The sequence below is a fragment of the Finegoldia dalianensis genome, from assembly GCF_046255015.1.
In the GTDB taxonomy this organism is placed as follows: domain Bacteria; phylum Bacillota; class Clostridia; order Tissierellales; family Peptoniphilaceae; genus Finegoldia; species Finegoldia magna.
Window position 1 is genome coordinate 115,343 of record NZ_JBDLBQ010000002.1, and the last position, 57,236, is coordinate 172,578.

At 33.6% G+C, this 57,236-nt stretch carries 63 protein-coding genes and 1 pseudogene (2 of these 64 running past the window's edge); 15 read left to right on the top strand and 49 right to left on the bottom strand.

Translation table 11 applies throughout. The features are described from left to right. Positions 1-622: the 3' portion of a sugar ABC transporter permease gene (locus ABDJ34_RS03015; RefSeq protein ID WP_412701319.1), read on the top strand. It extends 23 nt beyond the left edge of the window; 622 of the gene's 645 nt are visible here — the last part of the coding sequence; the start codon falls outside the window, past its left edge; its stop codon occupies positions 620-622. A gap of 20 nt (positions 623-642) precedes the next feature. Here the strand turns inward: ABDJ34_RS03015 and ABDJ34_RS03020 are convergent, their stop codons facing one another. Beyond that, positions 643-774: a hypothetical protein gene (locus tag ABDJ34_RS03020; protein WP_306479457.1), complete on the bottom strand. Its 132-nt coding sequence runs from the start codon at positions 772-774 to the stop codon at positions 643-645. Between the two features lie 16 nt (positions 775-790). On the opposite strand from ABDJ34_RS03020, the gene ABDJ34_RS03025 reads away from it, so the two are divergent. Together ABDJ34_RS03025 and ABDJ34_RS03030 are read left to right on the top strand one after the other, a co-directional pair. Next, positions 791-1,141, top strand: a complete 351-nt coding sequence (locus tag ABDJ34_RS03025; protein ID WP_412701320.1) for a hypothetical protein — start codon at positions 791-793, stop codon at positions 1,139-1,141. An 89-nt stretch (positions 1,142-1,230) separates the two neighbouring features. Next, positions 1,231-1,758 carry a hypothetical protein gene (locus ABDJ34_RS03030; RefSeq protein ID WP_412701321.1) on the top strand — a complete coding sequence of 176 codons (528 nt, stop codon included), beginning with the start codon at positions 1,231-1,233 and terminating at the stop codon, positions 1,756-1,758. A 42-nt stretch (positions 1,759-1,800) separates the two neighbouring features. Here ABDJ34_RS03030 and ABDJ34_RS03035 read toward each other — a convergent pair whose 3' ends face one another. From ABDJ34_RS03035 to ABDJ34_RS03050, 4 genes are read right to left on the bottom strand one after another with little or no spacing between them, the layout of a single operon-like run. Next, entirely contained in the window at positions 1,801-2,982 is a 1,182-nt protein-coding gene (locus ABDJ34_RS03035) for a M20 metallopeptidase family protein (RefSeq protein WP_412701322.1), read from the bottom strand. Between the two features lies 1 nt (position 2,983). Beyond that, positions 2,984-4,105 carry a M20/M25/M40 family metallo-hydrolase gene (locus ABDJ34_RS03040; protein WP_306479454.1) on the bottom strand — a complete coding sequence of 374 codons (1,122 nt, stop codon included), beginning with the start codon at positions 4,103-4,105 and terminating at the stop codon, positions 2,984-2,986. 9 nt (positions 4,106-4,114) lie between these two features. Then, complete coding sequence (locus ABDJ34_RS03045) at positions 4,115-4,786, bottom strand: hypothetical protein (protein WP_094206424.1); 672 nt, start codon at positions 4,784-4,786, stop codon at positions 4,115-4,117. A gap of 10 nt (positions 4,787-4,796) precedes the next feature. Then, on the bottom strand, positions 4,797-5,498 hold the full coding sequence (locus ABDJ34_RS03050; RefSeq protein WP_094206425.1) for a DUF5058 family protein: 702 nt from the start codon (positions 5,496-5,498) through the stop codon (positions 4,797-4,799). Between the two features lie 168 nt (positions 5,499-5,666). Between ABDJ34_RS03050 and ABDJ34_RS03055 the strand changes: the two genes are divergently transcribed. Then, positions 5,667-6,908 carry a hypothetical protein gene (locus ABDJ34_RS03055; protein WP_412701323.1) on the top strand — a complete coding sequence of 414 codons (1,242 nt, stop codon included), beginning with the start codon at positions 5,667-5,669 and terminating at the stop codon, positions 6,906-6,908. A gap of 82 nt (positions 6,909-6,990) precedes the next feature. Here the strand turns inward: ABDJ34_RS03055 and ABDJ34_RS03060 are convergent, their stop codons facing one another. Together ABDJ34_RS03060 and ABDJ34_RS03065 are read right to left on the bottom strand one after the other, a co-directional pair. Further along, a complete protein-coding gene (locus ABDJ34_RS03060; protein ID WP_412701426.1) occupies positions 6,991-9,678 on the bottom strand; it encodes a calcium-translocating P-type ATPase, SERCA-type in 2,688 nt (895 codons plus the stop codon). A 169-nt stretch (positions 9,679-9,847) separates the two neighbouring features. Then, complete coding sequence (locus ABDJ34_RS03065; RefSeq protein WP_412701324.1) at positions 9,848-10,606, bottom strand: MBL fold metallo-hydrolase; 759 nt, start codon at positions 10,604-10,606, stop codon at positions 9,848-9,850. Positions 10,607-10,731: 125 nt separating this feature from the next. Between ABDJ34_RS03065 and ybaK the strand changes: the two genes are divergently transcribed. From ybaK to ABDJ34_RS03080, 3 genes are read left to right on the top strand one after another with little or no spacing between them, the layout of a single operon-like run. Further along, the gene (gene ybaK, locus ABDJ34_RS03070) at positions 10,732-11,202 is read left to right on the top strand and encodes a Cys-tRNA(Pro) deacylase (RefSeq protein ID WP_412701325.1); all 471 of its coding nucleotides are present in this window, start codon (positions 10,732-10,734) and stop codon (positions 11,200-11,202) included. 2 nt (positions 11,203-11,204) lie between these two features. Next, a complete protein-coding gene (locus ABDJ34_RS03075) occupies positions 11,205-12,509 on the top strand; it encodes a glutamate--cysteine ligase (RefSeq protein WP_412701326.1) in 1,305 nt (434 codons plus the stop codon). Then, complete coding sequence (locus ABDJ34_RS03080) at positions 12,502-13,812, top strand: glutathionylspermidine synthase (protein ID WP_412701327.1); 1,311 nt, start codon at positions 12,502-12,504, stop codon at positions 13,810-13,812. Before ABDJ34_RS03075 ends, ABDJ34_RS03080 begins: the two co-directional genes overlap by 8 nt. Positions 13,813-13,923: 111 nt before the next feature. Here the strand turns inward: ABDJ34_RS03080 and ABDJ34_RS03085 are convergent, their stop codons facing one another. The 3 genes from ABDJ34_RS03085 to ABDJ34_RS03095 all read right to left on the bottom strand — a co-directional run bounded on the left by ABDJ34_RS03085 (position 13,924) and on the right by ABDJ34_RS03095 (position 14,772). Beyond that, positions 13,924-14,184 (bottom strand): type II toxin-antitoxin system RelE family toxin, encoded by a 261-nt coding sequence (locus ABDJ34_RS03085; RefSeq protein WP_002838725.1) that lies wholly within the window; start codon positions 14,182-14,184, stop codon positions 13,924-13,926. Beyond that, positions 14,181-14,399 carry a type II toxin-antitoxin system RelB family antitoxin gene (relB, locus tag ABDJ34_RS03090; RefSeq protein ID WP_002838701.1) on the bottom strand — a complete coding sequence of 73 codons (219 nt, stop codon included), beginning with the start codon at positions 14,397-14,399 and terminating at the stop codon, positions 14,181-14,183. Before relB ends, ABDJ34_RS03085 begins: the two co-directional genes overlap by 4 nt. Positions 14,400-14,514: 115 nt before the next feature. Next, on the bottom strand, positions 14,515-14,772 hold the full coding sequence (locus tag ABDJ34_RS03095) for a type II toxin-antitoxin system Phd/YefM family antitoxin (protein WP_412701328.1): 258 nt from the start codon (positions 14,770-14,772) through the stop codon (positions 14,515-14,517). A gap of 103 nt (positions 14,773-14,875) precedes the next feature. On the opposite strand from ABDJ34_RS03095, the gene ABDJ34_RS03100 reads away from it, so the two are divergent. Further along, positions 14,876-15,253, top strand: a complete 378-nt coding sequence (locus ABDJ34_RS03100; protein WP_412701329.1) for a type II toxin-antitoxin system HicB family antitoxin — start codon at positions 14,876-14,878, stop codon at positions 15,251-15,253. 44 nt (positions 15,254-15,297) lie between these two features. On the opposite strand, the gene ABDJ34_RS03105 is transcribed toward ABDJ34_RS03100, so the two are convergent. Next, on the bottom strand, positions 15,298-16,869 hold the full coding sequence (locus tag ABDJ34_RS03105; protein ID WP_412701330.1) for an ABC transporter transmembrane domain-containing protein: 1,572 nt from the start codon (positions 16,867-16,869) through the stop codon (positions 15,298-15,300). 208 nt (positions 16,870-17,077) lie between these two features. Between ABDJ34_RS03105 and ABDJ34_RS03110 the strand changes: the two genes are divergently transcribed. Together ABDJ34_RS03110 and ABDJ34_RS03115 are read left to right on the top strand one after the other, a co-directional pair. After that, entirely contained in the window at positions 17,078-17,497 is a 420-nt protein-coding gene (locus ABDJ34_RS03110; RefSeq protein WP_094206434.1) for a deoxycytidylate deaminase, read from the top strand. An 11-nt stretch (positions 17,498-17,508) separates the two neighbouring features. Beyond that, positions 17,509-20,928, top strand: coding sequence for a pyruvate carboxylase (locus ABDJ34_RS03115; RefSeq protein WP_412701331.1), 3,420 nt, complete (start codon positions 17,509-17,511; stop codon positions 20,926-20,928). A 35-nt stretch (positions 20,929-20,963) separates the two neighbouring features. On the opposite strand, the gene ABDJ34_RS03120 is transcribed toward ABDJ34_RS03115, so the two are convergent. Continuing rightward, positions 20,964-21,368: a DUF3139 domain-containing protein gene (locus ABDJ34_RS03120; RefSeq protein WP_412701332.1), complete on the bottom strand. Its 405-nt coding sequence runs from the start codon at positions 21,366-21,368 to the stop codon at positions 20,964-20,966. A 130-nt stretch (positions 21,369-21,498) separates the two neighbouring features. Between ABDJ34_RS03120 and ABDJ34_RS03125 the strand changes: the two genes are divergently transcribed. Continuing rightward, a complete protein-coding gene (locus ABDJ34_RS03125) occupies positions 21,499-21,741 on the top strand; it encodes an AbrB/MazE/SpoVT family DNA-binding domain-containing protein (protein WP_412701333.1) in 243 nt (80 codons plus the stop codon). Between the two features lie 102 nt (positions 21,742-21,843). Next, positions 21,844-22,251, top strand: a complete 408-nt coding sequence (locus ABDJ34_RS03130) for a DUF3139 domain-containing protein (protein WP_412701334.1) — start codon at positions 21,844-21,846, stop codon at positions 22,249-22,251. A 15-nt stretch (positions 22,252-22,266) separates the two neighbouring features. On the opposite strand, the gene ABDJ34_RS03135 is transcribed toward ABDJ34_RS03130, so the two are convergent. From ABDJ34_RS03135 to ABDJ34_RS03160, 6 genes are all read right to left on the bottom strand, one after another. Beyond that, positions 22,267-22,773: a thioredoxin domain-containing protein gene (locus ABDJ34_RS03135; protein WP_412701335.1), complete on the bottom strand. Its 507-nt coding sequence runs from the start codon at positions 22,771-22,773 to the stop codon at positions 22,267-22,269. 104 nt (positions 22,774-22,877) lie between these two features. Further along, positions 22,878-23,222 carry a hypothetical protein gene (locus ABDJ34_RS03140; protein ID WP_094225224.1) on the bottom strand — a complete coding sequence of 115 codons (345 nt, stop codon included), beginning with the start codon at positions 23,220-23,222 and terminating at the stop codon, positions 22,878-22,880. A 64-nt stretch (positions 23,223-23,286) separates the two neighbouring features. Further along, positions 23,287-23,976, bottom strand: a complete 690-nt coding sequence (locus tag ABDJ34_RS03145) for a hypothetical protein (protein ID WP_412701336.1) — start codon at positions 23,974-23,976, stop codon at positions 23,287-23,289. Next, positions 23,973-28,241: an FMN-binding protein gene (locus ABDJ34_RS03150; RefSeq protein ID WP_412701337.1), complete on the bottom strand. Its 4,269-nt coding sequence runs from the start codon at positions 28,239-28,241 to the stop codon at positions 23,973-23,975. Before ABDJ34_RS03150 ends, ABDJ34_RS03145 begins: the two co-directional genes overlap by 4 nt. 244 nt (positions 28,242-28,485) lie before the next feature. Beyond that, on the bottom strand, positions 28,486-29,439 hold the full coding sequence (locus ABDJ34_RS03155) for a ketopantoate reductase family protein (RefSeq protein ID WP_353316678.1): 954 nt from the start codon (positions 29,437-29,439) through the stop codon (positions 28,486-28,488). A 19-nt stretch (positions 29,440-29,458) separates the two neighbouring features. Then, positions 29,459-31,108 carry a putative manganese-dependent inorganic diphosphatase gene (locus tag ABDJ34_RS03160; RefSeq protein ID WP_412701338.1) on the bottom strand — a complete coding sequence of 550 codons (1,650 nt, stop codon included), beginning with the start codon at positions 31,106-31,108 and terminating at the stop codon, positions 29,459-29,461. 164 nt (positions 31,109-31,272) lie between these two features. On the opposite strand from ABDJ34_RS03160, the gene ABDJ34_RS03165 reads away from it, so the two are divergent. After that, positions 31,273-31,794, top strand: coding sequence for a cysteine hydrolase family protein (locus ABDJ34_RS03165; protein ID WP_412701339.1), 522 nt, complete (start codon positions 31,273-31,275; stop codon positions 31,792-31,794). 36 nt (positions 31,795-31,830) lie between these two features. Here the strand turns inward: ABDJ34_RS03165 and ABDJ34_RS03170 are convergent, their stop codons facing one another. The 10 genes from ABDJ34_RS03170 to ABDJ34_RS03215 form a co-directional block, all read right to left on the bottom strand. Next, a complete protein-coding gene (locus tag ABDJ34_RS03170) occupies positions 31,831-32,283 on the bottom strand; it encodes an alpha-tubulin N-acetyltransferase (RefSeq protein ID WP_412701340.1) in 453 nt (150 codons plus the stop codon). A gap of 35 nt (positions 32,284-32,318) precedes the next feature. Continuing rightward, positions 32,319-32,675, bottom strand: a complete 357-nt coding sequence (locus tag ABDJ34_RS03175; RefSeq protein WP_316094548.1) for a hypothetical protein — start codon at positions 32,673-32,675, stop codon at positions 32,319-32,321. A 170-nt stretch (positions 32,676-32,845) separates the two neighbouring features. After that, a complete protein-coding gene (locus ABDJ34_RS03180) occupies positions 32,846-33,268 on the bottom strand; it encodes a hypothetical protein (RefSeq protein WP_102164440.1) in 423 nt (140 codons plus the stop codon). Positions 33,269-33,349: 81 nt separating this feature from the next. Further along, positions 33,350-33,610, bottom strand: a complete 261-nt coding sequence (locus tag ABDJ34_RS03185) for a type II toxin-antitoxin system RelB/DinJ family antitoxin (protein WP_412701341.1) — start codon at positions 33,608-33,610, stop codon at positions 33,350-33,352. A gap of 110 nt (positions 33,611-33,720) precedes the next feature. Next, entirely contained in the window at positions 33,721-34,821 is a 1,101-nt protein-coding gene (mnmA, locus tag ABDJ34_RS03190; RefSeq protein ID WP_154272737.1) for a tRNA 2-thiouridine(34) synthase MnmA, read from the bottom strand. Next, complete coding sequence (locus ABDJ34_RS03195) at positions 34,814-35,902, bottom strand: cysteine desulfurase family protein (RefSeq protein ID WP_412701342.1); 1,089 nt, start codon at positions 35,900-35,902, stop codon at positions 34,814-34,816. The genes mnmA and ABDJ34_RS03195 overlap by 8 nt, the downstream gene beginning before the upstream one ends. A 123-nt stretch (positions 35,903-36,025) precedes the next feature. Next, complete coding sequence (locus ABDJ34_RS03200) at positions 36,026-36,904, bottom strand: CPBP family intramembrane glutamic endopeptidase (protein WP_412701343.1); 879 nt, start codon at positions 36,902-36,904, stop codon at positions 36,026-36,028. Between the two features lie 73 nt (positions 36,905-36,977). Then, on the bottom strand, positions 36,978-37,664 hold the full coding sequence (locus ABDJ34_RS03205) for an ABC transporter ATP-binding protein (protein WP_412701344.1): 687 nt from the start codon (positions 37,662-37,664) through the stop codon (positions 36,978-36,980). Positions 37,665-37,666: 2 nt separating this feature from the next. After that, positions 37,667-38,713, bottom strand: a complete 1,047-nt coding sequence (locus ABDJ34_RS03210) for a hypothetical protein (protein ID WP_412701345.1) — start codon at positions 38,711-38,713, stop codon at positions 37,667-37,669. Beyond that, complete coding sequence (locus ABDJ34_RS03215; RefSeq protein WP_412701346.1) at positions 38,700-39,728, bottom strand: FtsX-like permease family protein; 1,029 nt, start codon at positions 39,726-39,728, stop codon at positions 38,700-38,702. Before ABDJ34_RS03215 ends, ABDJ34_RS03210 begins: the two co-directional genes overlap by 14 nt. Before the next feature lie 139 nt (positions 39,729-39,867). On the opposite strand from ABDJ34_RS03215, the gene ABDJ34_RS03220 reads away from it, so the two are divergent. Beyond that, a complete protein-coding gene (locus tag ABDJ34_RS03220; protein ID WP_412701347.1) occupies positions 39,868-40,059 on the top strand; it encodes a DUF4177 domain-containing protein in 192 nt (63 codons plus the stop codon). A gap of 26 nt (positions 40,060-40,085) precedes the next feature. Here the strand turns inward: ABDJ34_RS03220 and ABDJ34_RS03225 are convergent, their stop codons facing one another. The 3 genes from ABDJ34_RS03225 to ABDJ34_RS03235 all read right to left on the bottom strand — a co-directional run bounded on the left by ABDJ34_RS03225 (position 40,086) and on the right by ABDJ34_RS03235 (position 42,126). Next, a complete protein-coding gene (locus tag ABDJ34_RS03225) occupies positions 40,086-40,739 on the bottom strand; it encodes a YitT family protein (RefSeq protein ID WP_412701348.1) in 654 nt (217 codons plus the stop codon). Between the two features lie 459 nt (positions 40,740-41,198). Beyond that, on the bottom strand, positions 41,199-41,783 hold the full coding sequence (rbr, locus tag ABDJ34_RS03230) for a rubrerythrin (RefSeq protein WP_353316691.1): 585 nt from the start codon (positions 41,781-41,783) through the stop codon (positions 41,199-41,201). An 82-nt stretch (positions 41,784-41,865) separates the two neighbouring features. Then, complete coding sequence (locus ABDJ34_RS03235) at positions 41,866-42,126, bottom strand: G5 domain-containing protein (protein ID WP_412701349.1); 261 nt, start codon at positions 42,124-42,126, stop codon at positions 41,866-41,868. A 176-nt stretch (positions 42,127-42,302) separates the two neighbouring features. Between ABDJ34_RS03235 and ABDJ34_RS03240 the strand changes: the two genes are divergently transcribed. After that, on the top strand, positions 42,303-43,031 hold the full coding sequence (locus ABDJ34_RS03240) for a YdjY domain-containing protein (RefSeq protein WP_227930598.1): 729 nt from the start codon (positions 42,303-42,305) through the stop codon (positions 43,029-43,031). A 108-nt stretch (positions 43,032-43,139) separates the two neighbouring features. On the opposite strand, the gene ABDJ34_RS03245 is transcribed toward ABDJ34_RS03240, so the two are convergent. The 18 genes and pseudogenes from ABDJ34_RS03245 to ABDJ34_RS03330 all read right to left on the bottom strand — a co-directional run. Beyond that, the gene (locus ABDJ34_RS03245) at positions 43,140-43,757 is read right to left on the bottom strand and encodes a hypothetical protein (protein WP_412701350.1); all 618 of its coding nucleotides are present in this window, start codon (positions 43,755-43,757) and stop codon (positions 43,140-43,142) included. 77 nt (positions 43,758-43,834) lie between these two features. After that, a complete protein-coding gene (locus ABDJ34_RS03250; protein WP_412701351.1) occupies positions 43,835-44,815 on the bottom strand; it encodes a hypothetical protein in 981 nt (326 codons plus the stop codon). Next, the gene (locus tag ABDJ34_RS03255; protein ID WP_412701428.1) at positions 44,812-45,207 is read right to left on the bottom strand and encodes a prepilin-type cleavage/methylation domain-containing protein; all 396 of its coding nucleotides are present in this window, start codon (positions 45,205-45,207) and stop codon (positions 44,812-44,814) included. Before ABDJ34_RS03255 ends, ABDJ34_RS03250 begins: the two co-directional genes overlap by 4 nt. Positions 45,208-45,243: 36 nt before the next feature. Continuing rightward, positions 45,244-45,345: pseudogene (locus ABDJ34_RS03260) on the bottom strand (PulJ/GspJ family protein); the annotation flags it as partial. Beyond that, the gene (locus ABDJ34_RS03265) at positions 45,302-45,625 is read right to left on the bottom strand and encodes a prepilin-type N-terminal cleavage/methylation domain-containing protein (protein WP_412701352.1); all 324 of its coding nucleotides are present in this window, start codon (positions 45,623-45,625) and stop codon (positions 45,302-45,304) included. The gene ABDJ34_RS03265 and the pseudogene ABDJ34_RS03260, both read right to left, overlap by 44 nt. Then, the gene (locus ABDJ34_RS03270; RefSeq protein WP_412701353.1) at positions 45,609-46,085 is read right to left on the bottom strand and encodes a Tfp pilus assembly protein FimT/FimU; all 477 of its coding nucleotides are present in this window, start codon (positions 46,083-46,085) and stop codon (positions 45,609-45,611) included. Before ABDJ34_RS03270 ends, ABDJ34_RS03265 begins: the two co-directional genes overlap by 17 nt. Beyond that, positions 46,075-46,626 carry a hypothetical protein gene (locus ABDJ34_RS03275; protein ID WP_412701354.1) on the bottom strand — a complete coding sequence of 184 codons (552 nt, stop codon included), beginning with the start codon at positions 46,624-46,626 and terminating at the stop codon, positions 46,075-46,077. Before ABDJ34_RS03275 ends, ABDJ34_RS03270 begins: the two co-directional genes overlap by 11 nt. An 85-nt stretch (positions 46,627-46,711) precedes the next feature. Then, positions 46,712-47,362, bottom strand: a complete 651-nt coding sequence (locus tag ABDJ34_RS03280) for a Crp/Fnr family transcriptional regulator (protein WP_412701355.1) — start codon at positions 47,360-47,362, stop codon at positions 46,712-46,714. A 143-nt stretch (positions 47,363-47,505) separates the two neighbouring features. Continuing rightward, entirely contained in the window at positions 47,506-48,849 is a 1,344-nt protein-coding gene (locus ABDJ34_RS03285) for a sodium-dependent transporter (RefSeq protein WP_154271733.1), read from the bottom strand. 13 nt (positions 48,850-48,862) lie between these two features. Further along, complete coding sequence (locus ABDJ34_RS03290) at positions 48,863-50,152, bottom strand: glycine/betaine/sarcosine/D-proline family reductase selenoprotein B (RefSeq protein ID WP_412701356.1); 1,290 nt, start codon at positions 50,150-50,152, stop codon at positions 48,863-48,865. Positions 50,153-50,161: 9 nt separating this feature from the next. Next, on the bottom strand, positions 50,162-51,448 hold the full coding sequence (locus tag ABDJ34_RS03295) for a glycine/sarcosine/betaine reductase component B subunit (RefSeq protein WP_094206557.1): 1,287 nt from the start codon (positions 51,446-51,448) through the stop codon (positions 50,162-50,164). Positions 51,449-51,464: 16 nt separating this feature from the next. After that, the gene (locus ABDJ34_RS03300) at positions 51,465-51,815 is read right to left on the bottom strand and encodes a GrdX family protein (RefSeq protein WP_094206558.1); all 351 of its coding nucleotides are present in this window, start codon (positions 51,813-51,815) and stop codon (positions 51,465-51,467) included. A 194-nt stretch (positions 51,816-52,009) separates the two neighbouring features. Further along, positions 52,010-52,768, bottom strand: coding sequence for an N-acetyltransferase (locus ABDJ34_RS03305; RefSeq protein ID WP_412701357.1), 759 nt, complete (start codon positions 52,766-52,768; stop codon positions 52,010-52,012). Positions 52,769-52,866: 98 nt separating this feature from the next. Next, the gene (locus tag ABDJ34_RS03310; RefSeq protein WP_412701358.1) at positions 52,867-53,670 is read right to left on the bottom strand and encodes an amidohydrolase family protein; all 804 of its coding nucleotides are present in this window, start codon (positions 53,668-53,670) and stop codon (positions 52,867-52,869) included. A gap of 13 nt (positions 53,671-53,683) precedes the next feature. Further along, positions 53,684-54,946: an MFS transporter gene (locus tag ABDJ34_RS03315; RefSeq protein WP_412701359.1), complete on the bottom strand. Its 1,263-nt coding sequence runs from the start codon at positions 54,944-54,946 to the stop codon at positions 53,684-53,686. 18 nt (positions 54,947-54,964) lie between these two features. Continuing rightward, positions 54,965-55,756: an SDR family oxidoreductase gene (locus ABDJ34_RS03320; RefSeq protein WP_278731564.1), complete on the bottom strand. Its 792-nt coding sequence runs from the start codon at positions 55,754-55,756 to the stop codon at positions 54,965-54,967. Positions 55,757-55,784: 28 nt separating this feature from the next. After that, positions 55,785-56,954, bottom strand: coding sequence for a UxaA family hydrolase (locus tag ABDJ34_RS03325; RefSeq protein ID WP_412701360.1), 1,170 nt, complete (start codon positions 56,952-56,954; stop codon positions 55,785-55,787). A 3-nt stretch (positions 56,955-56,957) separates the two neighbouring features. Then, positions 56,958-57,236: the 3' portion of a UxaA family hydrolase gene (locus tag ABDJ34_RS03330; RefSeq protein ID WP_094207851.1), read on the bottom strand. The gene runs 18 nt beyond the window's last position; 279 of the gene's 297 nt are visible here — the last part of the coding sequence; the start codon falls outside the window, past its right edge; the stop codon is at positions 56,958-56,960.

Below are 57,236 nucleotides of genomic sequence, written 5' to 3' on the forward strand. Positions count from 1 at the left end.
TATGAAACTACGTTTTAAGGAAATAAAAATCGACAGATTATCCGGTGCAATCCAATTCGTTTTGATAGTCTCAGCGATTTTTTTATTTTTAAAATATTTAAGTTCTTTAACATCAAATTCTTATGCAATAAAAGAATTATGCGCTTTATTCTTAGCTTTTATGGGGTTTTTCAAGATAAGAACTGATAGTATAACTCAAAGAGAAATGGATTTTATGACCTTTTTCCCAAAATTCAACAAAGTCCAAGTCAGAAAATACTTCATGTATAAGAAGGCTACGATAACATATATCTTCATAATTTATATGTTATTTCCAACTTCTGTAGATATACTGGAAATCAAATCTTTCTTTATGTTTGGCGTACTTATTTATTTGTACATGTTTTTGGATACGTTGTTTTTTTATGTGACAGAAAGCACAAAGAAATCAAATATACTGTACACAGCTCTTAGAATTTCATATTATATTATATTTGCTTCATATTTATATATACCTAATGTAGGTATAAATTTGGAAAAAATACTGCCTGAATTAAAACTACGGTACATGATACCTTTATTTACAATCCTTTTTTGTGTTAATCCACTTCTGTTGAAATCACCAAATCAGAAAGGGCAATAAATGACAAGACTAATATTCCGCTATATTTTAAGAGATAAAATTAAATACGAACTAATTGTAATACTTTTCATAAGTGTATTTTCTTCTATAAATTCACCACAGAATTTATATGGATTGAATTTCTCCACTACTTTATTAAGTATACTTTTCATTTTGTATTTTAGTGTTATGAATGCACACAAATCAAAGTTCTTGCTCTTATATCAGCCAAAAAATGTTAAACATCTTAGAAAAGATACCATAAAATCAATGTGCTACTTGTCTAGTATTTTCTTGGTTTTGGCTGTTATATTGGATATTCTTGTATTGAAATCACTCTATCTAACAGAATATTATCTTGTAAGCATGATAATATTTTATATTTCTACGAGAATTGTCAAAGTAAACATAGAAAAAAATACTAGAATTGATGAACCTATAATTAAATTAAAAGAATGCGTATTCGTTTTATGTTCAGCAATTATATTAGTAGCTGCAATTTTAATTACAAAATTTTTAATTTTCAGTAATCTGTTGTAATTTGTTTGACACATCGTTGACATTTTGTAAACATTTTCCACGTTACAAATCAATAAAAGGGGTATAATAGATTTAAGGAGGATAATATCATGAAGAGGAAATTATTAGTAGTTTTAATGGCATGCGCTATGCTAAGTTCTTGTGGAGTGAAAAATGTTGGAAATACCGGCGTGAAAACTTCTGGAGAAGACGGCATACATATCAAAAATGGTGACTCAGAAGTAAGTATCGGAAAAGATGGAATCATCGCAAAAAACGGCGACTCAGAAGCAAATATAGGAAAAGATGGAATAGTCGCAAAAAACGGAGGCTCCGAAGCCAATATCAGCAAAGATGGAGTAAAAGTACAAAACGCACTTGACCTTGAAGGAGAAGATGCAGCAACAAAAGAAAAAAGAAAGAATAATGTGTTCTTAGATGAAGACAAAATAATGGAAATGGAATTAAAAGAAAATTCCCTTGAAAAAGATGACATCAAAGATTGGGAAATCAAACTGGATAAACAATCTCAAACATACACAATAAAATACAACGCACTACATCATAGACACGAAAATGAAAGAGACGCCGTCACAGGCCAGTTGTTAAAAGGAATGACATCAGCTGTTTCAAGATAGTGCGTAAAATAGTAAAACAGGAATCAACTGATTCCTGTTTTTTTAATTTAGATAATCAAGTGCAAATTGCACACAAATTGCAACAGTTTTGTACAATTCACCTTCATCAATATCAAATTTTGGGTGATGATTTGGGTAAGTTTTTCCGTTTTTATCCATTTTTAAGTTACTTAACATAAAGTATGATCCTGGAACTTTTTCAAGATAATATGCCATATCATCTCCAGCCATAGTTTCAGATTCAATATCATGTATTATATCTTCCGAAAATATCTTTCTGGTTGATTTTTTTAATAATTCAATAATATTATCATTGTTAGCTAGATGCGGATACTTCCATGCATAATCATAACTTACACTACATCTATTACCTTGTGAATAATATTCAGAAATTTCCCCTATCCTCTTTCTTATATATTTTCTAACATCATCATTAAATGTTCTTACTGTTCCTTCAATTTCAGCTTCTGAAGGTATAATATTTTGATTAATTCCAGAATTTACTTTACATACAGAAATTACACATTTTTCAGAAGAACTAATTTCTCTTGATTTAATTCTGTTTATAGCCTGAACAATATCTACTAAACATACAATAGGGTCAACTGTATCTTCTGGCATAGATCCGTGTCCACCGCTTCCTTCAATTCGTATTACAAATTTATCCATAGAAGCCATAAGATTACCACTTTTAAAACCAATGCTTCCATGAGGTACACTCGCAAACAGTCCTCCAACATGATGACCTATTATGCAGTCTACTTTAGGATTATCTAATGCACCTTCTTTTATCATCAACTCAGCTCCACCCGGATACTCTTCTCCAGGTTGAAAAATAAATTTCACAACTCCTGAAAATTCTTGTTTAATAGAATTCAAAACTAATAATGTAGTAAGAACGTCTGCCATGTGACAATCATGACCACATGCATGCATAAATCCATTGAGTGATTTGAAATCCAAATCCGTTTCTTCTTTTATTTCAAGTGCATCCATATCTGCTCTTATAGCTAGGCATTTCCCAGGCTTACCTGAATCAACCAACGCTATAATTCCTCTTGATCCAAGAACTTTTCTGTAGGGTATTTTGTGATCAATTAATACTTTCTCCAGTTCTTCACAAGTTTGATAAGTATCTAATCCTATTTCTGGTATCTGATGAAGAATTCTTCTTTCTTTAATCAGAAAACTTTCATACTCTTTAACTTTTTCGATAATATTCATACTAATCTCTCATAAGGTATTCCAACAATACCTCAGCTGCTATTTTCATTTCATCAACCTCAAGATACTCATCAGTAGTATGAACTTTTTGCATTCCTACACCGATAATTATTGCATTGAAGCCTTGTTCAGCATAAAAATTCGCATCAGATCCTCCACCAATTACTTGTAACTCACTATCTACTCCTATTTTCTTGTAACAGTCTTGGAATAACTTTGCAAATTGTAAATCATCTGTTGATCTCAATAGTGGATAAGCTTGAATGTAGTCAAAGTCATAAGATGCGTCAAATTTTTCACACACCTCTTTGCAGATACTTTCGTATGAATTCAAAACGCTTTGTATTTTTTCATATGAGTGAGATCTTAGTTCACCTTTACAAATTGTTTTATCTGGAACGACGTTAGTTGGAAAATCTGAGTTAATGTAAGAAATATTTGCTGTAGTAAGCTCATCTATTCTCAAAATATCCATTTTGGAGATAATTTCAGAAATTACCTGTATAGAGCTTATTCCCTTTTCAGGCTCTATTCCTGCATGTGCTTTCTTGCCATGAACTGTTATTTCAAAGTTATTGCACGCTGGCGCTTGATAGGCAATATATTTGGATTTTCCTGCGTTATCTAGCACAATTGTATTCTTTGCAGGATTAATATGCTTATAAACTTCTTCCCAATCAATATTTCTCGCTCCTAACATTCCAGCTTCTTCTCCTGGAGTTATCATACAATAAATATCTTCATGCTCTATTTTATTTTTTACTAGATATTCTAATGCATAAAGTATGACAGCGACTCCCGCCTTGTCATCTCCACCTAATGTTGTGCTACCATCTGTTTTTATAATATTTCCCTCTTCTATTATCTTCACACTTTTGTTAGGTTCTACTACGTCAATATGAGCAGAAAGTGTCACAGCACCATTTTTGTTCCCTCTTAGTACAGAAAATATCGTAGGACAATTACCACCATACTTATGTTGTGATTCGTCAAGATAAATCTCACAACCTAAATTTTTTAAGTAATTTACAACATAATCGCATGCTTCCTTTTCATTTTTTGATGGAGAATATATGTTAACTAACTCCTTGAATATATTCTTTAGTTTTTCTAAATCTACCATAAATCACTCCTAACTGTTCTTCTTTATAGTTTCAAGTTGAGTTTTGGCGAATGCAATTGATGAAAATACTGTTGTCAACGTGATTACGAATGATAAGTTTTTCAAGTTTAAAAATGCCATTAAATTTGTCATAATAAATGAAACAACTAGAGCAAATATTCCTGTTTTATAGGATTTTACCGAAAATTGAGCAAATATTCCACCATATAAGGCAGGAATTATTAACGTCAAAACATTTTTAATTGAGTCTGGAATATTTGATATAACTCCTTGACCTAACGCTGTTGCTAATATAACGAAGAATACTGCTACATAAACTGAAACCGCTACTCCCATAGTTCCCATTAATTGACCTTCTTCTGTACCCGCTTTATATCCTGATGCTTCAATTGATGTTGCTGCAGCTGGAATTTTCATATTAACGCTGTTTCCAGACAATGTTGAAACGTATAAACCTGTAGAGCCAAGGATTGGATAATAGCTTATAGGCTCACTAATATAAAATGCCCCTGAAACCGAAATTTGACTTATTGTTCCAGCAATAATAGCCGTTGCAGGTGGCAAAATTTTAAAGTAAAAAGCCATAAACAAAGCTGGTAATAAAACCGCTATCATTCCTAGAATCATAGTCATTCTTCCAAACTTTTGTACATCTTTTGTGTATTTTTCATAAGTATTCATAATTTACCTCCTACATAAAAAAGCTTGCAACAATTGCACCACCAAACATAGCAAATGTTAGTGACCATTGTTTAACCCAGTTCGCTTTTTTGCCAATCAATTGACAAATCACCATAATTATAAACCCTGTTATTGTAGATATTGCTAGTTGAGGTTTAACTGAAATTTTCATTAGATTATCAACATTAAAATATGCAAATGCTCCTAGCATTGCCCCAACGCTTACTGCTGGTAGAAGAGCTTCTCTTCCTCCTGTAAGTAAATTATTTATTTTATCCATTCTGTGACCAAAAAAGAACATAATAATCAACCAACCCATTACGCCTAGAGCTGGAACCCATAAAGCGTTCGCAAAAACAACCGGATCCATTTTTGTAGATAGTTCTGAACCTAAGGCCTTTGCTCCAAAGTTAGCTGCCATAGTTTCGTAATTCGTTCCCCCAATTACACTCATTCTAAGAGCAGTCACTGGAGCACCCAAAGAAACAATTAAAGCTAAGATGCTTCCTACGATTCCCAATGCAGGACCTATACTAGATATTGCACTAGTTGTAATCCCCTTTCTTACTTTTTTACTGTCCATTCCTTTTTCCTTAGCACATTTTATAGTTTTTCTCAAAACTACTGTTGCTTGAAATAATACCAACAATATTCCCACTGAACATGCTATGTACATTAGTGGGTGATTCGCATAAAAAAATTGATTTTCCATAAAATACTTCCTTTCCTTAAATTATTTTTTGATCCTATGTCTTTTTTATGTCTTTAATTATATTATTATGTCTTTTTGTGTTTTTGTCAAGTGTTTTTTTCAATTTATTTTAATTTTTTTTCATTTTGATATAATATACATAAGATGAATTTCATTGAGGAGAAGGAAATGGTAAATTTAGCAATAATTGGCACACAAGACAGCGTTAATTTAATAAATGGAATTATTGATAAGAACTTTGATGATATTACGTATTACAATTTAGTTTTGGACAAAGTAAAAAACATAAAAGACATAGTTGATAATATTACAGAAGATATAGACGGAATTTTTGTTACAGGAATGGGAGTATACTTCGAACTATTAAAATACGATCTTAACGTTCCTATTTCATTTGCTAAACATGATTCAATATCTTTAATCAAATGCTTGGAAAAGATGAAGTCAGATAATTGTCTTCATTCAAATGCAAGAATATCTTTTGATATTATTTCTGATACAACAATTGAAGATATTATCACTGATTTTAATTATTCAATTAGTAAATTCTATATAGAAGAATCTAAGCCCGAAAACAATGAAGATTACTATATAACAAAACATTTGAAACTTTTTTATGACAACAAAATAGATTACGTAGTTACATCTTTCGGATATATTTATTCTCTTTTTAAGAGCTTAGATCTTCCAGTCTATAGAATGTTTCCTTCAATAATAGATTTAAAAAACAGTATTGAAGACTTATTGCTTGAGATAAAAATATCTAAATTAGATAAATCAAAAATAATGGTTTATAGATTTCAGCCAGTCAATCAGATTAACGTTTTAGATTATAAAAAGCCTTTTATAAAATTCTCTAAATCAATAGATGCTTTTGTAGATTTTAACGAAGATAATAGTATTACTATAATCTCAACGAAAAACTATTACAATAATAGGTTTAATATGGCGCTAGTTTCGAATTTTTTAAAAGAATATGAATTAAATAATTTTATAGCTGGCATTGGGTCCGATATTTCAGTAAAAAAAGCTTTGAGAAATTCTCAGAAAGCATTAGATGACGAATCCAACAATATAACTTACTTTGACGGAATAGCATTCCATTATTATAACCAAAATGAAAAGTTGCATCCGATTAACTTAATCACGGATGATGAAATATTGGAAATATCAGAAGATACCGGAGTTATTCCCAAGAGAATTCATCAGTTATATGATGCTATGATAAGACTAAATAAGTATGAATTTTCTAGCTACGAAATTTCAGAAATACTTGAACTTAGTGTTAGGAGTGCAAACAGAATAATTAATAGTTTGGTAGAAAATGGTTATGGAGAATTTATTGATAAAAATACACAAAATAATATTGGAAGGCCAAAAAGATTTGTAAAAATTAATTTCTTTAATTAGCTTATTAATTTCATATTGTCACCTTCTATCTCCCAACCCACTAAAAAAGACGTATCCCACGATACGCCTTTATTGTTGTCTATTATTTTTTGCTTTTTATTGCTTTTAATATTTCTCCTGCTGCGAATGGCAATAATGCGCATGGCAAGATTACTTTGTAGTGTTCAAGGTGAAGTGGTATTGTTTCGAATACATCATTTACTCCAGGAATGTAGATTACCGCAATCATCAATAATAACGAAAGTGATGTTCCCATTACTAATGCTTTGTTTGAGAAAAATCCTATTTGGAATACTGATTTGTGTTCACTTCTTACTGAATAACTTCTTAGTACTTCTGATATTATCAATGTTGCAAACGCAACTGTTCTTGCAGATTCAATATGACCATCGAAGTGGTTCAATCCATAGTTATAAGCAAACAATGTTGCAACTGTGATTGCCAATGATTGAACGATGATGCTTAGTCTCATGTTCTTGTCGATGATTGGTTCTTTTGGTGAACGAGGAGCTCTGTTCATGATGTCAGCTTCTCCTTTTTCAACTCCAAGCGCCATTGCTGGGAATGAGTCTGTCACTAAGTTTAACCATAATAATTGAATTGGGATAAATGGTGTGTCCCATTTGAACATTATCGCCAAGAATACGATAAGAATTTCTGCGATGTTACAGCTTAGTAGGAATGATACGAATTTTTTGATGTTGGAGTAAATTATTCTTCCTTCTTCTACTGCGTTTACAATGGTTGCAAAGTTGTCGTCTGTAAGGATAACTTCTGATGTGTTCTTCGCAACGTCTGTTCCAGTGATTCCCATCGCAATTCCGATGTCTGCTTTTTTGATTGCAGGTGCATCGTTGACTCCGTCACCTGTCATGGCTGCGATGTGTCCGTTTTCTTTTAATGCTTTAACAATTTGTACTTTGTTTTGTGGAGAAACTCTCGCATAAACTCTCTTTTCTTTGACGATTTCACGGATTTGTTCGTCTGACATATTGTTAAGTTCAGCTCCCATGATTGCTTGTGAATCGTCCGTACAAATTCCCAAATCTTTTGCGATTGCAACTGCTGTTTCCAAGTAATCTCCAGTAATCATAACTGGTGTGATTCCCGCAGTTTTACATTCTTTGATTGCATCTTTTACTTCTAGTCTTGGTGGATCTATCATTCCAGATAATCCTACAAATACCATGTCTTTTTCGATGTTTTCAGATGTAATTTCATTTGGTAATTCTTCGTGTTCACGAAGTGCATAAGCTAATACACGAAGTGCTTGTTTAGCGTATTCGCTGTTTTTATTCAACAGTTTTTGTTTTAATTCTTCTGTTAGTGGTTTGATTTCGTTGTCGATTAAAATCTTGCTACATTTTTCGATAATTATATCTGGTGCACCTTTTGTGAAGGATACAACTTTGTCAGTTAAGAATTTGTCGTGGAATGTAGTCATCATTTTTCTATCTGAATCGAATGGAATTTCTTCTATTCTAGGATAGTTTTGATTGGATTCATCTTTTGTGATGTCTTGTTTTCCTGCTGCTGTGTGAAGCGCTCCTTCTGTAGGGTCTCCCACGATTTTGTAAGTTCCGTCTTCTTCGATTAGTTTTGAATCATTTGTAAGACTCATTATGTGAAGCAAAGTGTTAAGAGATTTGATGTCATCTTCTTGCATTTTGCGGTCTTCAATCAAATAATCTCCAACAGGTTTGTAGCCTGTTCCTGTGACATCGACATCTGTTCCATCGACGTAGATTTTCTTCACAGTCATTTCGTTTTGAGTCAATGTACCAGTCTTGTCGGAGCAAATTACAGTTGTTGTTCCCAATGTTTCAACTGCCAAAAGTTTCTTGACGATGGCGTTTTTCTCTGCCATTCTTCCCATTCCCAAACTAAGCACGATTGTAACTATAGCTGGAAGTCCTTCTGGAATCGCCGCAACGGCAAGTGATACCGCAGTCATAAGCATATTCAATGCATCAAAATCATACAAGAAATATCCAACTGCAAACACAATTGCGCATACAACAACAGTTACGATACCCAATTGCTTAGACAATTGTGCCAATTTTCTTTGAAGAGGAGTTTCTTCGTCTTCAACCTGTGATAAACTCGTTGCGATTTTACCGATTTCTGTGTTTTGTGCAGTTTCTACAACGACACCCTTAGCTCTACCGTAACTTACGATAGAAGAACTATACGCCATGTTTGTTCTGTCGCCAATTCCTGCATCCGTAGTAATCTCATCCTTAGCATTCTTTTCAACAGCAACAGATTCACCAGTCAACGATGATTCGTCGATTTTCAAGTTAGTAGATTCCAATAATTTCAAATCGGCAGGGATAATATCTCCAGTTTCCAATTCAACGATATCTCCTGGAACCAAATTTTGTGAATCCACTTCCATAATCTTGCCGTTTCTTATAACCTTGGCTTTAGGACTTGCCATTTTTTGCAAAGCTTCTATTGCTTGTTCCGCCTTACCTTCTTGATAAATCGAAAGCACCGCATTCACAATAACGATAGCGATGATAATAATACTATCTGTAATTTCTCCAATAGCCATCGATAAAATAGATGCCAATAGCAAAATAATTATCATTGGATCCAAAAATTGATCCTTTAATTTGGCTGCCATGGACTTTTTCTTCTTTTCTTTTAATACGTTCTTGCCGTATTTTTCTAACAAACTCGTTACCTTACTGTCGGATAGACCGTTATTTTGATCAGTATCCAAACTTTTGATAACACTCTCATTAGATTCCTTGTACCAATCCAATCTCTTACCTCCTGTTAATTTCATAATAAAAAAAACTTTCACCATTTCTGGCAAAAGTCTTGCTAACCAAAGTGGCTTTGTGCCGGGTTTTAACCGTAATGACGACACAATATTTTTAAGCTACTCCCTCTTGTATATTAATTTTACCAAAAATATTATATTAAATCAATTATTTTATTATAACTTGAAAAGTATCGTGTTCCTTTTTCATATTCACAATCTTGCAGCCCTCGTAATCGTGTGTTTCGATGAATGTGTCCACGATTGTTGGATCTTTTGTAAAATGCATTGGGAACAAAACTTTCGGATTGCATTTGTCGACAAATTCATTCACACCCAAATCGTATCTTTCCTTTAATCTAGGATCAACTGGGAAAAATCCTATGTCAACATGCCCTATCTTTTCGATTTCCTTGGAGAAATCCTTTTGCATCTTTTCTTTTTCTTCTTCGGTGTCTTCTTCCCACACCCAATTATTCAAATCTCCAGCGAAGAAAAATTTCAAATGATTTGCTTCAAAATACACGCTAATTCCCATATCAGTAGAACCAAGCGCTGTAAAATCTGCACCGTACACAGAACAAGATTCACCAACTTCAAGTTTAATAACTTTTTTACCGAAATGCTTCTTCAAATCTTCGATATTATCTTCTCCCAAAAATACAACATTATCTTTCGTATCGTAATCGAAAACTTCTTCGTATACATCTTCACTGACAATGTATGTAATATCACTGGCATTTTCATAATCGAAAATACTCTCGTTGTAGTGATCTGCGTGTGAATGAGTCACCACGAAAATCACCTTCTTATCGTTCACATTTTTTGGCAAAGTTCCTTGAAAATAATCGAAAATAATAATCTTGTCTTCAAACTCCAAAGAAAATGAACTGTGGTATATATATCTAATGTTTAAACTTTGTTCCATTAAAAATCCTCCTCGTATATATTTACCCATAAACAGACATTTTACGCAAGTAAATGTATCAAATATTTTATAAATCCACAAAATTTTCACTTGTAGTATAATATTAATAATGAAAGGATGTTTTTATGAAAAAAACTAACGCAATGAGAATGCTCGACAAAGAAAAAATTGGGTATAAATATATAGAATACTCTGTAGGAGACGATGTAAGCGGAGAAAATGTCGCTAACAAATTAAATGAGGATGAAGCTTACGTGTTCAAAACACTTGTTACAGTTTCCAACACGAACGAAAATTTCGTGTTCGTTGTTGCTGTAAAAGACGAGCTTGACCTGAAAAAGTGTGCGAAAATAGCCGGAGTGAAAAAGCTTGAAATGATTCACGTAAAGGATTTGTTGAAAACTACGGGCTACATAAGAGGCGGTTGCTCTCCTATCGGAATGAAAACAAAATTTAAGACTTTTATAGACGAAAGTTGTGAAAATAAAGAATATATCTACGTGTCTGGCGGCAAAATCGGAGCGCAAATCAAAATCGCTCCCGAAGATTTGATAAAAATTTGTGATATTACTGTAGCAAACATTAAAAAGGAGTAAAAATGGATTACGAAAAACAGCTTAAAGCTGTAATTAACTACATTAAAAGCGGAGAAAAATTAAAGGAAGAATTCACTGTCGGAATGGAGATGGAACATTTCATCATAGACAAAGATACTTTGAAGACTGTGTCGTATTTCGGTGAAGACGGAGTCGGCGAAACTCTCAGAGAACTTCACGAAGGAGGATGTGTCGCTTATAAGGAAGGAGAATACATTCTTGGACTTGAAAATGATGATTTGGCAGTGTCGACAGAACCTGGAAGCCAATTCGAAGTTGCTTTGTCATCTAAGTGGAACATAGATGAATTAAAAGACATTTACTTAAAAAACATGAGAAAATTGGTGAATGTTTTCGACAAGAAAAACCAAGCTATGGTGACTTTGGGATATCATCCTGTGACTAAAATCGATGAGATTAAAATCTTGCCTAAAAAAAGATACGATTTTATGTACAAGTATTTTAACGAAAGAGGAGACATGGCTCACAATATGATGAAGGGCACTTGTTCTTTACAATGCAGCATCGACTATTCATCCGAAGAAGATTTCGTTAAGAAATACAAAATTGCAAACTGTTTGTCTCCAGTATTCTACACTTTATTCGACAACGCATACATTTTCGAAGGAAATCCTGCAAAAAGTCGTAACATGAGAGAAATTATTTGGGAAAACACAGACACTGACAGATCCGGCATGTATCCTTTTAGTTTCGACGATGATTTGAGCTACAAAAAATACGCCGAAAATATTTTGAACACGCCGTTGATTTTCTCAATTGACGAAAACAACGAACAATACTATGTTGGAGGAAAAACTTTCAAGGAAGTATTTGAAGACGTTAGGGATACTGATATGATTTTCCACGCATTATCCATAGTATTTCCAGATGTAAGGGCAAAACGATACATCGAAATCAGAATGATGGACGAAATCAAATATCCACTTAATTTCTCAGCAGTTGCGCTAATCAAAGGATTGTTCTACGACGATACTAACTTGGACAAATTATCTGAGCTATTCAAAAATATGACATATGAATCTTGCATGAAAGCAAAACTAGATGCACGTGAAAAAGGACTAAACGCATCATTTATGAATGTAAACATGTTAGAATTTTGCAAAATGCTTGTGGACATGGCAAAGGCAGGACTTCCTGCAAATGAAATCGGCTATCTTATTCCACTAGAAGAAATGTTGGAAAAAGGAATGAATCCTAGGGATCAGTTTGAGAAAATTTACAAGGAAAAAGGACTTCGTGAAGCTGTAGTTGCAAACGAAATTAAATTGGAGGATTTAGATGTTTAATGACGAATATTCATTAGAATTATATAAAATAGTACGTGAAGACGAGGATATGTATTATAGGGATTTCGTGGATTTTATCGCCAAAACAAAAGTTTCTAAGGCGATTTATCACGGAGAACCAATCCCTATGACCTACCAAGGACTTTTCTACAACAAAAAGAACCGCTCAGATTTTGTATATATTTCAAATATTTTGATGAGCATGACTGACAAAATCACCAAAGAATTTGTGGAAAATCCCGAATATCGTAAAATATTCCAATTGGATCCAGCAATTGAAGAACTTGTACTTCACGATCCAGGATACGATGTGCCCGTTCCAATCTGTCGCTATGACGTGTTCTACGATGGAGTAAACTACATGCTTTGCGAACTTAACACAGACGGATCATCTGCGATGAACGAAGACAACACACTAGGACAACTTCTTCTTCAAACAAAAGCTATGCAAAAATTCATGGAGAAACACGACGTTGAAAATGTCGATATGTTCACTCCATGGGTTTGGGAAACAGCTGATATGTACAAAAAATACGTATCCGATAAGAAACCAAACATTGCAATCGTGGATAATTTGGAAGTGGGAACTCCGAACGAATTTGACGAATTCAAAAGAGTATACGAAGAAAATGGATTCAACTGCGAAATCATCGACATCAGAGATTTGGAATACAAAAACGGCAAATTGTGCCACGGGGATTACGTAATAGATTTGGTTTACAGAAGAATTGTAACATTGGAATTGTTGAAAATAAAAGATCAAATCAAACCATTCTTAGACGCTTACATGGACAATGCATTCTTCATGGTGGGATCATTCAGATCACAATTGATGCACTCCAAGCTTATTTTTGAAATCTTCAGAGACGAACAAACACAAGCTTTGTTGAATAATGAAGAAAAGAAATTCATCGACGAACACGTTCCATTCACGAAAAAAATCGAAGAACGTGATGCTTACGAAATCATAATGAACAAAGATAAATACATCTTCAAACCAATTGACGGCTACGCATCACTTGGAATATACGTAGGAAGTGAAATGAGAGAAGAAGAATTGCAAGAAAAACTTCCAGAATTTATCCGCACAGGCTACGTCTTCCAAGAATATTACGATATGAATAAGTGCGAGTTCTTGGAATTCGAAGAAAAATCTCCTGTACTCAACAAATTCACACAAGTTGTGGGACTGTTCATCTACAACAAACACTTCGTAGCCCCTTACACACGAATCGGAAAAGATAACGTCGTAAGTGGCGCCAGAAAATATTATACAGCACCTAACTTGTTCATAAATGAGTAATAAAAGCCACATTGTGTGGCTTTTTTTGGTGTGTAGGGAATATGATTCTTTAATTTTTGCAAATAAAAAAGTTATTTGTAGAATTAAAGCTCGTACTACAAATAACTTTTTTCAACATTTATATATATTTTTCCTATGATCGACTTCTACAACGCAGATTATTAATTTATCGTCATCAATCTCGCAAATAATTCTGTAGTTCGACACTCTGTATCGCCAAAATCCTCTCAAATTGGCTGACAACGCCTTACCTCTTGCACGTGGCTCTTCTAATTGACCTACTTTCTCCATATAATGAATAATCATTTTTTGAATAGGCTTATCGAGTTTTTTCAAGGATTTTAGTGATTTTTCTGAATAAATAACCCTCATATACCCAGCTCTTTTTTTACCTCATCATTACTGTAAAATTTCATTTGGTCTTTGTTTAGAAGATACTCATTAATTATTTTTTCATCATACTCTTGTTCGATTTTTTCCAATAATGATTCTCTTGCCCAGTCGGATAAAGTTTTGTTTTTTTCTTTTGAAACATTTGTGAAAAGTTCCTTATCCGATTCGCTCAATCTAATCGTTATAGTAGCCATAAAATCACTCCTTTTATTGTGTTACATCGTAACATAATTGTAGTATAAATCTTTTACTTAGTCAAGCCTACAGCTTACGATCCCATCATTTTGTTGTGGCTTTTTTGGTGAAAGATTAGAAATTATTCCAATTAATTTCATCCTCAAGTACACAATCATCTATTTTTGTATGTAATCCTTCTATTATTTTTTCTTTTTCTTGTGAATTTGAATATATTCTTAAAGTTTCCATTATCGCATTGTAATCTGACTCACTAAGCACGACCACATTTCCAATTTCTGTAGTAACTTTTAGCTGTTCATTTGATTTTATTAATTCATCAATCATTTCGGATAAATTATCCCTGAAATTTTTTGCAGTTGTGATTTTCATTACCTCAACTCCTTCTATTTTTATTATATCCTATATTATTCTAATAAAATGCTGGACTTTTATGCGCATTATGCGTATCATTAAAGCATAAGGAGGTTAGACGATGTTAAAATCATATCCTGCTATTTTTCATAAAGAAGAAGACTCTTATTGGGTGGAATTTCCAGAGTTTGGCGGTGGAACTGAAGGAGATAATATCGAAGAAGCAATGGTGAATGCTCATCAAATGTTAGAAAGCGTGTTGGCTACTTTTATTGATGAAGATATTCCACTTCCTAAACCAAGTGATATTACGAAAATAAAAGTCGAAGACGGATTTACGTCAATGATTCAAGTTGATCCCACACCATTTATCAAAAACAACAAAACCATCAGAAAAAATGTTACAGTCCCTGAATGGTTGGTTAGACTTTGTGATCGCCAAAATATCAATTATTCTGAAGTTTTGACCTCAGCTCTTGAAAAGAAAATCAACGCATAATTTTTTAAATATTTTTATTTCTCTAAGCCACATTGTGTGGCTTTTTACTTCTCAAATACCAATTTTTTATCTTTTAATTTTGCTTGTAAAGGAAATTTACGCGCAATTTCTTGATTATGTGATATATATATTAATGATAAGTTTTCTAAATTAAGCAAATTATCAATGATTAAATTTAAATCATTCAAATCTATATTTGAAATTCCTTCGTCAATTATAAGAGTTCTCTTTCCCTTATACAGTGCTCTTGCTAATTCTACTCTTTGCTTTTCTCCATAAGAAAGATTATTTAGACTACCATTATATGGCGCTTCATGTGGATCTATAAGGCAAATATCAAGCACTTTATGATATTTCTTTGCATTAAAATCAGAATCTAAAACTATATTATCTTCTAAGTCGCCTTGGAAAATATATGGTTCAGGAGGAATATAGGCACCATTATAATATTTTAATTGTCCAAAATTTATGTCTCCATTATCTGCAGTTTGATTTCCTATAATAATATCAACCAATGTTGATTTCCCCGACCCAGACTTACCAATAATAGATACTTTGTCACAATCTTTTATTTTAAATTCTATATCATTCAAAATAATATTGTCATTAAAACTTACAGAAATATCTCTCATATTTATTTCTGTTGACAATTCATCTTTTTCACTAAAAGTTTTTAAATTAATAACTTCATTAATTCTTTCAGATGAAATCTTTGCTGCTGCAAAATTAAAGTTAAGCTCATTTAATTCTTCCAATGAAGTTATCATCTTTGTTAAGTAATCTAAATATGCAATTATTGAACCTATTGTAAATAATTTATCCACCGTCATTAAGCTTCCCATTAATAAGACTATAAATGGCATCAAATATAGTAGATAATTTATAGTAATTTTACCAGTATTTCTCATTACGCCCAGCTTAATATTTGAATCTCTTTTATCTACAATAGATTTATCATAAATTTTATAACTATATTTTTCGTATGAATTTATTTTTATCGAAACTATCCTATTCATTAAAGATATCAATGTGTTTCTGGAATCCGATAATGTCTTGATGTAAATTTTAGAAAGTTCATGTATCTTTTTCTTAAAGAAATTCGTAAATAAAAAATAAATTATTACAAACGAAAAGATTACTAATGATATTCTCAATGATATATAAACTAGCATCGCTAGAGATATAATTGTCACAATTATGTTTCTAAGTGCATTTACAATAACGTCTATTAAAAACACAGACATATTCTTAATATCATCTTCTGTTCTAGTAATTAAATCTCCCACTTCATATTCTTTTGTGTCACTCAACTTTGAAAAAAATATATGATAAAATATATCTCCCCTAACATCTCTTACTATCTTACAGTTTGTTGTATAGAAAATTTTATTATGTATCCATTCAAATATATGACTTACCGTATGCAATGAAATGATGAGCAATATAGTATTTATTATTGCTTTATAATTTTTGATAGCTATATACTCATCAATAATTTTCATTTTTAATATTGGAATTAGCATTGTTAAAAGTGGTGAAATTATAAGAAATATAAGTCCGATTAGAATTGTCTTTATATATTTTGTTGAATGTTTTAATATTATATTATTTTTCATTTTTTCCCTTTCAATAATCTGAATAATAGAAGAATTTTATTTATTGTTCTTATTTTAATTAAACGTTTATTAAAATAATACTTGTATTGAATATACCATTTATTACTTTTACTGTCTATTTATTCAAATGATGTTTCAGTTTTGATTTTTTTGCTTTTATGATAATATTAAAGGTAAAGAAATTTTTTAATGATGATGAGAGGTCAATATGAGAAAATCTTGGAATGAATATTTTATGGATTTGGCATTGAATGTTGCGACACGTAGCACTTGTGACAGGGCGTTTGTTGGTTGTGTGTTGGTGAATTCTGACAACAGGATTGTATCGACAGGTTATAATGGTGCTATTAGTGGCAATCCTCACTGCGACGAGGTTGGTCACACTTTGCGTGACGGACATTGTATTGCTACGATTCACGCGGAGATGAATGCTTTGTTGTATTGTGCGAAAGAAGGAATTGCTGTGAAGGGTTGTATTTGTTATGTGACTCATTTTCCTTGTTTGAACTGCACGAAATCTTTGATTCAAGCAGGAATTAGCAAGATTTATTATCACGAAGCTTATCGTGTGGATGAGTATGCGATTGAATTGTTAGACCGAAATAATATTGAATATATCCAAATTTAAAGAGGTGTAATATGGATAAAATAAAAAAACTTCTAGTGGCAAACCGTGGCGAGATTGCTATAAGAATTTTCAGAGCTTGTAGTGAGCTTGGAATAAGAAGCGTTGCGATTTATAGCGAAGAGGACAAGACTTCCCTTTTCAGAACGAAGGCTGACGAATCGTATTTGATAAAGGATGCGGCATCTCCTTTGTCGAGCTATTTAGATATCGAAAAAATCATTGCGATTGCAAAATCCAAACACTGCGATGCGATTCATCCTGGATATGGGTTTTTGAGTGAAAATGCAGAATTTGCGAGACGTTGCAAGGAAAACGGAATAATTTTCGTGGGTCCTGACGAATCAGTTCTACATAGTTTAGGTGACAAGGTCCAATCGAAGTTAGTTGCCAAAAAAGCTGGCGTACAAACTATCGAGGGCGTGGAAACTCCTATCAGAAATAAAAATGAAGCATTAGAAATCGCAAACCAAATCGGCTATCCAGTTATGGTAAAAGCATGTGCTGGTGGTGGCGGACGTGGAATGAGAATTGTAGAAAAGGAATCTGATTTGATGAGTTCTTTCGTCAGCGCACAAAACGAATCCAAGAAAGCTTTCGGATCAGACGATATGTTTATCGAAAAATACATCCGCAATCCAAAACACATTGAGGTGCAAATCATAGCCGACAATCACGGAAATATTCTTCATTTATACGAGAGAGATTGTTCCATTCAAAGACGTCACCAAAAGGTTGTGGAATTTGCTCCTGCATTTTCGATTTCAGACAAAACGAAGGACGAACTTCACAACGATGCCATCAAAATCTGCAAGGAAGTTGGCTACACAAATGCCGGTACTGTGGAGTTTTTGGTTGACGAAGACGAAAACCACTATTTTATCGAAGTAAACCCAAGAGTTCAAGTAGAACACACAGTTAGTGAACTTATCACTGGAATAGATATCGTTCAAACTCAAATTCTGATAGCAGACGGCAAAAGTTTTGATTCAGATGAGATAGGAATTTATTCACAAGACGATGTTCACTGCAACGGTTACGCAATTCAATGCCGTATCACGACAGAAGATCCTGCGAATAATTTCATGCCTGATACTGGTAAGATTGATTTGTATCGTACAAGTTCCGGATTTGGAGTGAGACTTGACGGTGGAAATGGATTCACAGGCTCAGTAATCACGCCATATTACGATTCGCTTTTGGTTAAAATCACTGCCTTCTCCAGAACATTCAACGACACAATCAACAAAGCAATCCGTGCTTTAAGAGAAACGAAAATCAGCGGTGTGAAGACAAATATCGGCTTCATCATCAATGTTCTAAACACAGAAGAATTCCACAAGGGAACTTGTGATACGGGATTTATCTCCAAAAACCCTGAACTTTTCGACATCAAACCATCAACTGATAAGGAATTAAAGGTGTTGAACTTCATCAGTGAACGCTCCATTAATAACGACAAAAAAGATTACAACATTCCACAAATTCCAGAATTTACCAAGACAAATTCTACAGGAACTAAGGATATTTTCGAAGAAAAAGGTGCCAAGGGACTTAGCGATTGGATTTTGAACCAAGATAAACTTCTAATCACAGACACAACCCTAAGAGATGCGCACCAATCATTGATGGCGACACGAATGAGAACAAGAGATATGCTTCCTATCGCAGAAGCTACCAATGAATTAATGAAGGACTTGTTCAGTTTGGAAATGTGGGGTGGCGCAACATTTGATGTAAGCTACAGATTTTTGAAGGAAGATCCTTGGATTAGACTACAAGAACTTCGCAAAAGAATCCCGAACATTTTATTCCAAATGTTACTTCGTGGAAACAACACCGTAGGATACAAAAATTATCCAGATAATGTCGTGGTAAAATTCGTACAAAAAGCCGCAGAAAACGGAATCGACGTGTTCAGAGTATTCGATTCTCTAAACTACATCGACGGAATGAGACTTGCGTGTGACAGCGTACTTGAACAAGGAAAAATCTTGGAAGCAACACTTTGCTACACAGGTGACATTTTGGACGAAACAAGAGACAAATATTCACTAGACTATTATGTCAAAAAAGCAAAGGAACTAGAATCAATCGGTGCAAATATTATAGCAATCAAAGACATGAGCGCATTGTTAAAACCATACGCCGCAACGAAGCTAATTTCAGCATTGAAAAACGAAGTCTCTGTTCCAATTCATTTGCACACACACGACACCACAGGAAACGGAGTCGCTACAATAATCAACGCTTGTGAATCCGGAGTTGACATCGTGGACACTTGCTTTAACTCAATGAGTTCACTCACAAGCCAACCTGCACTCAACTCAGTAGTCGCAGCTCTTGAAAACACGCCACGTCAAACGGGAATCAGCCTTTCAAACTGTGACAAAATCAGCAACTACTACAAAGACGTTCGCTCATACTACTCACAATTCGAAAGCGATTTGAAAAGTGGTACAACAGAAATTTATCGCTACGAAATTCCTGGTGGACAATATTCCAACCTCAAACCACAAGTAGAATCGTTCGGCCTTGGAGAAAAATTCGACGAAGTAAAATTAATGTACAAAAAAGTCAACGACATGCTTGGCGACATCATCAAAGTTACACCATCATCCAAAATGGTCGGAGACATGGCTATATTCATGGTGGCAAATGGGCTCACTCCTGAAAACATCTACGAAAAAGGCAAAAACCTCGACTACCCAGACTCAGTAATATCATTTTTCAAAGGAATGATGGGACAACCTGAAGGTGGATTCAACGAAAAATTACAAAAAATCGTCCTAAAAGATGAAAAGCCAATCACAAAAAGAGCGGGACTTTACATCGACCCATTTGATTTCGAAAAAGACAAGAAAGAATTATCTGACAAATACAAAATGGAATTCGACGAAAAAGACATCGTATCACACGCACTTTATCCAAAAGTATTCGAAGAATACATCGACTACCGAAAAACAAAAGGCAACTTCACTTACATGGACACTCCGACATTCTTCGAAGGAATAAACGAAAAAGAAACAGTCGAAGTCCCAATAGAAGAAGGCAAAATCCTCATCATCAAACTTATCGAAAAAGGAAGATTGGAAAAAGACGGCTACAGAAACTTCACTTACGAAGTCAACGGAAACAGACGTGAAGTAAAAGTGTTCGATGAATCTGCGAAAATCACTGAACGTGAAGAAGACAACCTATCAGTAGCAGATCCTAACAACGACAAAGAAATCGGAGCATCAATTCCAGGAAGAGTCGTAAAAGTTCTAGTCAAAGAAAACGACAAAGTATCAGTCAACGACCCATTGGTAGTAGTGGAAGCCATGAAAATGGAAACCAACATACTATCCAAATCAGAAGGAATTGTAAAATCAATCCTAATCAAAGAAAATGACACCATCGACACAGACCAACTTCTTATAGTTTTGGAATAAAAAATGGATTGTAGAGTCAAATCTACAATCCATTTTTATTTTTTGAAATAGTAAATGCTTTCTTTAAGTGGTTTATATTTTAATGTAGCAACTTCCTCGTCACTAATATACTTGTACACATCATCATATTCTTTCTTACTAATGTTCAATAACATGTTATCTTTTTTCAAATTATATCCATATTCAAACCTATAATTTTCCATATCTTTTAACACAACCCAATAAACATAATCGTCCGTTTTTGTGGATCTGAAAGCCCTCACACTTTTGATATCACTTCTTGGGATTTTCTGCATATCCATGTACTTATACATCCTGTCAAAACCAATGTGTCTGTGTACAGGATATTTTATAATTAAATTGATACAAAATATAATCAGACCTGCCCATAAAACTAGTTTCAATATTTTTCTGAAGTTTGTTTTTGTTGTTTTTTGCATCTGTATATCTCCTTCTTGTTTGTATTATAATTATACTATATTTTTGATGGAGGAATATCAAATGACATTCAAAAATTTTTAAAAAAGGTATATACTAGATGCATTAATGACTTAACGTTTAGGGGGATTTATGAAAACCAAATTATATAGGTGTGAAGATTCTCATTTGTTGCAAATTCCAGGGTCGATTTTGGATGTTTTAAATTGGAAAGATGATGATATTTTGGATTTAAAAATTAAAGATAATAAACTAATAATCGAAAATTCTTCTGATGATGAAATAAATATTGAAGATTTGTTTGAGGATTTTAATGGCAAATATTCAAAAGAAGATATTGATTGGGGAAAAATTACAGGAAAAGAAGTATGGTAAGTTAACAATTTTAATAAATAAAATAATAGAAAAAAATATTTTCATACCTTCGATTCCTTTGTATTTTATAGTATAATAATCTCAAAGAGAGGGGCGTTATATATGAAAAAGAAAAAGTTTTCAATAGTCAAAATACTACTAATATGTCTTGTGGTCTTTGTAGCTATAAAATGGATTATAGCTGTCCCTGTTCAAAGACATTACGGATACAAAAAGTTGTACAAATACATGGAAGTTCAAGGGATAAAAAAAGATAACATAAAAGAGATAAAAGCGATAAAAGATTATATAAAAGGAAACCAAGTATACAGAGTGCAGATAAAAGATCCTGCGGGTTTTACTCTCGTTTATACCTACGACGATTACCCAAATCCTGGTAAAATTAGATTAGATTCTATCGAATTCCAATCAAAAGATGATTATAAGAGTCTGAGCCCTAAAGAAAGACAAAAATTTAAATATCCTCCTCTCGATGATGATTGGGAAACTAAAACAACAAGCCATAACTAACGTTATGGCTTTGACTTATTTCTTATCAAAAAACTTTTGTAATTCTTCTGGTGTAGTCCCCACTTTGTCGTCGATGTTCATTCTATCGGTGATTTTTCCGTCTTTAACTCGAAACACTGCTGGAACTGTTTTGAGGTCGTTATCAGTTCTGAATTTCTTCAAATCTTCTGGAGATTTCTTGATTCCAGCGACGCTATCTATGTAGTAGATTTCATATTTGGATACGAATGGTTTGAATATTTTTGAAAACTTCTGACAATCTGGGCAAGTTTTTCTTCCAAGATACACTGTGATTTCTTTTCCGGCACTCACTTCATCAAGTTCTGCAACTTTGATTTCCTTGACGCCTTTGATGTTTTGTTCGTACTCTTCGATTTTCTTTTGTTTGTCTTCTTCTGTGGTTACGTTTTTTGATTCAACTCCTGTGGCTTTTTTTGTAGGCTTATCTTGTTTTTGGTTGCAACTTGCAAATAATACCAACATAAAGCTCACGCAAACGATTAATTTGAATTTGTTTTTCATATATTCCCTCCTGTTTTTATTTTATTTTATAATATTTACTGGTAATAATCAATCTGTATGATTATAGACAGCAAAACCACCAACTATTGTTGGTGGCCGTTGTTTTAGTAATTCAATTTTGTTTGTTTTTTGCGTTGTTTTAAGATATTTCTAATGGTTATTATTGCACTTACTGCCATCAATACTAATGCCAATAACCATCCGTACAAGCAGAAATTCACAAGCATTGTGTCATCTGCACCCATTCCATCGTGTAGCAAAGTTATTGTGAAGTTCATGCACAACATTGCAAATGATATTGCTATTTGAAATACACTTGTTACGATTCCTAGCAAATGATCGTCTTTGCGTTTTAATGATAAGTAGATACCGAAAACGCTAAGGATTAGAAATATCGCTGTGACTACAGCATAATTTCTCGTAATTTCGTAAATTTCTTGTTCTGACATGATATATGTTCCTTTCTTATTTGATAGTTACATTATATCATAATTATTATACAAACAAACTAAATTATCTCTGTTTTTGTGATTTTTTCTTCTTGTAAAATGATTTTCTGAGTCTCAATATCACATAACTCATAAAAATAATCGTGTATATGATAACTCCAGAGAGGTGTGCTTTCCAATCATTTGAATAAAGTACCATTACATGCACATAAATTCCAATGAAAAAAGGATACGCCATTCTTTGAAGTTTCTTCCAGTTTTTTGCGTTCATTTTTCTTCGAACTGATTTGAATGATGTCACGAAAAGTGGAATCAGCATCAACAATAAAAATATTGTTATTATTGATGCGATTAGTTCTCTTTGTGGCAAGGATGAAGGATTTGTGAATAGCACTGGAAAATAGTGTATTCCAAATATTATGTTGTGGCTTATCACCAACAAACTTCCTATGATAGACATTTCTCCACGAATGCTCATCAGTTTTTTTGAAAAATCATTGTGTTTTGTAACGGTCCCTAAGAACATTACTATCATGAATGTTGCCGTTGCAAATATTCCTCTAGAGAATATTTTCATGAAATAATCGTTGAACCAAGTTGGAAAATATCTGTAGTAACCCATGTTGTAATAACACACAACTAGTCCCGTCCACGCATACATTCCCAAATAATATGCCCCCGGATGTTTTTTTATCGATTGGGCTGTTAAGCTATAAAATATTATAGTGAAAAGTATTCCTATTATTAAAGTCATCTAATCTCCTCCTTCAAGTTTTCCAAATTCTTTTGTTTTTCATCTTGTGTTTTAGTGTCGATATTCAAATCAGTTTTATCGTTGTTTTTTTCATTTTTGGGTTGAGATTTTTCTGACTTTTTATCTGAAGAATCTTTTACAGGTTCTTTTTCATTGTCTTTTTCTTCTACAACAGGTTTCTCGATTTTGATAAACACATAAGATTTTGATATTTCTTGTGTTTTTCTAAGTTTAAATATTATGTTAACTCTAAATTGTCCTACTTTTGTATAATCAGGTTCTTTTTCAAGCGTTACTTCTACCGATCCATCTTGTGGAATGTTGGAGAATTTCTTTTTGAAATCTTCTATGGTTGGTTTTGTTCCGTTGACTATTATTGGTGACGCTCCATTTCTTTGCGGTGTGAATTTTTCTCCATGGTCTAAGTCATCATCATCTGATATCCCGTCACGGTCTTTGTCACGGTACAACCAATATGTCAATGTTCTCACTAATATTTTTCCGTTTTTTTCGGCTTTTAATTTTAGTGTGATTGTTTTGAATCCACTTCCATCTTCTGGCCAGCCTTCTGCACTTACTTGTGGTGTTCCTGTTATCGTCGTCCCGTCAAATGATAATCCTTGTGGCAATCCGTCTATTTTGGCGATTATTTTCGCGTCCTTATCCAAGCTTGTCACTGTCGCTGGTCTGATTGGTTTTCCTTCGATCCATTTTTGTCCGTTGGAATCCATCAAGCTCGTGTCAATTACTTTTTGATCAACAGGGATTTCTTGTTTTGTTTCTTGTTCAGCTTTTTTGTCGACTGGTTTTTTCACTATTACCATCACATAGCTTTTTCCAACTTCTTTTATTCCTTTGACTTTGAAAATCAGATTAACTCGTTGTGGAAGTTCACTTACTTTTGTATAATCAGGTTCTTTTTCAACTATTACTTCTACCGATCCATCTTGTGGGATGTTGGAGAATTTCTTTTTGAAATCTTCTATTGTAGGTCTTGTTCCGTTGACTATTATTGGCTGTGCTCCATTTCTTTGTGGTGTGAATTTTTCTCCTTTATCCACATCATCGTCGTCTGATATTCCGTCACGGTCTTTGTCACGATACAACCAATATGTCAATGTTCTCACTAATATTTTGCCGTTTTTCTCTGCTTTTAATTTTAGTGTGATTGTTTTGAATCCACTTCCATCTTCTGGCCAACCTTCTGCGCTTACTTGTGGCGTTCCTGTTATTGTCGTTCCGTCAAATGATAATCCTTGTGGCAATCCATCTATTTTCGCTATTATTTTCGCGTCTTTATCAAGACTTGTAACTGTCGCCGGTCTGATTGGTTTTCCTTCGATCCATTTTTGTCCGTTAGAATCCATCAAGCTTGTGTCGATTACTTTTTGATCTACAGGGATTTCTTCTTTTGTTTCTTGTTCTTTTTCTTGTGGGTTTTCTTTTTCTTTGTCTTCGACAAGTTTCTTGTCCGATTCATTTCCCGACAATTTGAATGTTACAAATATTACGCTTGGCAAGTTCGGATTGTCTTTCGATACGAGATGATAGTTCGCTTGAGTGTTGTTGATTGCAGCGTTTGATGTTGTATATTCGTATCTTTTGTTGTTTTTCGATACTGCGCGAATTTTTACTTTCGAAAATTCAAATGACGTTGGTGCATCAATTATTTGTCTGTCTGCGATGTTGTTTGTATTTTCAAAATCTTTTGATGCATTTTCCAATCTGTACCATTTGATTCCGTCAACGCTGTATTCCAATCCTACGATATAATCCTTGCTGTAGTTTCCGATTAGAATTCTGAACTCATCGTATGACAATGATTTTTCGTGAACAACTTTTGCTTTGATTACGTTTGTATCGGAATATTTTGACAAATCATTCGTAATCGCGTTGCCCTTATCATCTGTAATTGAAATTCCATTGGCTTGAAAATCTGTCCAGCCGATTTTTTCGGATGAACCGTCTTTTTTGATAACAATAATCTTCATTTCAGAAAAATCTGCTGCATCGTTTTTGTTCACTTCAATTGTTTTGTTTTTAGGTGATATAATCTTGATTTCTTTGACATCTGAATTATTCTTGTAATCATTTGACGATTTTGCTGTCGCTTCTCTTGTCGATTGTGCGATTCCACTTGCGCTCACAGTCGCACCAGATATACTGTCAAACATTTCTTTTGAGTTGTATTTGTCTGACATGTATGCTTTTACGGCTCTTGAAAGTAGTGTCAAATCAGATTCTGTTTTAATGTTGTTTCCAGAAAGTCCATTCAAAAGTGTACTGTATTGTTTTCCAAATAATTCTTCTACTTTTGATTTTGGATCTTTGCTGTTTCTAATTTGTTCGAAATACTCGCGGTATAATCCCATTTTTGCAAGATTTAATCGTCCTTCTTTTCCTTTTAAGAACGATAAAACTTTCTCAGCTTTTTTTCTAAATGGCCCCATGTCGTCTCCGTATTCCGAATCTTTACCTACTTTGATGTCGGATATTTCACCATTTTCAACTTTGATGTAGGTCTTAGTTTTCCTTGTGTTGATGTAACCAATGCCCCATCCACTATACTCTCCATCTCTCAATGGATTATCATTGTAGTATTTTTTCAAAGCGTCGTCAATTTTTTGTGGGTCATTCTTGTCCGTTTCTGGCTTGTCTTTATTTGATTTTTCCTTTTCCGGTTGTTTATTGTCTGGTTGTTCGCTGTTTTCTTTTTCTGGTTTTTGATTAGATTCGTTTGGCGCTACTCCTGCTTTGGACAATGCGTTGTTGACTGCATTTATAATTCCTCTGCTTGAATATGTCGCTTGTGATACTGTGTCCACCGTTTTTCCAGGTTTTCCAAGAATTCTTGAAACTACAGACATTGCTTTTGCAAAATATGGTGCATCATCACTATGAGATAATATTTCCACATTTGTAATTGATCCATTGGCTATTGTAACTCTAACTGTGATTGGTCCACTGAATCCTTGTGCAACTCCTGTGTATTGACCGTCTTTTAGTTTTGCGTCATTTATTTTACTGCTGTTATTCGTTTTTGAATTATTTTCTGGGTTGTTTTGTGGTTTTTTGTTATTCTCTTTTTCTTGGTTTTTATTTCCTGAAGATTTTTCTTTAGAATTTTTTGATTTTTCTTTGGATATGTTTGGTGCTACTCCTGCTTTGGACAATGCGTTGTTGACTGCATTTATAATTCCTCTACTTGAATATGTCGCTTGTGATACTGTGTCCACTGATTTCCCAGGTTTTCCAAGAATTTTCGAAATCACACGAGAAGCTCTTTGGAAATATGGATTATCATCGTGATGAGATAATATTTCTATTTTCGCAATGGATCCTTCTTTTACAGTAACTCTTACTTTGATTGGCCCGTTGAAACCTTGTGCAGCTCCTATATACTGACCATCTTTTATTTGTTTGCTTCCTACGGAAATTTTTCCGACAAGATTTCTGATGCTTTTCTTGCCTGATTTTGCGTTTGGATTTACTTTTGAAATCTTCGCTTTTTCTTTGGAACCTGCTTGTGCCAACGCTTTGGATACTGCTTGTTTGATTGCGTTTGAAGATATTGTAGCACCTGCAACAGAATCCACATTCACACTTCCTGTGCTTAGAATTCTGTCGATCACAGAAGATGCTCTGTTAAAATAAGACGGCGTTTCGTTATTTGAAATCACGTCAATATTTGTCAATTTGCCGTTTTTTACTGTGACCCTTACCGATAATCTTCCACCATAACCATTGGAACTTGCTTCGTACACTCCATCTTTTAGTCCTTTTGTGGCTACATTTGGTGTATTATGTTTTTGTGTTTTTTCTGCTAGTTTTGGTGCTTCTTTTTTTGAACCAGCTTTATGTAGCGCATCATTTACAGCATTTTTAATCGCTTCAGATGAAATCGTCGCTCCTGAAATCGAGTCCACATCGGTGTTTCCTTTTTCCAAAATCTGCGCAATAATTACAGATGCTTTTTCGTAATATTCAGGTGTTTCATTGTTTGTTACGACATTAATCGCCGACAACTCTCCATTTTTTATTTTAATTTTGACCTTGAAATCTCCACCGTATCCCTGACTATTTCCTTCGTATTCTCCATCCTTTAATCCCTCTACATTACTACCAGATGCTATTTGTGTTTTGTTGTTTATAGCGTAATTTATCTTGTGTTTTTTATTATAAGAAATAATAGAAAACGCCATCGCAACTGTTACTAATGTAGCAAGAGTAAAAGATAAATATTTTTTTAATTTATCTCTCTCCATATTTTTCCTTTCTATAAGAAATTTATACTAATATTTTCCAACTTATTAACTATTCATCAGCTCACAAATGGTTTTGATTATCAGTATCGCTTTTTTATTATAAAAAAATTTCTTAAGAAACGCAATACTTTTTCTAAATAAATTTAATGTTCTTTTATTTGCTTTTTTATTTTAGCAAACAAAAACCACCAATAAAATTGGATATTTCCAAAATTATTGGTGGCAATAATTGTCGTATTTTATTTTACAAACTAAACATATTGTCGTAGTTGTTCATTTGAACCATTGCTAATCTGTAGATTGTTTCATTAACTGGTGCTTCTAGTCCAAGTTTTTTCGCTTGTCTTACGATAGCTCCATTTAAGAATTCTGCTTCAGTTTTTCTGTGTTTTTGTGTATCTTGTGCTGCAGATGGCAATATGTCTCCGTATTCTTCGAATGCATCTGTGACGTATTTTCTGAAAAGTTTGTCGCCGTCGAAATTGTAGCCCAATTTGTCAGTAACAGCTATGAATTCGTCTGAGATAGCCTTTAATATTGCTACGGAGTTTTCGTCAGTTCTAGTGTATTTTGTGGACAAATGCATTACTGCACAAGGTAGGTTGTAGATTGCGTTGATGTATAATTTTCTCCACATAATTCTGTCTACATCTGGGTTTAATTCTGTTTTGATGTCGTTCATGCTGAATGTTTTTTCGATTTCGTGGAACAATTTATCGTCGTGGTTTTCATTGATAGCGCCAAATATTACGTTGGTTTTTTCGCTGTCGTATCCTGCACTGATAACTCCTGGTTCTTCGATAGATGCAGAGATGAACATAATTCCTTGTGCGATGTTTTCTTCTTTGATGTATTTTTTCAAAATGTCGACGTTGCCGATACCATTTTGAAGTGTCATTACGACTGTTTTGTCGCCTACGATGTTCATATTTTCCGTCAAAATCTTTTCTGTGTCGTATCCTTTTACAAGAATTACAACGACATCTTGAACTTCCAAATTTTCTGAAGATGTGTTTGCAGATGTTACTTTTACTGTGCTTTCGCCGCCAGTTCTGTCGATAATTCTGATTCCATCTTTTCTAATTTTTTCCATGTGAGCTTCGTATGGATCTACTAAATTGACTTCGTTACCAGGAGATTCGATTGCTTTTGCAAGCATACAACCCATTGCTCCTGCCCCTAAAATTGTAATTTTCAATTTATCTCTCCCTTTCAAATTAATTCTCTTGGATATATTTTAACACAGCTTGGTTAAGTTTTGGGATCATTTGTTTTTTTCTTGAAAGAAGTCCCTTTGCCAAGAATGAATTGTTGTCGATTTTAGTATCGAAGGCTCCTGCTAATTGTTCTTGGAACATTCCAGAAACCAAAACTTCGCTTTCTTCTCTGAAGATATCTGTAAGAATTAGTACAAATGTAGCTTCTTTCTTGTCGTTTCTAATTTTGTTCATTTCTTCAAGTAAACTGTCTTTGATTTTGCCAAGATTATCCAAATCCATGGAGAAGATTTGTGCTACTCTACAAGTGTATGATTCGATGTTGAATGTCTTCACATCAGTGTTTAACAAATCTGCTGGTGATTTTCCTTCTAATGATGTTCCTGCTTTGAACATTTCCATCGCAAATTCTTCCGGGTTGATGTTGGCGATTTTTGCCATTCTATCCAAAATCATTCTGTCTGTTTCAGTTGCGGTTGGTGATCTGAACAATAATGTATCGGAAATTATCGCTGAACACAACAATCCCGCAGTTTGTCTTGTAGGAACAATTCCTTTTTCCAAGAACATTTTGGAAAGAATTGTACATGTTGATCCAACAGGTTCGTTTCTGAAATAAACTGGGTTTTGTGTAGCGACATTTGCAACTCTGTGGTGGTCGATGATTTCTGTGATGTCGCAGCATTCCATATCATCAACTGATTGGTTTCTTTCGTTGTGATCCACCAAGATTAGCTTTTTCTTTTCTTCATTGATAACGTGATATCTGGAAATATTTCCCACAACTTTGTTTTGATTGTCGACTACTGGATATGATCTGTATCTTGTCTTGGACATTGTGTTTTTCACATCTTCAACAGTGTCAGTCAATGTGAAATTAACTACATCATCTCTTGTCATAACGTAATTTACAGGCACAGATTGTGGAAGAAGACGTGCTGCCATGTATGTTTGAAACTCTGTAGAAATTACAATGATGTCTTTTTGTTTTGCTTTTTCTATCAATTCATCTGATAATTTGTTGCCACCAGTAAGTATAATCATGGACACATTCTTGTCTATCGCATCTACTTGTGAATCTTCTCTATTACCCAAAATCACGATGTCATTTTCTTCCAAATACTTTGCCATTTGTTTTGGATCCATAGCTCCTACAACCATTTTGCCCGACAATGCTCTGTCTTCTGCTGGGATATTCAAAATATTTGCGCTCAAAACATCGATGATGTTTTCAACAGGAGTATTTGAATGAGAAAGGATTTGGTCATCCCACACATCCATGTAGCATTTTGTAATGTCTGACAAAGACACAACTCCTAGAAGTCTTTCTTCGATGTCGATTACAGGCAAACTAGCGACCTTTTTTTCTTGCATCAAATTCATCGCCTTGTACAGACTTGCATGTTGCGATACGCACATTGCAGCATCAAAGCTTATGTCTTTGATTTGTGGCTTCATGGAATCCATGAAAGTTGGAGCTTCTACTCCGAAATAATCCAACACGAATTGAGTTTCCCTGCTAACATCGCCAAGTCTTATCGCTTCGACGTTCTCTTCTCCAGTTCTTTTTTTCAATTCTTGATAAGCCAACGCCGCACAGATCGAATCCGTATCCGGGTTTTTGTGACCAGTTATATATATTTTATCCATATTTTCTCCTTCATAAAAATCAACCAAACATTATTTTTCTGCCGATTGACTGTTTAATTTTATTTTCCTAACCTTTATGATTATATACCAATCTTTTGATAATTTAAACACTTATTGTAAAAAATTTTGTATTTGAGATATAATGATTTAAAGGAGAGAGAAAAATGAACAAACTTTTAATCGTAGTAGATTTTCAAAATGATTTCGTAGACGGAGCATTGGGCTTTGACGATGCATCCAAATTAGAAGACAAAATCTGTGACAGAATCAAAAAAGCAAGAGAAGACAATGAACAAATCATCTTCACATTTGATACACACGAAGAAAATTATTTGAACACACAAGAAGGCAAATTCCTCCCAGTAGAACATTGTATCAAAGGAAGTAACGGACACAAATTGTACGGAAAAGTTGCAGAATTAGTAGAAAAAGAAGACATATTAATCGAAAAACCAACATTTGGTAGCATTGAACTTTGTGATTACTTAAAAGAACACCAATTCTCAGAAATAGAATTGTGTGGACTTGTGTCCAACATCTGCATACTTTCCAACGCAATACTCTCCAAAACATTCAACCCAGAAGCAACAGTCATAGTCGACAAAAACTTGACTGATAGCTTCGATGAAAAACTAAACAAAGAAACATTCGACATACTCAAAGGAGTACAAGTCGTGGTAAAGTAAAATAGCAGCCATGAGCTGCTATTTTTGTTTGTTATTTTATATTGTCAATATCATACAATAACCTTTATTGGTATTTTTATCATACAAATATAATTTTTTTGTTCCATCTTTTTCAATATACTTATAAAGTATATGCTTTGAATTTTTTAATTTCTCAATATCTGCTTTTAATTCTTGTATTTTATTGTTTTTTTCTTGTTCAGATACCATCATAGTCTCAAAATTGTTATCAAAAATCTGATCGAGTTCGTCATTCTTTTGCTTAAAATCTTTTAGATTATCCTGACTCTTTAATGAAAAAGAATAGATGTCAAACCTATCATTTCCGAAACCTCTATCGCTTATAAATTTTATTGTATAATCTTCAATTGATGAACTCATTTCAGATAAATCACTAATATTCTTATTCGATCTTGCAACATATACTATAGATAACACTACAGAAATAAAAGCAAGCATTAACATTAAAATTATTTTTCTTGTTTTCATAGTAGGTTTTAATTATATACTTAACTGCTAATTGTCTATTTTATATTGTCGTCTGAATAACCGATTGATATATTTTCATTGAGGACGTATTCTTTGGCTGCTTTATAGTCTTGGTTTTTGTTGAATTCCAACAACTTATCTTCATGCTCTTTGGTTACGTCTTTGCCATCTTGAGTCAATACCAAATGTTTTTCGTCCTTGGCAAACTTTTCTAATGTAGCTTTAATTAAAGTATCGTCTTCTTTTTCGGGATTTTCCTTGACGTATCTTTCAATTATTCTATGAGTGTCAGCATCGTCAGCCTTTGTCATGTTAGTTAAAAAATACGCATTGCACACAAGTGATATTGCAAAAAGTATTGCCACAATTGTAAATTTCTTATCATTTTTCATGATACTCCTCCTTTTTTGTGAAAACCTTTCTATTAATCCTACTCAACATTTATGTTGGTAACTTAATTATATCATTTTTTTTTTTGAAAAATCAACAATAAAACCAAACTTTGACATTTTGTAACTATAAATAATTACCCGATGTACATCGTTATCATACACTTCTTCTTTTACAATTTATTGTATTCTTTTGTTAAGTTATCTCTCAACATTTCAATATTTTCCAAATATTCATACGTTGAATCGTACACTTGATTGATTTCTTTTCTGATTCTCCAATCTGTAAATGGATTGTCGAACACAATGTCTAGCATAAAATCTTTCATTGAATACAAATCTCCAAAATCTTCCAATTCCACGTGAATGTCCGACAATTCTTTTTTTAATCTAAGTGAAAGATTTTCGATTAAGTGAAGTTTGCTTTGAGCTTTTTCCATTTTGCTTCTTTTGAAAAAACCAATCATACCATCGCCAAATATAAAATCTGCCATAGCCCAGTTTTTCGCCGATTTCAAATCGTTAAGTACATCTTCAAGTTTTATTATTAAATCGTCACACACATCAATCGCTTCTTTTATTTCTTGTTTTTGCATAGCCTACTCTCCTTCTTATATAATATTTACCACAAATATCGTCAATTTATTCACTATTTGCCATATTGTAATAATTGGAGGTTACTTATTGTTTACATCATGAATAGTCCCACCAGTTTTTTCCATTTGTTCTATGGATTTTTTTAATCTTTCAATGTTTTCAGCGCTGTAAAATGGATCTTTTTCTGTAGATATTTCAAAAGGAATTTTTCTTTGTCTTACAACCGTTCTTGCGAAGATATTAAAAGCTGTTGACATACTCATTCCAACCTCTGAACAAAATGAATCGAATTGTTTTTTTAGATTTTCATCCATTCTTATATTAATATTTGTTTGTGCCATAATACCAGCTCCTTTCAATATTATTTTATCACAAACAACATACAAATAACATACATTTTAAATATTTTCAACCAAAAAATCCACCAGATTTTACAACCTAGTGGACTGTTTTACACCATTAATTTTTTATCTCCATTGTACACTTCGTCTATTATCGCAGATCCTATGCACACTTCGCCGTCGTAGAACACTGCTGCTTGTCCTGGTGTTACGGCTTTTGTGTCATCATAAGTGACTTCCACATGAGTGTCGTCGATGAATTTTACGTGCGCTTTGATGTCTTTTTGTCTGTATCTGAATTTGGCTGTACAATCGAACTCGTTTCTGTCCAAATGATTTAGCGATGTTTCAAATTGACTGGCGTATAATTTGTTGGAGTACAATAGTGGATTGTCTTCTCCTTGGCATACGATTAATTCATTTTTCTCCAAATTTTTACCGCACACAAACCACGCTGCTCCGTCTCCGCCAATTCCAAGCCCTCTTCGTTGACCGATTGTGTGATACATAAGCCCATTGTGTTTGCCCATGATGTTGCCATCGACATCTACTATGTTTCCTTGTTTTGCTGGTAAATAATGTGACAAAAATTCATTGAAATTTCTCTCTCCGATGAAACAAATTCCCGTAGAATCTTTCTTGTCAGCCGTAGCCAAGTTATATTTCTTCGCTATCTCACGCACTTCTTTTTTTTGAAGTTCTCCAACTGGAAACATTACATTTTTGATTTGGTCTTGTGTAAGTTGGCTTAGAAAATACGTCTGGTCTTTGTTATTATCAAGCCCACGAAGTAGCTTCACTCCGTCATCACATCGTTCGATTCTAGCATAGTGACCCGTCGCCACATAATCTGCGCCTAATTTCATCGCAAAATCCAAGAACGCTTTGAATTTGATTTCTTTGTTGCACATTATGTCGGGATTGGGAGTTCTGCCTTTTTTGTATTCGTCTAAGAAATAGGTGAACACTCTGTCGTAGTATTCCTTCTCAAAATTAATCGAATAATAATCTATGCCGATTTCATTCGCAACAGCCACCGCGTCCTTGTAATCTTCTTCTGCCGTGCAGACGCCATCATCATCTGTCTCGTCCCAGTTTTTCATGAAAATTCCCACGACATCATATCCTTGTTGTTTCAACAAAAGTGCCGCCACTGACGAATCCACGCCTCCACTTATTCCTACTACTACTTTTATTTTCGAATTATCCATTGTATTTTCCTTTTTCGTACAAATCATTTAACACATTTACCGCTTTTAATATTTCTTCTTCTGTATTTTTAAAACCAAAGCTAAACCTCACCGAATGTTCTGCCCTTTGCCCGTCGTACATATTTTCAATCACATGTGAATTAGTGATGCTACCTGCAGAACAAGCAGACCCTGCTGACACGCACACCCCGTGCATATCCAAATAAGTCAACAAGAAATCATTCTTCTCAAACGGAATGTACAAGTTCAAAATGTGAGATGCAGAATTGTCCACGTTACCATTAATTTTGTAATCAAATTTGATGTTTTCAATGAAAATCTTCTTCAAATTTGCAATATACTCACGTTCTTCGACAGATTTTAAAAGAGATTTCTCCAAAGTAAATGCCCCCATCACAAAAGAAGTGCCACCTCGTCTGTAATTTTCTTGCTCACCTGCATAAATCAGATTATCCAAATCCTTCCTTATATACAACACCCCGAATCCGTTGAGTCCTCCTAGTTTATGTCCCGAAAACGACAACGAATCGCAGTGCAAATCCTCAACATCGACATCCACATGACCCACGGATTGAGTCGCATCGATATGATACCAAATCTCCGTATCCTTCAAATATTCGCCAAGTTTTTTCACAGGTTGAATAACTCCCGTTTCATTGTTTACATGTTGAAGAATAATTAGCTTTGTATTAGGTGTGATATTTTGAATAATTTCATCGCAATCAACCACACCGTTTTGTTGTGCATCTATCAAAATTACATTAGATTTGTTGTGATCTAGTGGATTCAAAATAGATGGATGCTCTATTTGTGATGTGATAATATCGTAATTCTCATCAGAAAAATTATTGATAATATAATTGTTGGATTCACTCGCACCGCTTGTGAACACAATCCTATCATCCGTAGTATTCAAAAACTTCGCAATCTCGTGACGGGAATTCTCCAAAGTCTTCTTCGCGAGTCTTCCCATTTTGTGAATACTATCAGCATTCGCATCAAAATCCATCATATTATTCATAATATATTCAATAAGCTCCACCCTTTTCAAAGATGTCGCCGCATAATCCAAATAAATCATAATCTAACCTCACTTACATGCTATTATACTATAGTTTTTCAACAAAAAAATCAACATCTGATTACAATAAACAAAAAACCTCAATGCGAGTTTACACATCGAGGTTTGTCGATAATTTCAAATTTATTCTTTTAAATCTTCGTAATTCAAATGTCTTAGTTCTCGTTTCTTCTTGAAATCTTTCAAGAAAACAAACATCAAAACCATACACACAAGCATTACTATCCCAAAAATCGAAGAAAAACTTTGAACCACAGCCTCATTCGAAGAAATAACCACGCTGAAAGTGTTGTTAATCATGTGAAGAAGAATGGATGCGTAAATGCTTTCTGTGTAATAATACACCGCACAAATCACAATTCCTCCGATTAATGCATACGCTCCTTGGAACAAATTAAAATGGAACACTCCGAACACAATTCCATTCAGAATAATCGCCCATTTATAAGGAAGAAGTCGTTCGTTTTCTGTGAATAAAGTCCCACGCAACATCAACTCCTCTGAAATCGGAGCGAAAATCGTAATAGCAAGAACCGACAACATCATATTGCCCTTCATCAATTCTTCAGATGCCTTGTTGTAAACTTCAAGGCTGGACACGATTTGTGGGAAGAATTTGCCCAAATACATCATCAAAGCAACAGTAATATTGATAAGACCCATAAGACCAATTCCAACCACGAAAAGTTTCACGATTTCAGAAAAAGAAATCTTTCTTTTCTTTAAGTAATCCCTATTGTATTTCGTTTGAAAAATCTTCGTTCTAAATTTAATGATTAAAAGGAAAATAATAATCCTCAGGATTTGTCCACATAGAAGAAAAGCCGCCCCATTTTTCACATAAAAATCTTGGAAATTGCCATCAAATCCTACAAATTGAGCAACAATTCCTCCAATCACTCCAACAATAAGCTCTGGAATTACGAACAAAAGCAAAAGGATAACTCCTTGTAAAATCGCAATCAAAAGATTAGAAAATTTTAGTTTTTTTGTATTCTCCATAAAAACCTCCAGTTAATTATATATACCCAAGTTTTCTTGCAATTAAAAATCAAGCACAAGGCTTGATTTAAAATTATTCTTCATTTTTGTGAAACTTTCCATCTTCCAATTCATATTCCGCAAAATCTTGTTTTTTCAAATTATCAGTCAAATATTTGTCGTGACTGACAACTACAATAGTTTTTGATTTTCTTTTCAAAACTTCGATATATTCTATCAGTTTATCCTTCATTCTCAGATTAAGTGTGTTCGAGGGCTCATCCATTAGAATAACTGAAGGGTCATTCACCAAAGCTCGTGCAATGGTCACTTTTTGTCTTTCTCCTCCTGACAGAAACTTTACTTTTTTGTTCAAAATCTCCGTTATTTCAAATTCTTCGCTAATCTCTTGAATTCTTTGTTTCCTGTCAGCTCTCTTGTATTTCGATGAGTAAATTAATGGTATGAGGATATTATCGTAGGTAGTCTCTGATTCTATCAAATTGTATTCCTGAAAAATAAACCCAAACACTTCATTCCTGTATTTAGACATATCTTTTTCATTAAAATCCCCAACTGATTTGGAATCCAAAATATATTCTCCTGAATATTTCCTATCCAATAATCCCACAATTTTCAAAAAAGTAGTCTTACCTGCTCCGTTTTCTCCTGAAATAATGATATTGTCCCCATCATTTATATTCATTTCAGCATTATCCAATACAAGAAGTTCTTCGCCATTTGTGCTGAATTTTTTGGTCAAATTTTTTATTTCTATCATAATCAATCACCTATCAAATCAATCAGATCGCTTCTTTTCAAAATCAAATACATAACTATTTCTAATATCAATATACATAAAATCATGTAAATAAACGCCACTACCGAAAAAACATTAATTGCAAATCCATTTAATACGAAAAGCAAACAGAATGCTGCAACATTTACTAAAACTACAAAAACGGAGTTTCGTGCCATAATATCCTTGGTTCTAGCTCCTGATAAAATGTGGATTTTGTATTCTTTTTGTAGGCTTTTTAGCATATATTTGAAGAAAATCACAAAACCCAATATTGTTATCACAGTCATAATCAGACAATACACACCAATGTATTTGAGGATGAATGTATTTTCATCGTCGTCGTCGTATTTTTTATTTGTATTATTAATGACCATTAGCTTGTTGTCGTCGAAAATCTTCTCAAATTCTCTGTCAATGCCTTTATTTATCTCATCTTCTGAAAACTTTGCATTCTCAATTAAACCAAGTACTTCTCCATCTTGAAACTTGTAGCCACTAACATTTTTATATTTATCGGATTTTATCTCCAATAATACTCTTTTATCGTAATCAATAGAGTGTTTGATTTCTTGATTCATCATATCATAGTCCATCGTATCATGAGAAACCACTTCAAATTCCGCCTCATTCTTCAAGTCAGCCACATTTTTATTATCAACTAACCAAAAAACTCTGCTATTAGTGTTTTTGTTGAGTTTTCCAAACAACACAAATATATCTGTGTCGTAATTTGTACTTAGCAATGAATTCGTGGTAAAAGTGCGCCCGTTTTTCAAAAATATATCATCCAGTTTTTTTCCATAAGTATTCGAATAATCGTATCCCTTGTCATTAGTTGTCTCTAACACAACAGCGCTATATGTAGGCTTTTCACTTAATTGAAACTCCACGAACGTATTTCTCAAATAAGAATCTGTTGCAGATTCCACAATTGTTCCCAATGAGAAAATTAAAAGCATCATTAAACAAAACACAACTTTATTTCTGAAAACATCCATTAGCCCTAGTTTAATATTATCTTTTATCATACAAGACCTCTTTTTCAAAATCATTGTAGCTGAGTTTAACTCTTAAAGCACTCAAAATCACTGTCAATATTATTAAAATAATCTGCAATTGCAATATAAGATAAATCGCGATTTCGTTTTCATTAATAATTGCAAGATATCCATACGTCAGCACTGTTGATATCGCACATGTTATAAAACTATATCCCAAGGCTTTTTCAACGAACATCTTCATAATGTCTTTTAGTTTTGCACCAAAATTCGCACTTATAATTACGAATTTCTTGTATTTGTTCAAAAACATCCACAATGAAATTGCATACATTGCCAAAGCCATGACCGTACTATTAGTAATAAACTGAGCATACACCTTGTATTCTGGATATGATCTTATTAAATCCCTTAGAGTAAGCTTGTCGTACATTTTGATTTCTTTTCTCTTGTATCCGATTTTTTCAAGAGATTCTGCAACCGATTTCAATGACTTATCATCACTAGAGTCTATGTAAAGTGTTGAAATATTTTCTGGTTTAATTGTGAATAGATTTCTCACTACATCGACTTTTCCATCATTAGCGATGTAAGATTGAACATCAAACATATTAATTATCTCAGTATGATAATTATCTTCTACTTCTTTTTTATCGTAATCCGATATTTTCCCTTCTACTAAATAAGTCACTGGATATATCAAAATAGACACATTATTCTTGTTTTGGTAATCTTCTTTTGAAAAATACCTGAATAAAGCTGGATTAATTATTTTTGTAGAACCCATATAGTATTTCATCAATGGATCATATATTGCAACATCTTTGGAGTTTTTTATTTCAGCTACAACTGATATATTTTCATTCATATTAAGAAAGTCAAGGCTATGATTATTATTGTTTGATTCAAAAGCTATAAGTTTGTCACTCATAAAATAAGGAGAAGGTTTTCTGTTGTTACCATATAAATAATTAAATCCAAGTATCAATATCGAACTAGTCAGAAATATCAATAGGATTATTATTTTATTGTCTTTTAGTCTCATAAACCCCTCCTTTGATTTTGCACATCGTTTTCTTAATCCAATTATATATCTTTTTATGCTATTTGTAAATCATTTGATATATTATTTTAAAATTTGGGGTAATAATCTATTAACAACAAAATAAATTGAGGAGAATATTATGAAACAAAAATACGAATACAAATACGTTGAAGTGAGAACTTGTGGATTGGCATCAGATGATTATAAAAAAATCATAGATGATTATGCGAAGGAAGGTTTTAGATTTGTGACTACTATCAATAAAACCAAAATCGGTATTGGAAACAATCCTAAAATCGAATTGGTGTTTGAAAGAGAATGTGAGCAATAAAAAATCAAGCACAAGGCTTGATTGATTTAAGCTTTTGATACGGCTTGATTTGCCATTTTGATTTCTGGATTTGGTAGTTCTACTTCGAATTGTCCTATCAAAAATGATGATATTACAGTTGTCAAAAGTGAGAACATGATTCTGTCGACTGGAATGTATAAAAGTGACAGTGCCAACACTGTTATATCCGAGAACAAATACGCTAATGATATTTTGAGTCCCGATTTAGTGGATATCGTCATTGCCAAGGCGTCGTCTCCACCTGCTGCTCCACCTTCACTTACTACAAGTCCGCATCCCAATCCGATGCAGATTCCTCCGACAATACTTGCTAACAATGGCACATCGTACATACTTGGTAACACTGGCCCTATAATATTGAAAAATTTCGCAAATGCGGCAAATGATATTGTGGCTACGAAAGCTTTCTTCACAAAATCAAATCCCATTATTGAAAATCCAAGAACGTAGCAGCTCACATCCAACACTACTGATGTTATTGATTGGTCAAATCCGAAGATTTTGTTCAAGAACAACATCATTCCAAGCACTCCGCCCTCAGTTACGCCTGATTGTTTATGTACGTTCACTACTGCGAACGCCATGATAGCACAGCCTAGGATTATTTTAAGTAATCCTTTTTTAGTTAATCCGAAAAATTTTAGCATTCTACTAAGCATTTTATCTTCCCCCGTTTAGAAATTAGGAAGTTAAAATTGACCACGAAAAAAAGACTGCGGTTCAAGTTTAACTTGCCTTTGCAATCTCTGGTTTTGATGCTTTTTTGTTTGCTGATTTTTTCTTGTAAAAACTCTGAACCTTATTGTTCTTTTTAGCCTATAAGAGTATCACATCAGATCCTTTCCAGGCTCTTTATCGAGCAATAGTCATCAGATAAAAACTACCAAATATTTATTTGGTACCCATAGATAAATAATTACAAAGATATTGTATACTAATTTTAGCTAATTGTCAATGGCTTTGGTAAAATGTTGGAAAATTTTGCGTAAAATTTTGGTATGATATGTGTGTTGTTTACACTTTCGCTTTAATATTTGAAATTTAAAGCGAGAATGATTTTTCTGAAAAATAAAAAAACCTCAAAAGCTATAAAACTTTTGAGGCTTAATTGTCTTAGTTTAATAAGTTTCTTTGAAGATTTCGAAGTGAGCTTGTGGATGATCACATGCTGGGCATTTCTTAGGAGCTGATTTTCCTTCGTGAATGTAGCCACAGTTGTTGCATTTCCATAAGTATACTTCTTCTCTTTCGAATACTCTATCTTTTTCGATGTTTTCTAATAATTTTCTGTATCTTTTTTCGTGAGCTTCTTCAACTTCTCCGATTTCAGTGAATACGTGTGCGATTTCCTTGAAGCCTTCTTCTTCAGCGATTTTGGAGAATTCTGGATACATTTCAGAATTTTCGAAGTGTTCTCCTTCTGCTGCTGATTTAAGGTTACTCTTAGTGTCTCCTAAGTGAACTGGGAATCCTGCTTCGATTTCTATTTCAGCGTCTTGTAAATCTTCACTCAAAAATTTCATGAATCTTTTTGCGTGAGCCATTTCGTTTCTTGCTGTTTCTTCAAATATCATAGAAATTTGAACGTATCCTTCTTTTTTTGCAGTCTTTGCAAAGTATGTATAACGCATATTTGCTTGGCTTTCTCCTGCGAATGCAGCCATCAAATTAGTAGCTGTTTTTGTACCTTTTAAGCTTGCCATAAATTTTCCCCCTTGTAAATTTGAATGAATTTAACAATTCATTTCTATTAATACTATACCACAAACGTAGAATTTTATCACATTATATATCAGATTTGTTCAAGTTCAAATCGTTAATAATCCCCTTTGTTCCAACTTTTATAACCGTTGGAGATCCTTCTTCGATTATTTCTTCCTTTTTAATTGTCGGTTGTCCGTTGATATCTTCGTAGTACAATTTTTTAATCGTAGGTGTTCCCTTTTTTACTATGATTTCTTCACCTTGACGCATATTATTATCGTAAATTTTCTTAGGTTTAGGATTTTCTTCTACAATTGCCACGTCTTCTCCGTATTTTTTCACACAAATCACCTCTGTAATTATTATACATTATTTTCATTTATTCACTAAATTTATAAGTAGTGTGTCATTTATTTGATTTTACAATAAATGAACATATAAAACTGTGATAAAATAAAGATATAGTATTAATGGATGAAACGAGAACAAATAAATAATTTAAAGAAGGGATGATTATAATGAAAAAATTCAAAATTTTGGCATTATTATTAATGGCAAGTTTGGTTTTCGCAGGATGTTCTAAGGAAGATAATAAACAAACTTCTTCTACAGAACAAAAAACAGAAGAAAAAACTGAAGAAAAAAAAGAAGAAAAGACTGAGGAAAAAACAGAAGAAAAGAAGGAAGAAGCTCAAGAACCTACAGCTGATAATCCTATGATTGTTGACGAAGCTAACAAACAAATCAAAGTTTATGCTGAAGTTAACGATAAGTTCAAAAACGAAAGCACAATGCACGCTATCGTAGCAAAATCCGGTAAAAATAATGAACAATCAATGTTTGTTTCTTATGCTAACCAAAATGATTTGTACGATGCATTAGAAAAAATCGGTGCAAAACCAGGTAACAATGTTACAATGGACAACATGGGAAAAGAAGCCGTTAAAGGTGATAAGATTGATCTTACATTCAAATTCCAAGGATCAGATAATGAACAAGGAATTAATGATGTTATAAAAGATTCTTCAGGAAAAGAAATAGACATCAGATTTGGTGGTAACCAAAAACCAGCAAAAGATATGAATACAGGTTGTATGACATGTTTGCAAAGTTGTCCTTTGGGAATAACTTCAAACGCATCACAATTAATTGGCGCTGACGAAAAAGACGGAGTTAAATATACTTTAGCTGATTCAGTTCCAGCTGATAAAACACCTGTTGTTATCACTTATAAATTAGCTAACTAACCATTTCATTTAAAATTCTCTATTTAAAAAGGTAGGCTTTGAGGCTTACCTTTTTAATTTTTGTATGTATTTGCATTCAAAAAACGCCCACAGTTGTGAGCGCTTGTGTTATAAGAAAACAATGTTTGTAGTTTCTATCCAATTTATCACTATGTTGTAAATGAAAAGTCTAACAAATCTCAAGCCAATGTACAAAGACATGAATGTGATGATAACGTAAGGTATTTTCTCAAATTTGAAGTTTTTGATGTTAAGTCCCAAGAAAAACAACAATATAACGAAAGCTTCTGCAATAACAATGTAAACTCCGAGTGGATAAAGTGCCATTGACATTGCTGCTTGAAACATAACTAATAGCAATATGCTATAGTTTTCGTCTTCTCGCCAATCATCTTTTACGAAAAACTTGTTAGCTACTCTGTAAATTATTTTGAATTTAAGAATAGCAAACGCAAATATGAACACACATCTTATCGCAAAATAAATGTATCCTACGAGAAAGTTTCTCCTGATAAATGCAATTGTGTCAAAGCTTGAATAATATTCCAAAATAGCTGTGATGATAAAAGCTAATAATCCCATTTTAAACAAGCCGTTTTTTTTATTTTTGAATCGATTTTTCGGAAGTTCCAGTGTTTCTCCCATAAACTCGAAAATCTCGTAAACATTATCGTAAAGCTCAGATTGTTTGCTATTCATTTCACCTATTTTTTTAAATTTATTCATAAGCAAACCCTCCCCTTTTCGCTTATCATATATATATTATACATCATTTCAAAGTAGAGTTTCAATCATTCCATCGATTATTTGTAATAACTACCCCCAAACTCGTATTTTTTACTCGTGTATTTTGTTTTATCTTCTGTAAATTTTATGTCGACCTCTTTCGTTGATAAATATTCTCCATTTACTTTATAACTATCTGCGTTGGAATTTTTGAGTATCAATATCCCATTAACCGTAATTTCAGGAGTTTTTTGGATTTTTTCATTTTCTACATAATACACGTTAGCCTTATCGATAAACACTCCGTCTATCGTAACGTCGTTAAATATCGTGATATCTTCTGAATCAATTAGAATGTTTTTTTCTTTTGTGGAAAATTGTACTAATTTAGTCAGAAATTCATCATCTATTTCTGTTTCTTTATCTCCGTTATTTTCTTCATAGCCATTTCCCTTTTCATCTTCCGAAACTTCTTCGTTGTTTTGATTTGTTTTTTCGGCTACGAATTCGTTGTATTTTTCATCAGCTATCTTTTTGTCCACAAAATACGTTTCATCATTCAATGAAAATATTAAACAATCTTTTATTTCGATGCTTTTGTTTCCTTCAATGATTTCCGGCAACAATTCGTCGATTTTTTCTTCTGATATAATTCTTTTTTCAAAAGGGTTTTTCCTATTATACACCATTCTAGTCGTTACTCTGGATCCATTATTTTCTGGATATTTGCTTGTAAATGAGAAGATTTTTGTTGCTCCATCTTTCTCTTCGCAATAATTAATCTCCGTTGGACTGCTTAGTTCTGGGATATCTGCAATCTGCAAGGTAAATGTTCCTTTTGTAGAATTTTCCTTCAATTCTTCATCAAAAAGTTTCCTTTGATTGATGATTCGAACCTTTGAATAAGCAATCGCCTTGGCTTGAATGTAGTCGTATTTGTAAGCGTTGACAGTTCTGATATTTTTCACTTGAACAAGCACAAACGCAATGACAATCATCAACACGAATATCATGTATAGCGCGTAAATGCTAATGTAGGCTTTGGATTTTCGTTTCATTTTACCTTATCTCCAATGTAGACTACAAGTTTCTTCCCATTTTCTTTTAAATAAATGTAGTTGTCGTCATGACTAAATGTGAAATCATCGGCTTTGTTCTTGAGTTTGTTCTGAGTTATCCTACCGTTGGGCCCGTGTTCTTTTAATTCATCAAAGCTACTGGGATCTGTAAAAGCGTATCGTATGATTTTGCCGTTTTCTTTTGTAAAATACACGTAGTTTTGCTTATTGTCAATATATTTTACTAGTACAAATCCCATTGATTGGTCGAAATGAGTCCAATTAGGCTTTTCTGTAATTACAGACCTTGACCTTTCGATTTCGTTTTTTATGTAATATGCGCAGTGGTCGACATCGTCTACGTTGTTTTTCAGAGTAAAACTCGACTGCATAATTTTAAAATTTGTCTTAAACGATAGGAAAATCACACCCAACACTACGGAGAATATGAACAAACTCACCATAACTTCAAGCAACGTAAATCCCCTACTTTTCTTTGTAAAATGACACATTTTTCGCAATATCTCCATTAGTTACACTGACATTTATCTTAACCAAATCTCCCACATCATCTTTCGTCACCACAACTTTTGAATTCTCATCAACAATTGAAACATCCACATCATCGTGAGCTTTCAAATACTCCACAGAATTGTCCAAATCACGTAGCACAACATTTTCAGTGTAGGATTTATCCTGCATCGTAATCACATTTTTAAGCTGTGGATAATACACTACGACACAAAGACTCACCAAAAACAATGCAAACAAAACTTCAAGCAGTGTAAATCCCTTATTTTTTCGTCTCATCCACATCCACTCTCCCTGTCGCTATGTAACAATTTATCCTGTATATTTTGTTTTTGTTTTTGGTTTCGTAATAAATAGTCGGAAAATGTGTTGCTGCAGATGACTTGGATATATTTGCGCCGATATTTCCAAAGTCTATAGTATTTGCTCCATCTTTATTTAATCGAAATGTCCCATTTTTCAAATCTCTTTCAAAAAGATTCTTCATTTTATTAGAATCGTAAAAATAATAGGAATTTGTGTCGAATCGAAATTGAATACTTCTTCCCGAATTCATCGCAACACTTCTTGCACTTTTCAAATCGCTAACAAGCGTATTAATCTCTTTTCTACTTGCAACATCAGTTTTGAAGTCGTATTTAAAAACGCAAGTCATAATCACAACAGAAATAATGAATAGACTCACCATCACCTCTATTAAACTGAATGCCTTAGCTTTCATTTTTAAACTAGAAAACATTTCCCATCACCACATACAACAAAAAAGAAGACCAAATCACAGGAATGAATGCAATCTCCTCATTCTCTTCTTTTCTTAGAATATAAATCAAAGCCCTGATTCCACTAATAATCCCAAGATAAAACACAAAACTCACCAAATCAGTGAAACTTTTGCTCATACCAAGTCCTAGAATAATCAAACAATCCACATTACCCATAAACTTTTCCTTAGTGAAAAAATTAAGCATCAAAATAACCAATAAAATCAGAAAACTAGTCAGGAAAAATCTAGAAAACACAGAAACAATAACGCTACAAATGATGAAAAACAAAGCATTAATCCAGTACACCTCATTAGTTTTGAAATCATCAACCATCATGTCGCTACAGCCAAGTAGTAAAGCAAAGTTGCAGTTTGATGTAGTATTCGTATTGCGAAATATCGCATACAAAAACACCGAAATCAACACAAACACTCCAACGTTTTTGATGGACAATCTCTTCAAATATAAATCCATCAAACACTTAGCTATAAACATCAAAACTATTATGGTTTCCATATTTTCCTCCATAACAATATTATATTATATTTTTAGCTAAAATAAACATTTTTTGTAAAGTATTGGTTAATTTCGGGTGGTAAAGCTAGTCAATCATTTTTCGTAAATAATCGCTGTCTATTATGCGAATTTCCATTCCTTCTATGTAAATCGCCTTGTCTTCAGCGAACTTCTTCAATTCTTGATTCAAACTTGGTCTGTTGACGCGAAGAATATCTGCAAGCATAGTTTGTGAGGTTGGAAGTTTCAAATAATCCACTTCTTGCAAATGGAGTATCCAATAAGCTAGCCTCTGTGATACTTTTGAATACTGAGTCGCTCTGATTACAAGCTTGTTAAAACAAGTGTATTCAGCTACAAATTTCAGGATATTTTTCGTTAGGACGATGTCTGTATCCATGATTTTCTCAAACTCTTTTAATGGAATGAAGTACACCTTTGTTTTCTTGGTAGCATATACATCGTATGGAAACTTTTTAGTGTGTCCAAAATACAAGTAAAATGGAAATGCGTCCCCTGCAAAATAATACGAGGACACTATTTCCTTTCCATTTATGGTGTATTCACACGCTTTTAAGCAACCTTTGTCAATAAACATTGCATGCTTCAAATCTTCTTCCTTGCTAAGAACCTTTTCACCAGATTCATAGTTTTTCGAAAAAACATCTAATTTAAGTAGCTCTCTCTTTGATCTGTCCGATATATTATCGAATAGTTTAAAGTCTAATATTTTCATTTAAAACCCTCTTCTCTTACTTAAATTCTAACAAAAAAAGTTTTTAGTGTAAATCATTTAACTAATATTTTACACATCAAAATACCAGAATTAGAATGATATCTAACTCTGGTATTTTATATAAGAGATATGAAATTGTTTTACTAGAATATTCCTAGTCCTTTAAGGAATATTATTATCAATACAAATGGTAAAACATATGATACGTATTTCATAAACTTAGGCACTTTTATAGAATTTGCTCCGTTATTTACATCTTCTCTAAATACATCGAATTTCCATTTGAATAAAGTGTAAAGTATCAACGCTATAGCGCCAAGTGGCATTAATATATTTCCTGATAAGAAGTCTGCAAAGTCAAACAAGTTTTTGTCCATTATTGTGACTGACTTTAGTATGTTTTGTCCAAATATAGTTAACAATCCCACAACAAATATTGATGTTAGTGCGTAGATTACGCCTTTTTTCCTGTCAATATTAAGTAATTCAGTAAATGATGAACTTACAGGTTCCAAATATCCTAATGCGGATGATAACGCTGCAAAGAACATCAATAAGAAGAACAATACTCCGAAAAATCTTCCGAATGGCAAATTCATAAACACGTTACTCATAGTTACGAATAATAGGTTTGATCCTGAATCTGGTTGTAATCCTAGTGCAAATACTGCTGGAAATATTGCAAATCCAGCGATAAGAGCTGCCAGTGTGTCAAATCCTATAACCATTAATCCATCTGTTGGTATGTCTGAGTCTTTGTTAAGATAAGATCCATATACAAATGCACCACCACTTGCGATTCCTACTGAGAAGAAGCATTGTCCTAGTGCTGCTAGTATGGATTCTGCATTTATTTTCGAGAAATCAACGTTCATATACCATTTAACACCTTCAATTGCATTTGGAAGAGTTATTGATCTAATTACAACTGCTATTAGCATTATAAATAATGCTGGCATCATAAATTTACAAGCTTTTTCCAATCCGTCGTTTAAGTTTTTAGCTGAAATGACACCAATTATGATTGTACAAATCAATGTAAATATTAAAAGCGTCATTGGAGAATCCAACATTTTACCAAAGTTTTCAGTGTACTGTGTTGCTGTAAATCCTGTCATTTCCCCTGTAAGCATTTTCACAAAATAGTTTAATATCCAACCCATTATTTGAATGTAATAAGTTAGAATGAAAAACGCACTCAATACTCCAAGCCAACCGAAACTTACCCAAGGGCTGCCTTTTTTAGTTAGATTTCTCATTCCTGCAATTGGACTCGCTTGCGCTTTTCTACCAAGTGTAACTTCCATATAGAATAGAGGTATTCCTATGAACACACATATTAGAAGATAAACTAATACGAACGCTCCCCCTCCATTTGTTCCAACTAGATATGGAAATCTCCACACATTTCCCAATCCAATGGAAAATCCAGCTGCCGCCATGATATATCCAAATCTACTATTCCAATTACCTCTATTGTCACTCATAATTACACCTCCATTAAGACTTAAATATAGTCGGTTTGTCGACTTTTGTTTCTAATGCTTTAATAGCACGTTCAACCAATTCTTCTCTTAAGCTATCTTCACGAGCTTTCAATTCTGGGTTACCGACTGGGTATGGAATTGCGACTGTAGGTACAATTCTGTTTGCTCCTACTGATTGTGAAATTGTAGTTATAGTAGCCATATGAACTATAGGGATACCATATCTTTCTATTTCTTTTACCATCGTTGCACCGCAACGCGTACAAGTACCTCAGGTACTAGTCATTATAACGCCGTCAACTTTGGCATCTTTCAATTCTTGTCCAATTTCCTTACCAAATCTCTTAGCATTGGCTACAGAAGTTCCAGTTCCTGTTGTTGTGTAGAAATATTTGAACACGTTTCCAATTACTCCTTCTTTTTTAAGTCTTGTAAGTTGATCCAAAGGTGCAACTCTGTCTGCTTTTGCATTACAATAAACAGGGTCAAATCCACCGTGGATTGTTATGAATTTTCCTTTTAATTCATCCAAATCACTTACATCGTATTTTGCCCATTTTTGAGCTGATGCTGATTGAACTTTGTCAGGGTTTCCTTCAGGAACAACACCACCAGTTGTGATAAGAGCGATTGTCGCTTTACTCATGTTAGCTATTGGAGCTGCCGGTTCAACTTCGTCAAATTCTGGCATTGGAAGTTCTGTTTCAAATTCTTCGTCGTTAAATCTCTTAAGAAGCATTTCAACTGCACGACGTGCACCGATTTTGTCAGAAAATTCTGTCAAACGTCTACCTTGTGAAAGGTAATTATCTTCTTTTGGAGAAAGTTTCTTTCCTTCAATAATTTTATTTGTCAAAGTAACCATTTCTTTTATGGCTTGTCTCATTTTTGCTGCAGAATCCGCAGTTTCAATGATGTAGCTGTGAAGTCTACACATATCTACAGCTGGGTTTTCAATGTACATTCCAGTTACAAGTGGGATGTCTTTGTCTTTTAATAAATTGATAACTCCAGAACACGCCATACCATATCTACCAGCGTTAAATGCAGGTCCTGCTACGACAATATCAGGTTTTATTTTTTCAAATACATCCAATATAAATTTGTCTGATTCTTCTTTATGTTCGTTGTAATAGTTGTCACCACAAACGATAGTTCCAACAACTTGACCATCTACCAAAGCCTTATCAAAAGCTTGCGCACAACCGATCGGTTTGTCTTCAAAATGAGGCTTATAATCAGCTTTGTCTTCTCCTCCTATTTGTCCAAAAAACTGATTTACATAATATAATATTTTTTTCATAAAAACCTCCTAGTAAAGCTTAACTGTAAGATTGTGGAATCCTATTTCAGATGTAGAACCAGTAACGGCGTTAAGTTCGCATACGATAGTTCCTTTTTCCTCATCCAAGCATCCATCCCATCCACCAGCCAAGTTCTTAATGGCTTCTACATTACCAATAATTTTATCCGGCTTATCCAAATGAACAAGATGAGATACATTTCCCGTAGATACTACAGCACACGCTTCCTTCTTAGCATCTGCCAAAGGTTGAGAATCTCCTGCCCATCCAGCACATTCATCAGTAATAAGTACCGATTTTATTCCGGCTTTTTCTAATCCTGAAGATATCATAACCAAGTCAGAGTCTGGATTACCATAACCTTCTTCAGAAATTACTACACCATCTGCTGCTAACATCTTGCAAAGCTTAACAGTGTAATCGCAAGTTCTAAATTTACCATCCAATGTAGTAAGTTCTGGAACCATAATTTCTCCTACAAAATTAATATTTTTGCCATGTTCCTTGTACAATTCCTTAATTACTGAGTTGTTTTGGTGTTGATAAGTTGTGATTTTATCGCAAGCAGCTACACAGTTACCGCTTACAACTGCACCGTCTAGCTCTTCATTAGGATGAAGAAGTGTAGGTAAAATCTTCTTAACATCTACTCCGTAAATGTACACATCGTGAAGTAAACCTTGTGCAATCATCATTTGTGCATACACGACTCTTGGAAGATCTTTAAGTCTTTCTGCTTCTGTTTTAATATCTTGAATTTCGAAGACTTCTGAATTATCACACTCTACATTTTCAAGAGCATATCCCAAGTATTCAGCTGACTTCAAACCTACAAGTCTAGCACAAGTTTCGTGTTCGTGAGGTTCGATATCTTTTTGAACTTTAATATCCACAACCACATTCAAAGTCTTGGAAAATGGAGTGTAGTCTGCTCCTTCTCCCCACATATCTATAATTCCTTCTTGGAAACCAACCACATCTCCTACAGTAACCACAGCGACATTTTTCATGATTTTAGTAATACCGTCCCCAAGTTGTTCGATTTCACCTGTAACTCCTGGGAACTTATTAGTTCTACCAACTCTAAATCTAGGTTCAATACAGTCTTTAACTGGAATAATCCTAGTTTTTTCGCCAGGTTTAGCCAAGTCAATGCTAATTTCTGTTACAAAATCGACATCCTTTAAAAAATCGATCATTTCATCTTTGTTGATAAAAAGAGTCTTATTTTCTACCTTGGTAGTATCAGAAAATTTAACATCTTCAATCAGACAGTTTTGATATTCTAATTTCATAACCCCAACTCCTTCATTAATTCTCTATACCTTCTTTTAGAAGAACCGCATCGAGAGTACAATAATCTTCACCATTTCTGTAATCTGGCTTTCGAACTCCCATAGTGTTGATATATTTTTCGATAGAGTTTTCAATAATTTCAATTGACCTTTCCGAAAAACCTTTTCTCATAACTACACTTCTAACCGGCGAATAAAACATCCTAATCGATGCAGCAAGAGGATGAGTAACCAAAGAATATCCCAAATGTGTGAGATCTCTTACCTTATAAAGCACATCCAAATATTCCCCGTCGATATTAATAGTGTTGTCGTATTCGTTAATTACATAACTATTATTAGTAACAATTACTATATCCTTTTCCATAATCATCCTCCTTGTACTATTATTAAACCATATTTCTTGATAAAAAAAAGTTAGCACACTAACACTAATTAAAGTAATTGTTAGTGTGCTAACACAAAACAAAAAAATTTAGTTATAAATTTCATTTTTTAAATTTTAAGTATCAGGTAACGGTTAAAATATTTTATCCTATACTCTCAAATCAATATTTTAAATTAACTATTTTTAACTTTTTCAATTAATTTCAAAAATTTCTTTTCATTCTGTTGATCATTGGTAATCCATTTTCCATCATAAAACAACGCATAAGTTGTGCATGGAGTGGGAGCTAGTTGTGCTTGCTCTTTGGAATGGATGTGAATTGTTTTGAAGGAAATGTTGTTTTCTTGTGCGATTTTTTCTAAAATAGGAACGTATTTTGCATTGAATGGGCATTGATTGGTATAATACAATACAAATCCTTTTTCTTGTATGCTTGGATGTTTGGCTTGTGTTTTAAATTTCGGGATAGGATTAGTTTCACCAAATGGCAAATACATTAGATTTATTCCACAGTCAGACTCATCAGCTACACGAAATCCTTTTTTTGACAAATATTTTGGATCAGATAGGAATGGCTTTTTCTTTGTAGAAGAAAGTATACACAGGCCAATTTTACCTTGTGACTTTGCATCTTGGATACATTGATTGAGCAAATCATTTGAATATCCGTGCCCCTTCAAAGCTCCCGAAACCCAAAAACAGTCAATATACATATAATCGTCTGCAACTATCGGCACCCATGCATTTTCAGCTGGTATATATTCGATGAAACATTTCCCTCTTTGTTTAGATTTTACAAATACAAGCCCATCATCAAAGCAGCTTTTCATCCATTCTTTTTTCGAACAAACTTGAATATCTTTGTTGTTTGATAATGCACAACATATATGTTCATTTTCTATATTGTCTTTTGTTACGCGTATATATTCCATGAATTTTCACCCCATTTTTATTTTATTATATACTATTTAAAAGAGGTTATATAATAAAATAATCGACACAAGATATATTCATGTGTCGATTATAGTTATTATTTGATTTTTAAATTGTAGCATTTAATTGCATTATTGTAGAATATGTCTTCGTCATCGTTGAAGAAATCTCTAACTATTTGAAGGTGTTTGTCAAATGTAGAGTACAATTCTACTACTGGCCAGTTAGATGCATAAATTAGCTTGTCTTTGTCGAATGTTTCTTTTATGAATTCAAGTAACTCTTGGACAAATTTTTCATCTTCTGTGGAAAATCCAGAAACTTTTACATACAAGTTAGGTAAGCTTGCTAAGTTTTTCATATCTTTTTTGTATTTTTCTGATAATTCAACTGGATTTCCCAAATGATTTAACACTACTTTTAACTCTGGAACTTGTTTTAATGCTTGGTACAAATCATCCAATTCATCTACTCTGTTGCATGATTCAAAGATTAGTCCTCTGTTAGCTAATTCTTGTAATCCTTCGATGAAGGATTCTTCAAGGCAACGTCCTTTTGGGTTGTCATCAGTGTGTAGAGGTTCTCTGATTCCAACTGATTGTGCTGGTACTCTCATTGTTGGAGATACTTTGCTTCTGAGTAGTGTTGCCAATAATTTTTCGTTGTTTTTCTTGATATTATAGATGATTTCATCTTCTTGTATAGGATCTTTTCCATCTACTTCAACGTATATTCCACCCACAAAATCAATGTCTTCTATTTTGTCGTAGTTTTCAATGTATTGTTGAATTGTGAATGTTTTTTTTATGGTTTCAGAAACTCCCGCTAACCAAGGTAGGTTTTGTTTTTCAAGATCCCAAATATGAAAATGTGTGTCGATTATTTTAAGTTTGTTTGCCATTTTGTTTTCCTCTCTAATTACTTTTTACTGATCCTTTGAATCCGTACCATGAGCAATATAAAAATCCTGGTACTGCTAATGCCAACGCTATTTGTAGGTTAGATGCATCTGCTATCGCACTCATTAATAGAGGAATTAGTGCTGCTCCAACGATACTCATGGTTAGCATACTTGCTGCAACTTTTGCTTGTGATCCTTGAATATCATGTAATGCTAATGAATAAATTGTAGGGAATCCTATTGATATGAATAGGTATGATATTATGAATCCTATTACAGAAACTTTGCCCAATCCCATGGCAACTGCTGCAAAGAAAATTGCAGATAATAGCATATATACTCCCAATATTTTACCAGCTTTGAATTTATTCATAAGAGGTGTTGTTACGAAACGACCAACTGTGAATAAAAGTGACAATATTCCTAGATATTGTGTAGCTTGTCCTGCTGTTAATCCTTCCCATTGTCCCACAGCATAAGCTGAGAACAAAGACATTCCTGCAACTTGTAATCCTATGAATATGAATTCTGCTACAAGTCCCAATACGAAATGAGGTTTATTCATAAGTCTTTTGATGATAACTTTTGTTGGTTCATGAACATTTTCATCTTCTTCAACATCTCCTGGAGGTGTTGGTAATTTTACGAAGATAAATGTTGCAAATACAGCTATCAATACTATTGCGATGATTAGATATATGTTTTTCGTGCTTGTTAAAAAGCTTAACTTCGCTTCATCAAATCCAGAATTTCCTGGTTTTACTGTCGCTCCTACGATTCCACCAAGAATAAGTGGTCCTACGATGTTACCTACTCCGTTGAAGCTTTGTGCAAGGTTTATTCTAGTTGATTCTTTTTCAGGATCTCCAAGTTTTGTGATGTAAGGATTACAGTTTGTTTCAAGAGATGTAGCACCTGCTGCTATTACAAACATTGCCAACAAGAATAGTGGATAGTTTGTAGATATTGTTGCTGGTACTGTCAAGAATGATCCTGCGATAAATAACGCAAGTCCTAGCAATATTCCAGCCTTGTATCCTTTTTTTCTAGCTAAGTTTGCTGCTGGAATGGAGATGAAGAAATACGCTCCGTAATATGCAACTTGAAGTAGTGCAGATTCTGTACTGCTTAATTGCATGTAGTTTTCCATAGGAGTTTTCAAAGCGTTTACCAAGTTCATTGTCAATCCCCATACGAAAAATAGCGATGTAACAAGAATTATCGCAAGCTTTGCTTTTCCTCCTGTCATTTGTTTAGTGTTTTTGTTTTCAGTCATAATTATCACCTATTTATATTAGTCAAGTGCACGGTCCAAGTGTACGTATCCACCGTCAACGTGTACCCATTGTCCTGTTGTATGAGATGATTTGTCAGATAACAAGAATGCTGCTGTGTTAGCTATTTCTGCTGGTTCTGTCATTCTGTGTTCAAGTGGAATTCTGTCTGTGATTAAACTTAAACGTTCTTGTTGTGCTTTTTCATCTCCAAATGTTTTAATCCAGTCTTGGTACAATGGAGTCCAAGCTTCTGCAACAACTATAGCATTAACTCTTACACTATCTTTAATAAATGCTGCTGCCCATTCTCTTGTCAATCCAAGAATGGCCCCTTTTGCTGCTGCATATGCAGATGTTTTCCCTTGTCCAGTAAGAGCTGTCTTGGATGAAATGTTTACTATTGATCCTTTGTTTTTCTTTAATTCTGGAAGTGCTTGTCTTACTAATTCGTAGTAGTGAGTAAGGTTAGAATGAATTGATTTTTCGAAATCTTGCCAAGAAGTTTCTTCAATAGCCAAGTTGTCGTTACGTCCAGCGTTGTTTACAACACCATCGATGTGACCGTGTTTTTTCACAACATCTTTTACGATAGCTTCGATTTCTTCAGTGTTGTTCAAATCAATGAAGTAAATCTCATATTTGTCTGTAATTTCTTCCAATTCTTTCTTGAATGGTTCGTATTGATCGTTTTTTCTGTTCAATACAACTGGAATTGCACCTTCTCTTGCCACTTGAAGTGCTATCGCACGTCCTATTCCTTTAAATCCGCCTGTTACAAAAATTACTTTGTCTTTTAAACCTAAATCCATGTTTCTTCTCCTTAATTATTATTTTTATTTACACAAATACAGCTGTACGTTGTATTGCTAATTCAGTAAATCCAAGTTCTTCTGCTTTTGTTTCTTCGCCGTTACAATAATCTATAACTCTGTCGATTAATTTTTCTCTTAGTTCATCCATGCTAACTTCATCGAACAAAACCCCACTAGCATCGAAATCAATGTTGTCCGACATTTTTTCGTAAGTTTCTCTATTCGCAGTCACTTTAACAACTGGAGCTATAGGATTTCCCGTTGGGGTTCCTCTTCCTGTTGTAAATACTACGATTTGTGCTCCACCTGCGATTAACCCTGTGACAGATGCTGAGTCGTTACTTGGAGTATCCATGATTACAAGTCCTTGACCAGTTTCCATTGGTTGTGCGTAATCGTAAATTTTATTGATAGGAGATGTTCCTCCTTTGTGAATGCATCCAAGTGATTTTTCTTCTAATGTTGTAAGTCCCCCATGAATATTTCCCGGTGAAGGATTTCCTTCTCTAACATCTTTTCCTGTCATTTGTCTGATATTATCTTCGTAAGTTTTTACGATATCATAGATTTTGTCGCGGGTTTCTTCGTTGGAAGCACGCTTTGCTAAAATATGTTCAGCTCCTATGAATTCTGTTGTTTCGCAAATCACTGTAGTTGCTTTTTGTTCTACCAGATAATCGCTAACTTGACCTACAAGAGGATTGGAAACAAGTCCACTAGTCGTATCAGATCCACCGCAGTTTGTTCCAAAAATCAATTCTGATACAGGCACTTCTACGCGTTGTTGTTTGTTTGCTTCTTCAACCATTTTCTTAGCAAGTTCAGTAGCTTTTTTGATTGTTTTGATAGTGCCGCCTTCATTTTGAATAACAAGTGATTCAAGAGGTTTGTTGGTACGTCTGTTGATTTCTGCCATTACTTTTGTGATTTGTGCATCTTCGCAACCAAGTGAAATAGCAATCGTACCGTAAATATTAGGGTTAGCTGCTAGTCCTGCTATAGTTTCAATAGTCATATCCAAATCACTACCTACTTGTGAACAACCAGTCTGTAAATTAAAGGTTGTCGTTCCTTCAACTTTTTGAGAAACCATTCTAGTTGTGTCAGATGCACACATAGAACAAGGTAATATCAAAACTTTGTTTCTAATGCCGACTCTTCCGTCTGGTCTTCTATATCCCATAAATGTCTTCATTAACTATTTCTCCTTTAATTTATTGTTCTCTCTGTTATCTTTTACATTGTGCGTATGAACATAATCTCCAGCTTTTATATCACAACTTGCAAGCCCGATATGCTCTCCGTATTTAACCACATAATCATTTTCTTTAATATCTCTTATAGCTATTTTGTGATATTGTGGAATACTTCCATTCGCAATGATACTGTGAGAATTATTGTCCTTGTCAACATAGACAACCTCGTCGTTTTCTTTAACTTGACTAATAACCACAGCCACATTGTCGTCTTTATGAAT

Coding starts and splice junctions, on each gene's coding strand:
- ABDJ34_RS03020 (WP_306479457.1), bottom strand. CDS start 774: ATGAAAAGTATACTTAATAAAGTAGTGGAGAAATTCAATCCATATAAA.
- ABDJ34_RS03025 (WP_412701320.1), top strand. CDS start 791: ATGAATGCACACAAATCAAAGTTCTTGCTCTTATATCAGCCAAAAAAT.
- ABDJ34_RS03030 (WP_412701321.1), top strand. CDS start 1,231: ATGAAGAGGAAATTATTAGTAGTTTTAATGGCATGCGCTATGCTAAGT.
- ABDJ34_RS03035 (WP_412701322.1), bottom strand. CDS start 2,982: ATGAATATTATCGAAAAAGTTAAAGAGTATGAAAGTTTTCTGATTAAA.
- ABDJ34_RS03040 (WP_306479454.1), bottom strand. CDS start 4,105: ATGGTAGATTTAGAAAAACTAAAGAATATATTCAAGGAGTTAGTTAAC.
- ABDJ34_RS03045 (WP_094206424.1), bottom strand. CDS start 4,786: ATGAATACTTATGAAAAATACACAAAAGATGTACAAAAGTTTGGAAGA.
- ABDJ34_RS03050 (WP_094206425.1), bottom strand. CDS start 5,498: ATGGAAAATCAATTTTTTTATGCGAATCACCCACTAATGTACATAGCA.
- ABDJ34_RS03055 (WP_412701323.1), top strand. CDS start 5,667: ATGGTAAATTTAGCAATAATTGGCACACAAGACAGCGTTAATTTAATA.
- ABDJ34_RS03065 (WP_412701324.1), bottom strand. CDS start 10,606: ATGGAACAAAGTTTAAACATTAGATATATATACCACAGTTCATTTTCT.
- ybaK (WP_412701325.1), top strand. CDS start 10,732: ATGAAAAAAACTAACGCAATGAGAATGCTCGACAAAGAAAAAATTGGG.
- ABDJ34_RS03075 (WP_412701326.1), top strand. CDS start 11,205: ATGGATTACGAAAAACAGCTTAAAGCTGTAATTAACTACATTAAAAGC.
- ABDJ34_RS03080 (WP_412701327.1), top strand. CDS start 12,502: ATGTTTAATGACGAATATTCATTAGAATTATATAAAATAGTACGTGAA.
- ABDJ34_RS03085 (WP_002838725.1), bottom strand. CDS start 14,184: ATGAGGGTTATTTATTCAGAAAAATCACTAAAATCCTTGAAAAAACTC.
- relB (WP_002838701.1), bottom strand. CDS start 14,399: ATGGCTACTATAACGATTAGATTGAGCGAATCGGATAAGGAACTTTTC.
- ABDJ34_RS03095 (WP_412701328.1), bottom strand. CDS start 14,772: ATGAAAATCACAACTGCAAAAAATTTCAGGGATAATTTATCCGAAATG.
- ABDJ34_RS03100 (WP_412701329.1), top strand. CDS start 14,876: ATGTTAAAATCATATCCTGCTATTTTTCATAAAGAAGAAGACTCTTAT.
- ABDJ34_RS03105 (WP_412701330.1), bottom strand. CDS start 16,869: ATGAAAAATAATATAATATTAAAACATTCAACAAAATATATAAAGACA.
- ABDJ34_RS03110 (WP_094206434.1), top strand. CDS start 17,078: ATGAGAAAATCTTGGAATGAATATTTTATGGATTTGGCATTGAATGTT.
- ABDJ34_RS03115 (WP_412701331.1), top strand. CDS start 17,509: ATGGATAAAATAAAAAAACTTCTAGTGGCAAACCGTGGCGAGATTGCT.
- ABDJ34_RS03120 (WP_412701332.1), bottom strand. CDS start 21,368: ATGCAAAAAACAACAAAAACAAACTTCAGAAAAATATTGAAACTAGTT.
- ABDJ34_RS03125 (WP_412701333.1), top strand. CDS start 21,499: ATGAAAACCAAATTATATAGGTGTGAAGATTCTCATTTGTTGCAAATT.
- ABDJ34_RS03130 (WP_412701334.1), top strand. CDS start 21,844: ATGAAAAAGAAAAAGTTTTCAATAGTCAAAATACTACTAATATGTCTT.
- ABDJ34_RS03135 (WP_412701335.1), bottom strand. CDS start 22,773: ATGAAAAACAAATTCAAATTAATCGTTTGCGTGAGCTTTATGTTGGTA.
- ABDJ34_RS03140 (WP_094225224.1), bottom strand. CDS start 23,222: ATGTCAGAACAAGAAATTTACGAAATTACGAGAAATTATGCTGTAGTC.
- ABDJ34_RS03145 (WP_412701336.1), bottom strand. CDS start 23,976: ATGACTTTAATAATAGGAATACTTTTCACTATAATATTTTATAGCTTA.
- ABDJ34_RS03150 (WP_412701337.1), bottom strand. CDS start 28,241: ATGGAGAGAGATAAATTAAAAAAATATTTATCTTTTACTCTTGCTACA.
- ABDJ34_RS03160 (WP_412701338.1), bottom strand. CDS start 31,108: ATGGATAAAATATATATAACTGGTCACAAAAACCCGGATACGGATTCG.
- ABDJ34_RS03165 (WP_412701339.1), top strand. CDS start 31,273: ATGAACAAACTTTTAATCGTAGTAGATTTTCAAAATGATTTCGTAGAC.
- ABDJ34_RS03170 (WP_412701340.1), bottom strand. CDS start 32,283: ATGAAAACAAGAAAAATAATTTTAATGTTAATGCTTGCTTTTATTTCT.
- ABDJ34_RS03175 (WP_316094548.1), bottom strand. CDS start 32,675: ATGAAAAATGATAAGAAATTTACAATTGTGGCAATACTTTTTGCAATA.
- ABDJ34_RS03180 (WP_102164440.1), bottom strand. CDS start 33,268: ATGCAAAAACAAGAAATAAAAGAAGCGATTGATGTGTGTGACGATTTA.
- ABDJ34_RS03185 (WP_412701341.1), bottom strand. CDS start 33,610: ATGGCACAAACAAATATTAATATAAGAATGGATGAAAATCTAAAAAAA.
- mnmA (WP_154272737.1), bottom strand. CDS start 34,821: ATGGATAATTCGAAAATAAAAGTAGTAGTAGGAATAAGTGGAGGCGTG.
- ABDJ34_RS03195 (WP_412701342.1), bottom strand. CDS start 35,902: ATGATTTATTTGGATTATGCGGCGACATCTTTGAAAAGGGTGGAGCTT.
- ABDJ34_RS03200 (WP_412701343.1), bottom strand. CDS start 36,904: ATGGAGAATACAAAAAAACTAAAATTTTCTAATCTTTTGATTGCGATT.
- ABDJ34_RS03205 (WP_412701344.1), bottom strand. CDS start 37,664: ATGATAGAAATAAAAAATTTGACCAAAAAATTCAGCACAAATGGCGAA.
- ABDJ34_RS03210 (WP_412701345.1), bottom strand. CDS start 38,713: ATGATAAAAGATAATATTAAACTAGGGCTAATGGATGTTTTCAGAAAT.
- ABDJ34_RS03215 (WP_412701346.1), bottom strand. CDS start 39,728: ATGAGACTAAAAGACAATAAAATAATAATCCTATTGATATTTCTGACT.
- ABDJ34_RS03220 (WP_412701347.1), top strand. CDS start 39,868: ATGAAACAAAAATACGAATACAAATACGTTGAAGTGAGAACTTGTGGA.
- ABDJ34_RS03225 (WP_412701348.1), bottom strand. CDS start 40,739: ATGCTTAGTAGAATGCTAAAATTTTTCGGATTAACTAAAAAAGGATTA.
- rbr (WP_353316691.1), bottom strand. CDS start 41,783: ATGGCAAGCTTAAAAGGTACAAAAACAGCTACTAATTTGATGGCTGCA.
- ABDJ34_RS03240 (WP_227930598.1), top strand. CDS start 42,303: ATGAAAAAATTCAAAATTTTGGCATTATTATTAATGGCAAGTTTGGTT.
- ABDJ34_RS03245 (WP_412701350.1), bottom strand. CDS start 43,757: ATGAATAAATTTAAAAAAATAGGTGAAATGAATAGCAAACAATCTGAG.
- ABDJ34_RS03250 (WP_412701351.1), bottom strand. CDS start 44,815: ATGAAACGAAAATCCAAAGCCTACATTAGCATTTACGCGCTATACATG.
- ABDJ34_RS03255 (WP_412701428.1), bottom strand. CDS start 45,207: ATGCAGTCGAGTTTTACTCTGAAAAACAACGTAGACGATGTCGACCAC.
- ABDJ34_RS03265 (WP_412701352.1), bottom strand. CDS start 45,625: ATGAGACGAAAAAATAAGGGATTTACACTGCTTGAAGTTTTGTTTGCA.
- ABDJ34_RS03270 (WP_412701353.1), bottom strand. CDS start 46,085: ATGTTTTCTAGTTTAAAAATGAAAGCTAAGGCATTCAGTTTAATAGAG.
- ABDJ34_RS03275 (WP_412701354.1), bottom strand. CDS start 46,626: ATGGAAACCATAATAGTTTTGATGTTTATAGCTAAGTGTTTGATGGAT.
- ABDJ34_RS03280 (WP_412701355.1), bottom strand. CDS start 47,362: ATGAAAATATTAGACTTTAAACTATTCGATAATATATCGGACAGATCA.
- ABDJ34_RS03285 (WP_154271733.1), bottom strand. CDS start 48,849: ATGAGTGACAATAGAGGTAATTGGAATAGTAGATTTGGATATATCATG.
- ABDJ34_RS03295 (WP_094206557.1), bottom strand. CDS start 51,448: ATGAAATTAGAATATCAAAACTGTCTGATTGAAGATGTTAAATTTTCT.
- ABDJ34_RS03300 (WP_094206558.1), bottom strand. CDS start 51,815: ATGGAAAAGGATATAGTAATTGTTACTAATAATAGTTATGTAATTAAC.
- ABDJ34_RS03305 (WP_412701357.1), bottom strand. CDS start 52,768: ATGGAATATATACGCGTAACAAAAGACAATATAGAAAATGAACATATA.
- ABDJ34_RS03310 (WP_412701358.1), bottom strand. CDS start 53,670: ATGGCAAACAAACTTAAAATAATCGACACACATTTTCATATTTGGGAT.
- ABDJ34_RS03315 (WP_412701359.1), bottom strand. CDS start 54,946: ATGACTGAAAACAAAAACACTAAACAAATGACAGGAGGAAAAGCAAAG.
- ABDJ34_RS03320 (WP_278731564.1), bottom strand. CDS start 55,756: ATGGATTTAGGTTTAAAAGACAAAGTAATTTTTGTAACAGGCGGATTT.
- ABDJ34_RS03325 (WP_412701360.1), bottom strand. CDS start 56,954: ATGAAGACATTTATGGGATATAGAAGACCAGACGGAAGAGTCGGCATT.